General features: G+C 38.9%; 51 protein-coding genes and 1 tRNA gene (2 of these 52 only partly in view). 16 read left to right on the top strand and 36 right to left on the bottom strand.

All coding sequences use genetic code 11. The features are described from left to right. The 4 genes from cmk to gyrA form a co-directional block, all read right to left on the bottom strand. Positions 1-604: the 5' portion of a (d)CMP kinase gene (gene cmk / locus BW142_RS04105; RefSeq protein WP_076923977.1), read on the bottom strand. The gene continues 107 nt to the left of window position 1, outside the view; 604 of the gene's 711 nt are visible here — the first part of the coding sequence; it begins with the start codon at positions 602-604; its stop codon lies off the left edge, out of view. 106 nt (positions 605-710) lie between these two features. Continuing rightward, entirely contained in the window at positions 711-1,988 is a 1,278-nt protein-coding gene (gene aroA, locus BW142_RS04100) for a 3-phosphoshikimate 1-carboxyvinyltransferase (protein ID WP_076923976.1), read from the bottom strand. Further along, positions 1,988-3,070, bottom strand: a complete 1,083-nt coding sequence (serC, locus tag BW142_RS04095; protein ID WP_024595544.1) for a 3-phosphoserine/phosphohydroxythreonine transaminase — start codon at positions 3,068-3,070, stop codon at positions 1,988-1,990. Before serC ends, aroA begins: the two co-directional genes overlap by 1 nt. A gap of 158 nt (positions 3,071-3,228) precedes the next feature. Continuing rightward, positions 3,229-5,928 (bottom strand): DNA topoisomerase (ATP-hydrolyzing) subunit A, encoded by a 2,700-nt coding sequence (gene gyrA, locus BW142_RS04090; protein WP_024600253.1) that lies wholly within the window; start codon positions 5,926-5,928, stop codon positions 3,229-3,231. Between the two features lie 176 nt (positions 5,929-6,104). Between gyrA and ubiG the strand changes: the two genes are divergently transcribed. The 5 genes from ubiG to yfaE all read left to right on the top strand — a co-directional run bounded on the left by ubiG (position 6,105) and on the right by yfaE (position 11,654). Next, positions 6,105-6,815, top strand: a complete 711-nt coding sequence (ubiG, locus tag BW142_RS04085) for a bifunctional 2-polyprenyl-6-hydroxyphenol methylase/3-demethylubiquinol 3-O-methyltransferase UbiG (RefSeq protein ID WP_002961162.1) — start codon at positions 6,105-6,107, stop codon at positions 6,813-6,815. Further along, positions 6,815-7,495, top strand: coding sequence for an HAD-IA family hydrolase (locus BW142_RS04080; RefSeq protein WP_076923975.1), 681 nt, complete (start codon positions 6,815-6,817; stop codon positions 7,493-7,495). Before ubiG ends, BW142_RS04080 begins: the two co-directional genes overlap by 1 nt. Positions 7,496-7,903: 408 nt before the next feature. Further along, on the top strand, positions 7,904-10,186 hold the full coding sequence (gene nrdA, locus BW142_RS04075; RefSeq protein ID WP_076923974.1) for a class 1a ribonucleoside-diphosphate reductase subunit alpha: 2,283 nt from the start codon (positions 7,904-7,906) through the stop codon (positions 10,184-10,186). Between the two features lie 65 nt (positions 10,187-10,251). Further along, positions 10,252-11,382, top strand: coding sequence for a class Ia ribonucleoside-diphosphate reductase subunit beta (gene nrdB, locus BW142_RS04070; RefSeq protein ID WP_002961159.1), 1,131 nt, complete (start codon positions 10,252-10,254; stop codon positions 11,380-11,382). Next, positions 11,382-11,654: a class I ribonucleotide reductase maintenance protein YfaE gene (gene yfaE, locus BW142_RS04065; protein WP_076923973.1), complete on the top strand. Its 273-nt coding sequence runs from the start codon at positions 11,382-11,384 to the stop codon at positions 11,652-11,654. Before nrdB ends, yfaE begins: the two co-directional genes overlap by 1 nt. Positions 11,655-11,688: 34 nt before the next feature. Here yfaE and BW142_RS04060 read toward each other — a convergent pair whose 3' ends face one another. Next, a complete protein-coding gene (locus BW142_RS04060) occupies positions 11,689-12,276 on the bottom strand; it encodes a DUF1287 domain-containing protein (protein ID WP_076923972.1) in 588 nt (195 codons plus the stop codon). 27 nt (positions 12,277-12,303) lie between these two features. Continuing rightward, complete coding sequence (locus tag BW142_RS04055; RefSeq protein ID WP_076923971.1) at positions 12,304-12,777, bottom strand: hypothetical protein; 474 nt, start codon at positions 12,775-12,777, stop codon at positions 12,304-12,306. A 285-nt stretch (positions 12,778-13,062) separates the two neighbouring features. Between BW142_RS04055 and BW142_RS04050 the strand changes: the two genes are divergently transcribed. After that, positions 13,063-14,058, top strand: coding sequence for an alpha/beta hydrolase (locus tag BW142_RS04050; RefSeq protein WP_076923970.1), 996 nt, complete (start codon positions 13,063-13,065; stop codon positions 14,056-14,058). Positions 14,059-14,194: 136 nt separating this feature from the next. On the opposite strand, the gene BW142_RS04045 is transcribed toward BW142_RS04050, so the two are convergent. Further along, positions 14,195-14,623 carry a hypothetical protein gene (locus BW142_RS04045; RefSeq protein WP_024600261.1) on the bottom strand — a complete coding sequence of 143 codons (429 nt, stop codon included), beginning with the start codon at positions 14,621-14,623 and terminating at the stop codon, positions 14,195-14,197. Between the two features lie 199 nt (positions 14,624-14,822). Further along, on the bottom strand, positions 14,823-15,002 hold the full coding sequence (locus BW142_RS04040; RefSeq protein WP_024600262.1) for a hypothetical protein: 180 nt from the start codon (positions 15,000-15,002) through the stop codon (positions 14,823-14,825). 282 nt (positions 15,003-15,284) lie between these two features. On the opposite strand from BW142_RS04040, the gene BW142_RS04035 reads away from it, so the two are divergent. Continuing rightward, positions 15,285-15,674: a YkgJ family cysteine cluster protein gene (locus BW142_RS04035; RefSeq protein ID WP_076923969.1), complete on the top strand. Its 390-nt coding sequence runs from the start codon at positions 15,285-15,287 to the stop codon at positions 15,672-15,674. 215 nt (positions 15,675-15,889) lie between these two features. Next, positions 15,890-18,274: a TonB-dependent receptor gene (locus BW142_RS04030; RefSeq protein WP_076923968.1), complete on the top strand. Its 2,385-nt coding sequence runs from the start codon at positions 15,890-15,892 to the stop codon at positions 18,272-18,274. A gap of 156 nt (positions 18,275-18,430) precedes the next feature. Here BW142_RS04030 and BW142_RS04025 read toward each other — a convergent pair whose 3' ends face one another. The 7 genes from BW142_RS04025 to BW142_RS03995 form a co-directional block, all read right to left on the bottom strand. Continuing rightward, positions 18,431-19,051, bottom strand: a complete 621-nt coding sequence (locus tag BW142_RS04025; RefSeq protein WP_024600265.1) for an FKBP-type peptidyl-prolyl cis-trans isomerase — start codon at positions 19,049-19,051, stop codon at positions 18,431-18,433. A 69-nt stretch (positions 19,052-19,120) separates the two neighbouring features. Beyond that, positions 19,121-19,507 (bottom strand): hypothetical protein, encoded by a 387-nt coding sequence (locus BW142_RS04020; protein WP_083707547.1) that lies wholly within the window; start codon positions 19,505-19,507, stop codon positions 19,121-19,123. Positions 19,508-19,560: 53 nt separating this feature from the next. Then, positions 19,561-19,651: transfer RNA gene (locus BW142_RS04015), tRNA-Ser, on the bottom strand. 158 nt (positions 19,652-19,809) lie between these two features. Next, entirely contained in the window at positions 19,810-20,187 is a 378-nt protein-coding gene (locus tag BW142_RS04010) for a hypothetical protein (RefSeq protein WP_007582705.1), read from the bottom strand. Between the two features lie 203 nt (positions 20,188-20,390). After that, complete coding sequence (locus tag BW142_RS04005) at positions 20,391-20,939, bottom strand: NAD(P)H nitroreductase (protein WP_024600267.1); 549 nt, start codon at positions 20,937-20,939, stop codon at positions 20,391-20,393. Positions 20,940-21,066: 127 nt separating this feature from the next. Further along, positions 21,067-21,750: a DoxX family protein gene (locus BW142_RS04000; RefSeq protein ID WP_076923967.1), complete on the bottom strand. Its 684-nt coding sequence runs from the start codon at positions 21,748-21,750 to the stop codon at positions 21,067-21,069. A 93-nt stretch (positions 21,751-21,843) separates the two neighbouring features. Next, complete coding sequence (locus BW142_RS03995) at positions 21,844-23,805, bottom strand: NADPH-dependent 2,4-dienoyl-CoA reductase (RefSeq protein WP_076923966.1); 1,962 nt, start codon at positions 23,803-23,805, stop codon at positions 21,844-21,846. Positions 23,806-24,024: 219 nt separating this feature from the next. On the opposite strand from BW142_RS03995, the gene sppA reads away from it, so the two are divergent. Together sppA and ansA are read left to right on the top strand one after the other, a co-directional pair. Then, positions 24,025-25,890, top strand: a complete 1,866-nt coding sequence (gene sppA, locus BW142_RS03990) for a signal peptide peptidase SppA (RefSeq protein WP_076923965.1) — start codon at positions 24,025-24,027, stop codon at positions 25,888-25,890. A gap of 82 nt (positions 25,891-25,972) precedes the next feature. Beyond that, entirely contained in the window at positions 25,973-26,983 is a 1,011-nt protein-coding gene (gene ansA / locus BW142_RS03985; protein ID WP_024600271.1) for an asparaginase, read from the top strand. 68 nt (positions 26,984-27,051) lie between these two features. On the opposite strand, the gene gndA is transcribed toward ansA, so the two are convergent. Continuing rightward, a complete protein-coding gene (gene gndA, locus BW142_RS03980) occupies positions 27,052-28,425 on the bottom strand; it encodes an NADP-dependent phosphogluconate dehydrogenase (protein ID WP_076923964.1) in 1,374 nt (457 codons plus the stop codon). Between the two features lie 377 nt (positions 28,426-28,802). Here gndA and pyk point away from each other — a divergent pair, with 377 nt between their 5' ends. Then, positions 28,803-30,239: a pyruvate kinase gene (gene pyk / locus BW142_RS03975; protein WP_076923963.1), complete on the top strand. Its 1,437-nt coding sequence runs from the start codon at positions 28,803-28,805 to the stop codon at positions 30,237-30,239. 73 nt (positions 30,240-30,312) lie between these two features. On the opposite strand, the gene BW142_RS03970 is transcribed toward pyk, so the two are convergent. The 10 genes from BW142_RS03970 to thrS all read right to left on the bottom strand — a co-directional run bounded on the left by BW142_RS03970 (position 30,313) and on the right by thrS (position 41,015). Beyond that, a complete protein-coding gene (locus tag BW142_RS03970) occupies positions 30,313-31,137 on the bottom strand; it encodes a LytTR family DNA-binding domain-containing protein (RefSeq protein WP_024600272.1) in 825 nt (274 codons plus the stop codon). Next, the gene (locus BW142_RS03965; protein WP_007582687.1) at positions 31,130-32,206 is read right to left on the bottom strand and encodes a histidine kinase; all 1,077 of its coding nucleotides are present in this window, start codon (positions 32,204-32,206) and stop codon (positions 31,130-31,132) included. Before BW142_RS03965 ends, BW142_RS03970 begins: the two co-directional genes overlap by 8 nt. Positions 32,207-32,457: 251 nt before the next feature. Further along, a complete protein-coding gene (locus BW142_RS03960) occupies positions 32,458-34,014 on the bottom strand; it encodes a SulP family inorganic anion transporter (RefSeq protein ID WP_008169027.1) in 1,557 nt (518 codons plus the stop codon). A 127-nt stretch (positions 34,015-34,141) separates the two neighbouring features. Beyond that, entirely contained in the window at positions 34,142-34,600 is a 459-nt protein-coding gene (locus BW142_RS03955) for an Lrp/AsnC family transcriptional regulator (protein WP_007375323.1), read from the bottom strand. Positions 34,601-34,707: 107 nt separating this feature from the next. Next, positions 34,708-35,349 (bottom strand): MBL fold metallo-hydrolase, encoded by a 642-nt coding sequence (locus BW142_RS03950; RefSeq protein ID WP_076923962.1) that lies wholly within the window; start codon positions 35,347-35,349, stop codon positions 34,708-34,710. Position 35,350: 1 nt separating this feature from the next. After that, positions 35,351-37,168, bottom strand: a complete 1,818-nt coding sequence (locus BW142_RS03945; protein ID WP_076923961.1) for a M14 family metallopeptidase — start codon at positions 37,166-37,168, stop codon at positions 35,351-35,353. A gap of 528 nt (positions 37,169-37,696) precedes the next feature. Beyond that, complete coding sequence (gene rplT / locus BW142_RS03940; protein WP_002960711.1) at positions 37,697-38,056, bottom strand: 50S ribosomal protein L20; 360 nt, start codon at positions 38,054-38,056, stop codon at positions 37,697-37,699. A gap of 15 nt (positions 38,057-38,071) precedes the next feature. Next, positions 38,072-38,272, bottom strand: coding sequence for a 50S ribosomal protein L35 (gene rpmI, locus BW142_RS03935; RefSeq protein ID WP_002960713.1), 201 nt, complete (start codon positions 38,270-38,272; stop codon positions 38,072-38,074). A gap of 212 nt (positions 38,273-38,484) precedes the next feature. Next, complete coding sequence (infC, locus tag BW142_RS03930; protein ID WP_002960714.1) at positions 38,485-39,045, bottom strand: translation initiation factor IF-3; 561 nt, start codon at positions 39,043-39,045, stop codon at positions 38,485-38,487. 59 nt (positions 39,046-39,104) lie between these two features. Then, positions 39,105-41,015 carry a threonine--tRNA ligase gene (gene thrS, locus BW142_RS03925; RefSeq protein ID WP_076923960.1) on the bottom strand — a complete coding sequence of 637 codons (1,911 nt, stop codon included), beginning with the start codon at positions 41,013-41,015 and terminating at the stop codon, positions 39,105-39,107. Between the two features lie 355 nt (positions 41,016-41,370). Between thrS and BW142_RS03920 the strand changes: the two genes are divergently transcribed. Then, positions 41,371-41,817, top strand: a complete 447-nt coding sequence (locus BW142_RS03920) for a DUF3010 family protein (protein WP_007582681.1) — start codon at positions 41,371-41,373, stop codon at positions 41,815-41,817. Positions 41,818-42,002: 185 nt separating this feature from the next. Next, on the top strand, positions 42,003-43,736 hold the full coding sequence (locus tag BW142_RS03915; protein ID WP_076923959.1) for an AMP-binding protein: 1,734 nt from the start codon (positions 42,003-42,005) through the stop codon (positions 43,734-43,736). 101 nt (positions 43,737-43,837) lie between these two features. Here the strand turns inward: BW142_RS03915 and hflX are convergent, their stop codons facing one another. From hflX to BW142_RS03880, 7 genes are all read right to left on the bottom strand, one after another. Then, positions 43,838-45,190, bottom strand: a complete 1,353-nt coding sequence (hflX, locus tag BW142_RS03910) for a GTPase HflX (RefSeq protein ID WP_076923958.1) — start codon at positions 45,188-45,190, stop codon at positions 43,838-43,840. Between the two features lie 175 nt (positions 45,191-45,365). Then, on the bottom strand, positions 45,366-46,727 hold the full coding sequence (gdhA, locus tag BW142_RS03905; RefSeq protein WP_076923957.1) for an NADP-specific glutamate dehydrogenase: 1,362 nt from the start codon (positions 46,725-46,727) through the stop codon (positions 45,366-45,368). Positions 46,728-47,100: 373 nt separating this feature from the next. Continuing rightward, positions 47,101-47,574: a DUF1456 family protein gene (locus BW142_RS03900; RefSeq protein ID WP_076923956.1), complete on the bottom strand. Its 474-nt coding sequence runs from the start codon at positions 47,572-47,574 to the stop codon at positions 47,101-47,103. A gap of 117 nt (positions 47,575-47,691) precedes the next feature. Then, positions 47,692-48,936 (bottom strand): lipoprotein-releasing ABC transporter permease subunit, encoded by a 1,245-nt coding sequence (locus tag BW142_RS03895; RefSeq protein ID WP_076923955.1) that lies wholly within the window; start codon positions 48,934-48,936, stop codon positions 47,692-47,694. Further along, on the bottom strand, positions 48,926-49,624 hold the full coding sequence (lolD, locus tag BW142_RS03890) for a lipoprotein-releasing ABC transporter ATP-binding protein LolD (RefSeq protein WP_076923954.1): 699 nt from the start codon (positions 49,622-49,624) through the stop codon (positions 48,926-48,928). Before lolD ends, BW142_RS03895 begins: the two co-directional genes overlap by 11 nt. Continuing rightward, on the bottom strand, positions 49,617-50,834 hold the full coding sequence (locus BW142_RS03885; RefSeq protein ID WP_076923953.1) for a lipoprotein-releasing ABC transporter permease subunit: 1,218 nt from the start codon (positions 50,832-50,834) through the stop codon (positions 49,617-49,619). Before BW142_RS03885 ends, lolD begins: the two co-directional genes overlap by 8 nt. A 147-nt stretch (positions 50,835-50,981) precedes the next feature. Then, a complete protein-coding gene (locus BW142_RS03880) occupies positions 50,982-51,854 on the bottom strand; it encodes a LysR family transcriptional regulator (protein WP_076924001.1) in 873 nt (290 codons plus the stop codon). A gap of 133 nt (positions 51,855-51,987) precedes the next feature. Between BW142_RS03880 and BW142_RS03875 the strand changes: the two genes are divergently transcribed. Together BW142_RS03875 and fghA are read left to right on the top strand one after the other, a co-directional pair. Next, complete coding sequence (locus BW142_RS03875; RefSeq protein ID WP_076923952.1) at positions 51,988-53,109, top strand: S-(hydroxymethyl)glutathione dehydrogenase/class III alcohol dehydrogenase; 1,122 nt, start codon at positions 51,988-51,990, stop codon at positions 53,107-53,109. Between the two features lie 72 nt (positions 53,110-53,181). After that, entirely contained in the window at positions 53,182-54,024 is an 843-nt protein-coding gene (fghA, locus tag BW142_RS03870; RefSeq protein WP_076923951.1) for an S-formylglutathione hydrolase, read from the top strand. On the opposite strand, the gene BW142_RS03865 is transcribed toward fghA, so the two are convergent. Both BW142_RS03865 and BW142_RS03860 read right to left on the bottom strand, forming a co-directional pair. Next, positions 53,978-54,352, bottom strand: a complete 375-nt coding sequence (locus BW142_RS03865) for a hypothetical protein (protein ID WP_024600284.1) — start codon at positions 54,350-54,352, stop codon at positions 53,978-53,980. The genes fghA and BW142_RS03865 overlap by 47 nt on opposite strands. A gap of 75 nt (positions 54,353-54,427) precedes the next feature. Beyond that, positions 54,428-55,942: a BCCT family transporter gene (locus tag BW142_RS03860; RefSeq protein ID WP_253188793.1), complete on the bottom strand. Its 1,515-nt coding sequence runs from the start codon at positions 55,940-55,942 to the stop codon at positions 54,428-54,430. A 213-nt stretch (positions 55,943-56,155) separates the two neighbouring features. Here BW142_RS03860 and BW142_RS03855 point away from each other — a divergent pair, with 213 nt between their 5' ends. Beyond that, positions 56,156-56,572: an MgtC/SapB family protein gene (locus tag BW142_RS03855; RefSeq protein WP_024600286.1), complete on the top strand. Its 417-nt coding sequence runs from the start codon at positions 56,156-56,158 to the stop codon at positions 56,570-56,572. Positions 56,573-56,677: 105 nt separating this feature from the next. Here the strand turns inward: BW142_RS03855 and BW142_RS03850 are convergent, their stop codons facing one another. Beyond that, positions 56,678-57,671, bottom strand: partial view of an energy transducer TonB gene (locus tag BW142_RS03850; RefSeq protein WP_076923950.1) — the 3' portion only. Its footprint extends 32 nt past the window's final position; the window shows 994 of its 1,026 coding nt (coding positions 33-1,026); its start codon lies off the right edge, out of view; the stop codon is at positions 56,678-56,680.

The following is a 57,671-nucleotide window of genomic DNA, read 5'->3' as shown; positions in this document are numbered from 1 at the left end:
CATCTTCTGCAGGTACAAGCGGAGCAACGGCACGATTCATATCGCGCTCATCACGAGCTTGAATGTCCTGTAATAGACCACTTAGTGTAACATCAAGACCGCGCGTATTCAACTCAACAAAGCGTCTACGAGCACGCTCTTCTGCACTTGCTGTTAAATATATTTTTAACGGAGCATCTTGAAAAACGACAGTGCCCATATCACGACCATCGGCGATTAAGCCATTTTCAGTACGAAATGCACGCTGGCGACGTAATAATGCTTCACGAACGCGAGGTAATGCTGCAACCTTTGACGCTGCAGCGCCTACTTCTTCGTTACGAATAGTAGTGGTTACATCTTCGCCTTCTAAAATAACTTTTCCTGCATTAGTCTGGCTATCTACCAAAAACTGCACATCTAAATTTGCAGCAAGAGGGACAAGCCCTTCTTCATTGTCTAATGCAATTTGGTGATGAAGTGCAGCTAAAGATAAAACGCGATAAATCGCACCGCTATCTAATACATCCCACCCTAACTTGTCGGCTAACAAGCGACAAACAGTTCCTTTACCTGAACCACTTGGGCCATCAACGGTGATCACGGGCATTAATAACGCCTGCATTTAAAACCTCCTGCAATGCACACCTAAATAAACCGCGACATTATACGTCAGTTATTAAAATATATCTGCTATTAGTGTGTAACTTTTGTAATTACTTCTAAATAGCTTATTCACTGACTGATGCTAAAACATTGAAAAATGTAGGGAATGTTTTATAAGTACACTTTGGATCATTAATCGTTATTGGCTTTCCGCCTACGGCAACCATAGCAAAACACATAGCTATACGGTGATCGTCGTAAGTATCTATAGCAACATCATTAAAATGTTCAGGTGGAGTAATTTCTATAAAATCCTCACCCTCTACAACTTCAGCGCCTACTTTTCTAAGCTCAGTTGCCATTGCATACAAACGGTCTGTTTCTTTAACGCGCCAGTTATAAATATTACGAATAGCAGTTTTACCTTTAGCAAATAAAGCAACTGTTGCAAGGGTCATAGCAGCATCAGGAATTGCATTCGCATCTATATCTACGCCATTAAGCTCGCCTTTGCGAACAACTAAACGCTCATCATACCAATCAATTTTTGCGCCTACTTGCTCCATTACTTTGGCAAAGCCTATATCACCTTGCACCGATTTGGCACCCACGCCCTTAATTTCAATCTCACCGCCTGCAATTGCAGCCGCAGCAACAAAGTAAGAGGCAGAAGATGCATCGCCTTCAACCATTATGCGATCTAATGATTGATACTGTTGACCACCTTTAACTTTAAAAGTTGCATAATCAATGTGCTCAACATTAACTCCAAAACGTGCCATTACATCAAGTGTAATATCAATATAAGGTTTAGAGACTAAAGTACCTTTAATAGTTATTGTTGTATCACCGTTAAATAATGGCGCTGCCATTAATAGAGCGGTTAAAAATTGACTTGAAATACTGCCGTCAATTTCAACATCACCGCCTTTTATTTGGCCACCGACAATTTTAAGTGGTGGGTAGTCTTTGTGCTTTGTATAAGTAACATCACCACCCAATGCTTGCAGCGCGTCAACCAAGTGCCCTATCGGGCGCTCTTCCATACGTGGCTCGCCTATTAGCTCGTATTCACCAGCAACGCCAGCAAGTACTGCCGTTAAAGGTCTATAAGCAGTACCCGCATTACCTAGAAACAATGGCTCAGTCGGTGTATTAAACACACCACTAACACCCTCTACGGTGGCTACAGTGCGGTCATCATTTAAAGTTACATTTACACCTAATAACTTTAAGGCGCCCAGCATATGGCGTATATCGTCACTATCAAGTAAGTTTTCTACAACGGTAGTACCGCTTGCAAGTGCTGCTAATAATAAAATTCTGTTCGATAGACTCTTTGAACCTGGTAGGGTTACTGTGCCATTTACTCTAGAAATAGGTTCTAAACGAAGCTGCTCCATTAGCTGTGCTCCTTTGCAAAAGCAGCCATAAAGTCTACAAGTGCTTGAACACCTTCAATAGGCATTGCGTTATAAATACTTGCGCGCATACCGCCCACAATTCTGTGGCCTTCAAGAGCGAGTAACCCTGCATCTTTAGACTGAGCAACAAACTTATCATTTAAGCTTTCATCGTTAAGCCAAAACGGAACATTCATACGTGAACGGCAATGTTTAGCTACTTTATTGGTATAAAAGCTCGATTCATCAATAAAGTCATAAAGTAGCTGCGCTTTAGCAATATTTTGAACTTCCATCGCTTTTACGCCACCATTACTTTCAAGCCATTGAAATACTTCAGCAGCTAAATACCAAGCAAATGTGGGAGGCGTGTTAAACATGCTGCCTTGTTTTGCTTCTAATGCGTAATCTAAAATGCCTGGCTTAGGTAAGCCTTCACGCTCAAGTAATGTTTTACGAACAATAACGATTGATATGCCCGACGGGCCGATATTTTTTTGCGCACCAGCGTAAATTAAATCAAATTTATTAACGTCTATTTCGCGTGATAAAATAGTTGACGACATATCAGCAACGATCGGTGCAGTTGGGTGGCTTGGTACATCAAAAATTTCTAAGCCGTCAACCGTTTCGTTAGGGCAATAGTGAATGTAAGATGCATCTTCTGGTAACACCCAATCAGCAACCTGTTTAATAGAAAACTCGCCATTGGCATCATTACGCACATCAATAGAGGTTGCTTGAGTAAACTTGTTGGCCTCGTCTGTTGCACTTTTTGACCACACGCCGTTTTCGCAATAAACCGCAGCTTTGCCTTCTTGGTGTAAATTTAATGGCACAGCACTAAACTGACCACGACCACCACCATGCATAAACAGCACTTCAAATTCATCACTGATATTCATTAGGCGACGAAGGCTGGCTTCACATTTAGCTGTAAGGGCTAAAAACTCTTTGCTACGATGGCTTATTTCCATCACAGACACACCTAAATCTTGCCAATCTAGAAACTCTTTTTGTGCTTTTTTCATAACCGCTTGCGGAAGCATAGCTGGCCCCGCACAAAAATTATATTTACTCATTACCTTTGCCTCATTCCAGTAATTTAACTACTAAGCATGAATGCTCAATACCCACCCACTAAACCTTTGAGTTTTAGTGAATGAATATAACTTCACACCCTATTAATTTTTTTCAACAACATTAAAAAAAGCGGCCAAGGCCGCTTTTTCAATATCAATTATTCTGAAGGAGGATTATCATCCGCTACTTCATCAATAACCGTATCTACAGTTTCAACGTCTTCAATATCAATCAAGTCACTTTCTGTAACTTCAATCTCTTCTATACGTTGTAAACCAACTACTTGCTCTTCGTCAATAGTTCTGATCAAAATAACACCTTGGGTGTTACGTCCAACCGTAGAAACTTCATTAACGCGAGTACGTACTAAGGTACCACGATTTGAAATAATCATGATTTCGTCGTTATCATCAACTTGTACAGCGCCAACAACAGCACCGTTACGCTCACTCACCTTGATAGATACAACACCTTGTGTTGCACGGCTCTTAGATGGGTAATCTTCAAGTTGTGTACGCTTACCGTAACCATTTTCAGTTACCGTTAAAATAGCACCGTCAGTTTTTGGTACAATTAACGATACTACGCGTTGCTCGTCTGGCATTTTAATACCACGAACACCTGTAGCCGTACGACCCATTGGGCGAACACCTTTGAAACGAATCTCAGGGTTGCCTTCTTCATCAAGTACTGGGTTACCGTTTTCATCAACAACGGTTGTTTCTTCAGCTTCTTTAAAGCGTACTACTTTACCAGCATCAGTGAACAACATAATCTCGTTGCTACCATCGGTAATATCAACACCTATTAAGCTATCGCCATCATTTAAGTTAACAGCAATGATACCGCTAGCTCGTTGACGACTGTAAGCCGTTAATGGTGTTTTCTTAACTGTACCGAATGCAGTTGCCATAAAGATGTATTTATCTTCAGCGTACTCGCGTACTGGCAATATAGCAGTAATACGTTCATCTGCTTCAAGTGGTAACAAGTTAACAATTGGCTTACCGCGCGCAGCACGACTTGCTAGTGGTAACTGATACACTTTAAGCCAATATAAACGACCCGCTGTAGAGAAACATAAAATCGTATCGTGTGTATTTGCAACTAAAAGACGTTCGATGAAATCTTCATCTTTCATCTTGGTTGCTGACTTACCTTTACCACCACGACGCTGTGCTTCATAGTCAGACAATGCCTGATACTTCACATACCCTTCGTGAGAAAGCGTTACTACAACGTTTTCTTCAGTAATTAAGTCTTCAAGGCTGATATCGTGAGCCGCTGCATTAATCTCAGTACGACGTTCATCGCCATACTGCGCTTTAATTTCAACTAGCTCATCACGAATAACTTCCATTAAACGCTCAGGAGTCGCCAAAATATAAAGTAGTTCAGCAATTAGCTCTAATAACGATTGATATTCAGTTAAGATTTTTTCGTGTTCAAGACCAGTAAGCTTGTGTAAACGCAAATCTAGAATTGCTTGAGCTTGTTGCTCAGAAATATAGTATTGACCGTCGCGAATACCTAAATCAGCAGCAAGCCAATCTGGACGGGCTACATTATCTTCGCCTGCTTTCTCAAGCATACCTTGTACATGACCTAATTCCCACGGACGTGCTGTTAAGGCAATTTTAGCTTCAGCTGGTGTAGGGGATTTACGAATAAGTTCGATAATTGGGTCAATGTTTGCAAGCGCAATCGCTAAACCTTCAAGCGTGTGAGCACGGTCACGCGCTTTGCGTAAATCAAACACGGTACGACGAGTTACTACTTCACGGCGGTGAATAATAAACTCTTCAAGCATTTCTTTTAAATTAAAACACTTAGGTTGGTTATTAATTAAAGCAACCATATTCATACCAAACACAGTTTGTAACTGAGTTTGTGAATACAAGTTATTTAAAATAACTTCGCCTACGTCACCACGTTTAATCTCAATAACGATACGCATACCATCTTTATCAGATTCATCTCGTAGCGCGCTAATACCTTCAATTTTTTTATCTTTAACTAGCTCAGCAATTTTTTCAATTAAGCGAGCTTTGTTAACTTGATAAGGAATTTCGTGAACGATAATTGTTTCACGACCTGTTTTTTCGTCGGTTTCGATGTCGGCGCGTGCACGCATGTACACTTTACCACGGCCAGTTAAGTAGGCTTGTTCAATACCCTTCTTACCGTTGATAATTGCAGCCGTTGGGAAATCAGGACCAGGGATATAATCCATTAACTCTAAAATAGTTAAATCAGGATTTTGAATAAGTGCCAAACACCCATTTACAACTTCAGTTAAGTTATGTGGCGGTATATTTGTAGCCATACCTACCGCAATACCCGACGAACCATTCACTAATAAATTAGGAACTTTCGTAGGTAAAACATCAGGGATGAACTCTGTGCCATCGTAGTTAGGAACGAAATCAACCGTTTCTTTTTCAAGATCGGCTAATAACTCATGCGACATTTTTGCCATACGTACTTCTGTATAACGCATTGCCGCTGCTGAATCACCATCAACCGAACCGAAGTTACCTTGGCCATCTACAAGCATATAACGCAGTGAGAATGGCTGAGCCATACGAACTATCGTGTCATAAACTGCACTGTCGCCGTGTGGGTGGTATTTACCGATTACGTCACCGACCACACGGGCCGATTTTTTGTAAGGCTTGTTCCAGTCATTACTAAGCTCGTTCATTGCAAACAAAACGCGGCGATGAACAGGTTTTAAGCCGTCACGTACGTCTGGTAATGCACGTCCTACGATTACGCTCATTGCGTAATCTAAGTAGGAGTTTTTTAACTCGTCTTCAATATTGACTGGCAGAATTTCATTGGCGAGATCAGTCATTTGATATCACATTCCTTCAGTATCAGCTCTCAACAACCCGGTATTGGGTATTAAGAGTATTGTTATTATTTCTAACAGCCATGCTATCACAATTAATTTTAATTTACAGGCGCAAAACTTTGCGATTTATCAATTTAGCCCTATATAATGGCCTCAGATTGACGAGGAAGTATTTTATGACCGAACATCAAAATGTAGATCACGCAGAAATAGCAAAATTTGAAGCCATCGCTGAGCGTTGGTGGGACCTAGACGGAGAATTCAAACCTCTTCACGAAATTAACCCGTTACGACTAGACTTTATAGCAAACAAAACGCAAGGCTTATTCGATAAAGAAACACTCGACGTTGGCTGTGGTGGCGGTATTTTAAGCCAAAGCATGGCACGCATGGGCGCAAAAGTAACCGGTATCGACATGGGTCAAGAGCCTTTAACTGTTGCTAAGTTGCACAGTTTAGAAACTGGCGTAAATGTAGATTACATAAAAGTGCCAGCAGAAGAGTTTGCATCGCAACACCCAGAGCGCTTTGATGTAATAACCTGTATGGAAATGCTTGAGCACGTTCCCGACCCAGCATCTATCATTCATGCTGTAGCCGCACTTGCCAAACCAGGCGCGGATGTGTTTTTTTCAACCCTTAACAAAACACCTAAAGCATATTTATACGCGATTGTTGGCGCTGAAAAACTTTTAAAAATGGTACCTGAAGGTACACACGACCATAAAAAGTTTATAAAACCTGCACAGCTTATTGCATGGGCAGAGCAAGCGGGTTTAAAAGTTCGTGCAAGTACAGGCCTTTCTTATAACCCACTATCAAAGCAATATACGCTCAATAGTGACGTTAGCGTAAATTACATACTGTACTTCGAGAAGTTAGCTTAATGGCTAACTCTCAAGCCCCCCTCCCCCTTATTGAGTACGATGCATTTTTATTTGATTTAGACGGCACTCTACTCGACACCGCTGATGATTTAGGTGCGGCTTTAAATACAGTTCTCATTAATAATAAAATAGAGCCTGTTAGTAGTGATGTATACCGTCCTGCGGCATCTAACGGCGCAGGCGCATTATTAGAGGCTGGTTTTAAAGAGTTATGGGACACACAACCTCAAAGCGAGCTTATTAAGCAATTAGTTGACGAATACGCTGCAAACATAGCAAAACACACGCATTGCTTCAGCGGAGTTGAATCGTTACTTATCGGCCTTGATCAGAAAAAGATCAAATGGGGGATCATGACTAACAAGCCTGGCTTTTTAACCGATCCTTTAGTGGCAGCTATTCCCGCATTAAAAAATGCCAGTGTAGTAATAAGTGGCGACACATTAGCTGAAGCTAAGCCATCACCTTTACCACTGCTACACTGTGCAAAGCTTATGCAAGTAAAACCAGACCGTTGTCTATACATTGGAGATGCACAGCGCGACATACAAGCAGGCAAAGCGGCAGGTATGCATACCGCAACGGCACTTTGGGGTTACATCCCAAGTAAAGATGAAGCCATAGCTTGGAAAGCCAATTTTAACTGGCTAAGCCCAATTGATGGTTTTAACCATATATAGTGCCATGTTAATTATTAAACACTATATATTGTGATTGTGTTAGTTTTCACACAAAGCTTGCCGATAAAAAAAGCAGTCAAAATTTATTTTTAAAATGCGTAAATTTAGCAGATCATTAGTTGATTTTTGCATATTTCAACTTAAATGATTGTTCGAAGGTGAGTGTCTACTAACACAAATGCGTTATCCCGAAGTTATCCACAAATAGGGGCAATTATGTCCCTTGCAAAACAACTCAGACCACACTATCTTGTGATCTCTAAATTGAACAACACCAGATATTGTGGCCAAATGTTATTCAATTAAATTCGCCAATACGGTGAAACCTATAATAAATGAGTATGTACCTTGCTTCGGCGAGGCATAAAGCATTGGTCAAAATACATAATTCCCAAGGAATACAGGCAAATGAACCAACAGTTATCTGTAAGCAAACGTGACGGGCGCAAAGAGCCACTTGATCTGGATAAGATCCATCGCGTTATTGAATGGGCCGCCGAAGGTTTAAACAACGTTTCGGTTTCGCAAGTTGAATTAAAATCGCACATTCAGTTTTACGACGGTATTCGTACCAAAGACATCCACGAAACCATCATTAAAGCAGCAGCGGATCAGATTTCAAAAGAATCGCCTGATTATCAATACTTAGCTGCACGTTTAGCTGTATTCCATTTACGTAAAAAAGCGTATGGTCAATTTGAACCACCACGTTTATTTGACCACGTAACAAAAATGGTTGACGATAAACGCTACGATGCTCACTTATTAGTAGATTACACAGAGCAAGAATTAGACGAGCTTGATGCATACCTTGATCATTCTCGCGATCTTAACTTTAGCTACGCAGCTGTAAAACAGCTTGAAGGCAAGTATCTCGTTCAAAACCGTGTATCGGGTGAAATATACGAAAGTGCACAGTTTTTATATATTTTAGTAGCAGCAAGCTTATTTTCAGACTACCCACGTGAAACACGTACTGATTACATCAAACGTTTTTACGACGCGGTATCATTATTTAAAATATCTCTACCAACGCCAATTATGTCAGGTGTACGTACGCCTACTCGCCAGTTTAGCTCGTGTGTATTAATTGAATGTGGCGACAGCCTTGATTCAATTAACGCTACATCGTCTGCAATCGTTAAATACGTATCACAACGCGCAGGTATTGGTATTAACGCTGGTCGAATTCGTGCTTTAGGTAGCCATATTCGTAACGGCGAAGCGTACCACACAGGTTGTATTCCTTTTTATAAGCACTTTCAAACAGCTGTTAAAAGTTGTTCGCAAGGTGGTGTACGCGGCGGCGCTGCAACTTTGTTCTACCCGCTTTGGCATCTAGAAGTAGAGAACCTACTTGTACTTAAAAATAACCGTGGTGTAGACGACAACCGCGTTCGTCACCTTGATTACGGCGTACAGTTTAATAAACTAATGTACTCTCGTTTAATTAAAGATGACTACATTACATTATTTAGCCCATCAGATGTGCCTGGCCTTTACGATGCATTTTTTGAAGACCAAGCTGAGTTTGACGCACTTTACGTAAAATACGAACAAGACGAGTCTATTCGTAAAAAACGTATTAAAGCCATTGAGCTTTTCTCTATGTTTGCGCAAGAACGTGCAAGTACAGGTCGTATTTATTTACAAAATGTGGATCACTGTAATACACACAGCCCATTTATTTCTAAAGTTGCGCCAATTCGCCAATCTAACTTATGTTTAGAAATTGCATTGCCAACTAAGCCACTTAACAACGTAAATGACGAAGAAGGCGAAATTGCGCTTTGTACACTTTCTGCGTTTAACTTAGGTGCAATAGAGTCACTTGATGAGCTTGAAGAGCTAGCTGAACTTGCAGTACGCGCACTTGATAACTTACTTGATTTCCAAGACTACCCTGTACCGGCGGCTAAAAATGCAACTATGGGTCGTCGTACACTAGGAATAGGCGTGATTAACTACGCTTACTACCTAGCTAAAAACGGTAAGCGTTATTCAGATGGTAGCGCAAATGCATTAACACATAAAACCTTTGAAGCTATTCAATACTACTTAATGAAAGCATCAAACGAGCTTGCTAAAGAGCGTGGCGCATGTCCTAAGTTTAACGAAACAACGTACTCTCAAGGCATTATGCCAACAGATACGTACAAACGTGATTTAGATAAAATTTGTGATGAGCCACTTCATCTTGACTGGGATACACTACGTGCAAATATTAAAGAGCACGGTATGCGTAACTCAACACTAAGTGCATTAATGCCATCAGAAACATCGTCGCAAATCTCTAATGCAACTAACGGTATTGAGCCACCACGTGGACATATTAGCGTTAAAGCAAGTAAAGACGGTATTTTAAAACAAGTTGTTCCTGAGTATGAGCGTTTAAAAGATCAGTACGAGTTACTATGGGACATTCCATCAAACGATGGTTACTTGCAGCTTGTTGGCATAATGCAAAAATTTGTTGACCAAACAATTTCTGCAAATACAAATTATGATCCAAACAAGTTCGAAGGCGGTAAAGTACCTATGCAAGTCTTATTAAAAGACTTATTAAGCGCGTACAAACTAGGTGTTAAAACCTTGTATTACCACAATACTCGTGATGGCGCCTCAGATTCACAAGAAGATACTCCAGAAGTGGAAGATGATGATTGTGAAGGCGGCGCGTGTAAAATATAACTGCTGATTTTTATTTTAAGCGGGCATTTAGCCCGCTTTTTCTGATAGTTTTTTGAGTGATAAACATGTCTTATACTACTTTTAGCCGAAACCATAATAACCAAATGCAAGAGCCAATGTTTTTTGGCCAAACTGTAAACGTATCTCGTTACGACCAACAAAAATACCCAATTTTTGAAAAGTTAATTGAAAAGCAACTGTCTTTCTTTTGGCGTCCTGAGGAAGTAGATGTAAGTAAAGACCGTTTAGACTTTCAAGCATTACCAGATCACGAAAAGCATATATTTTTAAGCAACTTAAAATACCAAACACTACTTGATAGTGTACAAGGTCGTTCGCCAAACGTGGCTCTACTTCCAATTGTATCACTACCAGAGCTTGAAACATGGATAGAAACGTGGGCGTTCAGTGAAACAATTCACAGCCGCTCATACACGCATATTATCCGTAACGTAACACAAGCCCCTGAACTTATTTTTGATGACATAGTTAGCAACGATAAAATTAGCGAACGTGCTGATGCCGTAACTAAATACTACGATGACTTAATTAACTCTGTTTCGCTTTACAACTTATACGGTGAAGGCAAACACGAGATTAACGGTAAAACAGTTATCATTAATTTATTTGAGCTTAAAAAGAAACTTTACCTTGCAATGATGTCGGTAAATATTCTTGAAGCGATTCGCTTTTACGTAAGCTTTGCATGTTCGTTTGCGTTTGCTGAGCGCGAGCTAATGGAAGGTAACGCTAAAATCATCAAGCTAATTGCACGCGATGAAGCACTTCACCTTTCGGGTACTCAGCATATTTTAAACATTATGCAAGACGGTAAAGACGACCCAGAAATGGCGATTGTTGCTGCCCAGTGCCGCGATGAAGCTATTAAAATGTTTGTTGACGCAGCAGAGCAAGAAAAAGAGTGGGCCGAATACTTATTTAAAGATGGTTCGATGATTGGCTTAAATAAACATATTTTATGTCAGTACGTTGAATACATTACCAATGCACGTATGACTGCGATTGGCTTGCCTGCACAGTTTGAAAATAACAGTAACCCTATCCCATGGATAAACTCGTGGTTAGTGTCTGATAATGTGCAAGTAGCACCACAAGAAGCAGAAATAAGCTCATACCTTGTTGGTCAAATAGACTCTCAAGTTGATGCCTCAGAATTTGGTGACTTTGATTTATAATGAGTGACAAGTCTACTGCAAGCATAACGCTTGCAGAAAACAGCCAGTGTATAGAATTTACCGCTGGCTGCCCTTCTCTTTTACACTGCTTAGAATCCATGAAAATAGACGTTGCATTCCAATGCCGTGAAGGCTACTGCGGAGCTTGTAGAGCAACGTTAGTTTCAGGAAGTGTTGAGTATAACGAAGAGCCACTTGCGTTTGTCCGCGAAGGCGAAATACTCCTGTGCTGCTGTAAACCCAATGGCAACGTAAGTATTAATCTGAAATAAAATTAATACTTACATATACCGTTTATTGAGCGCATCAATACTGTGGAACAAACCAGTAATGCCCTGTAATTTTGTAATCAAAAAGCATGTCACTTTTTTGCGGCCCACGCCCAATATTATGCACAATAAGTGGATTACCTGTATCTTGAGATGATTCATTAATCACCATGCCTATATGAGGTAAATTACCTGGTAACATCCACGTTACTATATCGCCGGTTTTATAATCACTCACTTTGTTGGATTTACTTAATACGTTTGCATGGCGCTCAAAGTAAGCTTGTAAATTTAGAACACGTCGGTGATCTATATTTTTGTCAGGCTTATTTAAACCCCAAATACGTTTAGATGGATACAGTGTAAAGTTATTTTGCATGTCTTCATGCACGAGTTTCTGTAAATCGATGCCTAACTTTCTGTAACTTCTAATTATTACATCGGTGCACACACCTACATTCTCAGGTACATCACCACCAGGATAGCCAATAGAGCGATAAGCCCCGTCGTAAGCCACATCATGAGTTGTCCGCTCAAGTAGAGCTGAAACAATGTCTTCTTCAAACGAAGCTGCATTAGCATTAATACACGCTAAAGTAAGTAAACACCCAATAACCTTGTTCATATAAATTCCTTTAAACCTAAGATTGAATTACAGCGTTTGAGATACGTACTTAGGCACGTCTATTTTATCGCCTTTACTTACGAATTGCTCATCCAGAGCGTATGCCATTTTTTCAAGCGGTGCGTCGTTATATCCAACACGTTGAATTTCGCTAATGTAACGTAGGATAAACACGTCTGGGCCAAGCTGAAGCCACTGCGCTACATGCACAAGCTCATGAAAATGAACCCTCAAATCTTTGGCAGCATCAGGAAGTATATAATATGTATTTTTATACGTTATTCCTGCTACATCCATATCTACAAAATCGCCTAAACCCATTTCTCGCAGGATTGGAAAGTCAGGTTTTGGTATTTTATCAACAACAACGTAAAAGGCATGTTTTAAAAATTCGACAGGATAAAACCCTGCAAACTCACTAGCAAATTTCTCACAGCTAATTCTTTGGGTTTTATATTTAATATTTGTTGCATCAATCCATTGTTCTATTTGTTCGAGCACGTCCTTTCTCCAAAATACTAACTTAACATTGTATAATGTGTTGTAAGCCAACAACTCAATTGTAACAAAAGTAAATTAACGAATCTCTTTTTTAAATTACAAAAAGCTGCTAAAAACCACTTACCCTCTAATCAACTATATATTTGGTAATGTGCTTTAAAAACACAGGTATTGTTACTGTGTCCTTATTAGTAGTAACTTGTAATTATTAACTGAATGCAATTGTGTAAATAACGGGTCTGGTAAATTAATAAAGCGTCATTGCCAAAAATAACGAGTTTACTTATGCCCACAGATATACAAAAAAATCTTAAAGTAAAACCTGCTCACATCGTCTCATTTATTGTGTTTTTATTAGTTTCAATATCTACACTTACCGCTAAAGTGTACGCCGCTGATGCTGTATGGCCTTCAAAAACCACCTACAAATATGCAAATGTAAACGGTAAAAAAATATTTTACCGAGAAGCTGGCATGCAACATAAGCAAACCATTGTGCTTTTACATGGCTATCCGTCGTCTTCACACAGCTACCGAGAATTGATCCCGCTTTTATCAGGTCGTTATCATGTAATTGCACCCGATTATTTAGGTTCAGGATACAGCGAACGCCCAAACCCAGAAACTCAAAAATATACGTTTGAATTACTAGCTCAATACGTTGAAGGGTTACTAACAACGCTTAAAGTGAAGAGATACAGCCTATATATACAAGACTTTGGGGCATCTGTAGGCTTTAGAATGTTGTTAAATAACCCTAATAAACTTGATGCACTTATTGTACAAAATGGTAATGCGTATTTAGATGGGCTAACCGTAGCGAGGCAAGCATTTTTTAAAGCCGCGAATGAAGATAGTTCGAAAGCGCAGAGTAATAAAATTTATTCGTTCACGTCTGAACAAGCCATTATTAATAAGCAGTATTTACGAGACGTACAAAGTAACCCAGAAGTGATGAGCCCAGATAGCTGGACGCACGATCTTCACTTTTTACAAACCAAATCTGATAGAGTAATTCAAGTACAGCTACTACAAGATTACTACAACAACCTTCTCGACTATCCAGAGTGGCAAGCTTATTTACGCAAGTACCAACCACCAACGTTAATTGTATGGGGTAAAAACGACCCTGCGTTTATAGCCGCAGGCGCTAAAGCATACTTAAAAGATGTACCGAACGCTGAACTACATTTACTCGATTCAGGGCACTTTAGTGTTGAAGAAAAACCAGTAGAAATTGCAAAGTACATTGTCGATTTTATGAATAAGCTAGCTCAATAGTAAGCCTTTTCTTTTGGTTTAGTATTTATAGCAAACATAAAAAAGCGCTGAGGGTATAAACCATCAGCGCTTTATTAAGCTCAAGCTAAATCGACAAAAATCACATTTAATATGGATAAGTTATGCTTTTATGTATTTAACCTTCTTCTTCAATAAGCGACTCTAGTAGGTCGTGTATTTCAGCTTTAAGCTCTTTGTCTTCAATTTTATTGGCGCTGACTTTAGCATTTTGAAGGTTTTTAATAGCTTCATCTTTTTGGCCAAGCTCAAGCTGTAATGTAGCCATTGAAAAAGAAACCGACGACATGTGATCCTTGTTATTAATCGCAATCGACTTTTCTAATGCTTTTTCGTAAGTAGTAATTGCCTCTTCTAACTCTTCGGTAAAATCAGCTAAAGTTTCCCATTGTACAGGGTGATCTTTTGAGGTATTTTCGTTTTCAATACAAATAGCTTTTAACTCTGCAAATAACGACTCAAACTTTTCACGGTTATTTTTGTTAGCCGCCGCCATTAAATCTTCTGCAAGGTCGTGTACCGCTTTATATACTTTTGTGTTCATCATCACTGGTTATCCTTTAATGCAGCTAAACTCATTTACTCACTCAATTTAGCTAAAATGTATCATTACAGTCATTATAAAACGTATTTAAACAACTGATTTATTTAATTTGGTGTATAGCGTAATAATACATTAATAATGAACATCGCGTAGGCGTTAAACACTCTGTGATTAAACTTTATCGCAATTACTCTTGGTAAACTTACACACTGAATAAACTTGCAACCCAATCCAACGTAAAGATGGTCGTAAACACTTTGAGTGCAATGACAACTATAAATAATAAGATGATTGCCGCTTTGGCTTTGCTACTTTTAAGATTATTCCAGTACAATAACTTTGCATTAAATTCTGTTTTTAACTTAGTGACAGACTCTTTCATAATAACGCCCTGCTCAGGTATCTGCGCTCAGCAACATTTAACAATCACACAATTGCTCAAGCGGGGTTAGTAACATTTTTCGCTACCTTTAGAGTAAACCATTAAATAAAGCCTGTACTATATAAAATGTAACAAGAGGTTTTAACAAGTTATTGTATCTAACTATTGTTTAAACACCCAAAAATTAAAGGATAGGTAAATTCAGTAGAGCGTTAATAATAAATTTGGTGCTACACTAATAACTAACTTAAATTCGTTAACAGCCAACTAAATTAGCCAATTATGAAAGAATGCAACCAGTGTGGTAAATGCTGTATTAAATATGGCGGCGGCGATTTAAGCGCAACGAAAGAAGAAATAGATTTATGGGAGCTTTTTAACCCCGAAATTTATGAATACGTTAAAAACTACGAAATTTGGTTTGACCCAAAAACAGGCTTAAGACTTCAAGTGTGCCCATTTTTAGAAATTGCGCCCAAAAAAGATCCTCTCGCTAAAAACATGTATACCTGCAGCATTTACCTCGACCGCCCAGAAGACTGCCGCCACTACCCTAGCCTTATTTCGGAGATGATCCGCGACGAATGCGAAATGATTGAATCTGTAGATATAACAAACCAGACAAGAGCGCAGCATAAACTAGATGTGATAATGATAGATAGCCGCTATTAAATACATAGATTTACCAGCTAGGGCTATGAGTTATTCGGCCATATGGATAAGTTTTCTATTCACAAACCTATTATTTGAATTTCTATAATATTGGCTTAATCGCCATTTTTAGATTATTCATCGCAAAACACAAAGTTATACTATAACATTGTTGATTCGTTAATTTTGCGGTGTTATATTATATCACAACATAATAACCACGAACCAATATATCCATGACAAAGTTAACATTAATCTCCTCTGCTATTTTTTCTGTTTTATGTTCTCAATCAGCTTTGGCTGCAACTGTTACTGGTAAAGTAATGGATGATAAAAATCAGCCAATTAAAAATGCCTCTATCCATGTACATGGCAAAAACCAAAGCGTAAAAAGTAATGATTTAGGCGAGTTTGCTATCGAAATCGATGCAAACAGCCAACTACATATTAGTAAAGACAACTACATAGACTCTCGTATTGCTGTTACCGAATCTTCAAACAGTCTGTCTGTGTCACTTAAACCAACATCGGTTGAAACAGTGGTTGTTTATGCCTCTGCACTTCATAAAAACAGCTTAGAAATGATATCGCCAGTAAGCGTGCTCTCAGGTGATGAATTAAGAAATAAATCTAAACCAACACTTGGCGAAACTCTTAAAGGTTTACCCGGCGTAAATGCAAGTTACTTTGGCCCAGTATCATCAAGCCCGATTATTCGCGGTTTAGATGGCCCTCGCGTTAAAATCACACAAAATGGATTAGATGCCAGCGATGCATCGCGTATTGGTCCAGACCACGCGACATCAAGCGACAGCCTAGCGGCAGAACAAATTGAAGTCTTACGCGGTCCAAGCACCCTACTTTATGGCTCTGGTGCAATTGGTGGCGTTGTAAACGTGGTTGATAACCGTATTCCTACTAGCAATATCGACGAGCTTACAGGTGCAGCTGAATACAGCCACGATACTGTATCTAACGCAAATACAGTTGCTGCAAAACTTGAAACCGGTAATGAGGGTTTTAACTTTCATTTTGATGGTACAAAACGCAGCGGCGATGATTACCAAACACCAAACTTTACTATCACCGATGATGATGGCGATGTCGAAAAAGAAGATTCAGTAGAGAACACCTTTATTGATAGCGAAACGCTTAACTTTGGTACTAGCTATGTTGGAGAGCACCTAACGGTAGGTTTTTCTTACGGTAGCATTGATACCGATTACGGGATTCCGGGACATGAACATCACCACGAGCATGATCACGAAGGCGAAACTGAAGAAGAACACGAAGAGCATGAAGATGAAGAGGCTGAAGAAGCCGTTTATGCACATTTAGAGCAAGACCGTTGGCAGGGTTTAATAAGCTATGCACTGCATAACAATTGGATTGAAACCATTAACCTACGTGTTGGCTATACCGATTACTCGCATAGCGAAATTGAAGACGGTGCTATTGGTACAACTTTTACCAATAAAACCACTGAAGCACGCTTAAATGTAGAACATAAATTTGCTGATTGGCATGGCATGGTTGGCTATCACTACAGCGACTCTGATTACGATGCAATTGGTGAAGAAGCATTTACACCAGCAAGTGTAACGACAACTAATGCACTTTATTTATTGGAAGAACGTGAATTTGGTGATGTAACCGTTGAGCTTGGCGCGCGTATCGAAGATTACAAAATAGAAAGCCAAATTTCGGAAGTTGAGCATGGTCATGATCACGACGATGACGAAGCTGAAGAAGAACACGACGAAGAAACACTTGGTTACAGTAAAAGCTTTACTAATTTAAGTGTATCAGCGGGCGCAATATGGCAGTACAAACCGGGACATAGTATTGCGACAAGTATTTCTCATTCAGAGCGAGCTCCACTTTCTGCAGAGCTTTTGTCAAATGGTTTACACATTGCAACAGGTACGTATGAGCTTGGCCTTGGTTACAACATTGAAGGTAATGAAGCGCATTTTGAGCCTGAAAATATTAAGCAAGAAACTTCAACTAACTTAGATTTAAGCTTTAGACGTTTTAGCGGTGATTTTGGTTACACAGTTAACTTTTTCTATAACGATATTAAAAACTTCTACTTCCAAGAAAATACAGGTTTAGTTTACGATGAAGAAGATGGTTTAGAATCGGCTATTGGTGCACATGATGATGCCGTTGCGGTTTATCAGTTTACCAGCAAAGATGCAGAGCTATATGGTATTGAATTTGATGCTCACTATCAAATTACATCAAGCGCTATGGTTAAAGTATTTGGTGACTCAACTCGTGCAAAACTTAAAGATGATGAAGGTAACCTACCGCGTATTCCAGCCAATAAATTAGGCTCGGAGCTGCAATATGATTTAGGTGATTTACAACTAACGCTTACAGGTACTCATTACTTTGATCAAAACGATGTAACTGCGTTTGAAACACAAACCGATGGTTATACGTTATTTGACGCACAAGCTAATTACCAACTTGATTTAGGTGCGGTAGATGCACAACTTTATATAAATGTAGATAACATTACCGACGAGTTAGGTTTTGTACATAGCTCATTTATTAAAGATAAAGCACCGTTACCTGGCAGAAACTTTCGCTTTGGTATCCGCGGTTATTTTTAATAGCTAACAAATACCTCTTTACTTTATATATTTAAAAACCGCATTTTATTAATGCGGTTTTTTATTTTTAGCATACATAAAGTTCTTAAATTACAGACACAAAAAAGCCGCGTTCAAATTGAACACGGCTTTTTAAATTCTTAATTAATATTTAAATTAAGAAAGGATTTCGTGTAACTCAACATCAAATACAAGCGTTGAGAAAGGTGCGATTGCAGCACCTGCGCCACGTTCACCATAAGCTAGCTCATGAGGAACATAGATACGCCATTTAGTACCTACAGGCATCATTTGTAATGCTTCAGTCCAACCTTTGATCACGCCACCAACTGGAAATTCAGCAGGTTGACCGCGCTCGTATGAGCTATCAAAAACAGTACCGTTTACTAGTGTACCGTGGTAATCAACACGTACTGTAGACTCAGCTGTTGGCTTTTCGCCTTCGCCAGTTGCTAATACTTCATATTGAAGACCAGACTCAGTTACTGTGATTTCAGGACGTTTTGCGTTTTCTTCTAAGAATGCAATACCTTCCGCAGAAAGTACTTTTGACTCTTCTTCACGACGAGCTTGAATCTCTTCGTTAATTTTTTCGAATGCAGCTTGGATCTCAGGGATCTCAACTTGAAAAGCGCTACCAGCGTACGCATCTTTCATGCCTTCAAATACTGAATTTAGGTTTAAGCCTTCAAAAGGATTAGACTTAAGTTGCTCACCCATTTGTAAGCCAATACCGTAACTTGCTTTTTCAGCATCTGTAGTAAAATTATCTGACATAATGTGTTTTTCACGTTTTGTTAGTTAAAAGACGCATATATGCTATCACAAAATAAACCGTGTTTGGGGCTAGTTTTTGCTGAGTTTCACCTTAATTAGGCCAACAATGTAGCTACAAAGCGGTAAACTGAATAAAATTCCAGCAAGTAAAGGAATTGCTAGCAATGCTGACTCACCAAACAGTAAATAAGGTACGCCAAGGAGTCCTACACAACCAATAAAAATAGAACCGATTACCGGCCAATGTTTGTCGTATTTGGTAATTAGATGAGCAGCTAAAATATTAAAGCCCACACAATAAACTAAAGCGGTAATAAGAGAATTTTCTGGCTGTGCGTCACTCGCCATTTTGACTAATAAAGTAATGGCACTTTGATAGCAGTAACCAAACACAGTCCATAATAAAACATGCTTTATTAATTGCTGCGAGGTTGAAAGGTTTGTTGCTTTTGTCACTTACTAAACTCCACAAAGCAAAAAACCGCCCATAAGGCGGTTTTTTTAAATAATGGTGGAGAGATAGGGATTTGAACCCTAGATGGGCTATAAACCCATGCCGGTTTTCAAGACCGGTGCATTCGACCACTCTGCCATCTCTCCGCACGGCGCGAATAATATGGCTAAATACGTAACTTGTAAAGAGCTAAATATAAATTAATATAAAATATTAATTTATTGGATGAAATGCATCCACTTTGTTATTTTATTAAGCTATTCACTTTAATGAAAGTCTAGTTAATGGACTAAAATGAAACGCATTAATAATATTGTTTTGGTCTGCGAGCAATCCAAGAACAAATTAAACAAGCCAATATACTCAGTGCAGTAAAGGTAACGCCTTGAAAAATTAAATCAAATCGATTTAAATCATCACTTGGTACTACAACAAACATAAAAGCAGGTAGCACACTAAGCGATAAAACGTAGCAGCATACTTTAAATGCACGCCCGAAGTCGAAACGTTTGGACTGGTGCATCCACCATGTTAACAACACAAGCATACCCATTGCTGAACCGGCTATGAAATGTGATGCGTTTGTGCTCATTGCAACATACAGTGTTACAAAAGCACCAATGATTCCCCAAATTGACCATGCTAGCCAATTCTCTTTTTCACGTAAAAATAAATTTCCCATAGTTTTCGTCTTCTTTATCGTTATTTTTATTAAGACTTTCCATAATGTATCAAAAAACAACCGATTAAAAAACAAACTGAAGAAGATTTAGTAAATTTAGTGCTTCCAAGCGCTTCTTACAGCCAAGCCATTAACTTTTGAATAATACTCTTTGTAACCTTAATGAATTATGACTATGTAAATTGCGCAAAGTTCATACTATTTCACAAATTACTAAAATAGTGTTCTGGCTTATGGCGAGGCGACTTTTTACAATCGACTTCGGGTGTACCTATATATAAATACCCTACTATTTCATCTTGCTCATGTAAGTTAAGCGCTTTTTTAACTGCTGCACTTTGTGCAAAGTAGCCTGTACGCCAAACACCACCTAATCCTTGAGCGAATGCAGCTTGTTGCATCGCAAGTACGCTGCACCCTGCGCTTTGTACTTGTTCTATTCGAGGAACTTTTGGGTGTTCTTGATATTTAGCAATTGCTATTACAATCATAGGCGCACGAAGGGGAAGCTCTTTAGCACGATTAATTACTTTTTCTGCCTGTTGCTCTGCTACCGCACTTTGATGGTAAATTTCACCTAGTTTATCGCGTGCATCACCTTGAGCAACAATAAACTGCCAAGGCGCAATACAACCATGATCAGGAACACGTAATGCTGCTTGCTTAATTATGTCGAACTGCTCAGGCGTAGGACCCGGCTCTGTTAGTTTAGAGTCTGATTGGCGGGTAAGTAAAAGCTCGATAGCGTTCATAACGATTCCTCAAAATTCAAAACGCTAGAGTAACATTTAAAACCTTAATAAATAAATACTGGGAGTCTAAAACGTAAAACAGCCGCACAAAATGGGTTTATGCGGCCTTTTTTAAATAGGTTTAGCGCTATTGATTTAAAATATTTCGCTTTAACCAGTAATCAATACTAACAAAGCGCCCTCCTCCCATAAAAAATAAGCTAAGGAGCATTGCAAAGTATATTGCCGAAAATTCTATACCATTATTTAAAATAGAGGGTTTGCCTTTTTCGTAGAGATAATCAGGAAAACCGTGTTCTTCAACTAAGCCACGAATTTTTTCTATTCGCTCTTGTACTTCTAATGAGTTTTCGAGGCTTTCTTTAGCGCCCGGAATTGATAACCAATTGAGTACTTGTGCAGCGCTTGTTTCTGGATTAGTTGGCGCAATTGCAAACCAACCATTATGCCAATGCACTGATGTTGCAGCAACGACCATTGTGAACATGAGCGGAATACTGACCAAACGAGTTAAAAGGCCAAGTAATAAAAACCAACCCCCTAAAAACTCACTCCAACCCGCTAAAAAGGCTAGTAAGTCTGGAAACGGTAATCCTAAACCCCATTCATTATTACCAAACCATTGAACTACATCTGGAGATGCTAAAAAGTTATCGAAAAAACCTTCTGCTTCACCGCTTATAGCAAGTTTGTTATAACCTGCAATGATCATAACCGGGGCTAAAATTAAGCGAAATAGCAATGCAGGTAAACCATCTAAAAATGATAATTTACTCAATATTGCATCGTAAAGGCTGGTTAGTTTATTCATGCGTATCCTGTGTGTTCAATGTTTATTAAGTTATAGACTATAAACAGCAAAGACCGCACGAATTAATAAACTATTTCAACTTGTTTACAAAGCTTAAATACTTCTAGCTACCTGAAGTGCTTCAAAAATAGCGCGTTTGGCATCAATAGCAGCAGCTAGTTTAGCGCCGCCTATCACATGTACCTTTGCGTTATCTGTGTAATTTTCTAGCACTTCGTTATTAGAAACCTGACCAATACAGGCAATAACCGTGTCTACTGGCAGTACTTGAGTTTCACCAGCAACATTAATAGTAAGTCCGCTTTTATCAAAGCTTTGGTATTGGCAATCAGCAATTTGCTTCACGCCATGCTGCTTAGCAACTTGGCGATGTATCCAACCCGTTGTTTTACCAAGCTCGCTACCAAAACGACCCCCACTGCGTTTTAACATATACAATTGGCGTTCGTCTTTATGTGGTTGGGCTTCACACTCAATACCCCATTGCGTTTTAAACTCGCTAATAGTTTGCGATTTATGTTCGCTTAAAAACGCAACCATATCAAAACCTATACCACCGGCACCTAAAATGGCAATTGATTTACCAAGCTCTACTTCGCCGCGTATAACTTCGTCATAAGCAAACACACGCTTGTTATCACTACATTTAATTGATGCTTCACGTGGGCGAACGCCAGTTGCAAATACAATATCGTCATAGTTTTTAAGCATTGAATCGTCGTAAGCTTTGCCAAGCTCTACAGTTACTTTTAATCGTTCGAGTTCATTAGTAAAGTAAGTAAGTGTATGGTTAAAGTCTTCTTTACCCGGTATTTGCATAGCTAAATTAAATTGGCCACCCATTTGCGATTTTTGGTCAATTAGCGTGACGTTATGCCCTTTTTGTGCCAAGTAACAACTTGCCGATAAACCAGCAGGGCCTGCACCGACTACTAATACATTTTTAGCTCTGGTTGCTTGTTCTAACGGATAATCTAGCTCAAATGCAGCTTGTGGATTAACTAAACACGTTGCACGTTTATTTTTAAATACGTGATCTAGACAACCTTGGTTACACCCTATACAAATATTAATTTGCTTGGATTGATTATTCGCATATTTATTAAAAAACTCTGGATCGGCAAGTAGCGGCCTTGCCATGGAAATTAAATCGGCTTCGCCTGCATTTAAAATATCGTTAGCAATTTCTGGAGTATTAATTCGGTTAACAGCAATAACTGGCACGCTCACCACGTCTTTTAAACGTTTTGATGCTTCTTTAAATGCACCCGGAGGTACCATACTCGCAATAGTCGGTACACGCGCTTCGTGCCAACCAATGCCTGTGTTAAAAATATCAACGCCCGCTTTTTCAAGCTCGGAAGCTTGAATGACAACTTCCTCTGGCGTTGAGCCGTTTGGAATTAAATCAATGACCGACAATCTAAAAATAATTAAGAATTGTTCAGATACTTTTGCTCTTACAGCTTTCACTATTTCAAGCGCAAGTCGCATTCTATTTTCTAGGCTGCCACCAAATTCATCTTCACGTTTATTGGTGTGCGGCGCCATAAACTCATTAATCAAATACCCTTCAGAACCCATAACTTCAACGCCATCGTAGCCGGCTTTTTCAGCCATATAGGCAGAATGCGCAAAGTCTTTAATTGTTTTTTTAATCGAGCCAAGCGACATCGCTTTAGGTTTGTAAGGATTAATCGGTGCTTTTATTGCACTTGGTGCTTGATTGAATGGATGATACGCATAACGTCCAGCGTGCAATAATTGCAAACAAATTTTTCCGTCGTGTTTGTGCACAGCATCTGTGTAAGCGCGATGTTTGAATACATCGTAATAGCTATTAAATGAAGATGAAATAGGTGTTAATTTGCCACGTAAATTAGGGCTATATCCACCCGTAATTAACATTGCGGTGCCGCCTTTTGCACGTGCTTCATAAAATGCACGTAAGCGTTTGCGGTTATGCCAGCCCTCTTCAAGGCCTGTATGCATTGAGCCCATCACTAAGCGGTTACGTAATTGTGTGTGTTTTAATTGTAATTGTTGTTCTAACATCCTGTGCCCCGTTAACTGGTCTAACCTGTATACCTTAGCTAATTCTGCTTTAATGGCAAGCAATAAGCAATATGTGCCTTCATTTAATTAAAAAAAGCCGTAAAACCATGTATTAATAGCACCTCATAAACACTTCGTTACGATTTAGCAGTTAAATTTATTTTTATTCTAGGCTAAGATGGAACTAATGTATTAACTGTACCAAATTAAGGAGCTATTTTGATAGCAAAGGTATTTAAAGGTATTTGGGCTGGAATTAACTTTTCTCGTCGTTTAATACTCAACATTCTGTTTTTATTACTGGTAATTGTTTTCTTAGTGTCACTCTCAAGTGACGACGATAAAATAATAGTTGAAAATGGCTCTGTGCTTAGGCTTAACCTAAATGGCCCTATTGTTGAAGAAAAAACATACATAGACCCGGTCGAAGCTGCAATTAGTGATGCGACTTCTGGTTCTGAAGCGCCAAGCGAAATATTACTCGATGATATTGTTGAAGTAATAAACGAAGCGACTAAAGACGATCGCATTACGGTGATACTGCTTGATTTACAAGAAATGCCTAAAGCGCATTTAAACAAACTTAAGCAAATTACTAATGCTATTGATGCATTTAAACAAGCTGGCAAAAAAGTGATTGCATCGGGTTATTACTATACCCAAGCACAATACTATATTGCATCACATGCTGATGAAATAGCTATGCACCCATACGGTAGCGTAGGTATTGAAGGTTACGGCATGTATCCGCTTTACTTTAAAGATGCACTTGAAAAGCTTGAAGTAACGCAGCATATTTTCCGTGTTGGTACATTTAAGTCAGCAGTAGAACCTTTCATTCGTAACGACATGTCTGAAGCAGCCAAAGAAGCTAACCGTGTTTGGTTAGGCGCTCTTTGGAGCGAATACAAACAAGATGTTGCTGCGGCTCGCCCATTTGATGAGTCAAATTTTGACGAGACAATGGACGTATATCTTGAAAAAATGAAAGCTGCAGATGGCGATGCAGGTAAATATGCACTTGACCACCAGTGGGTTGATTCTTTAAAAACAAATCAACAAGTTCGCAAACAATTAATTGATTTAGTTGGCGCACAAGAAGATGGCAAAACATTTAAGCAAGTTTCATTTCGTGAATACTTAAGCTTGGTTAAACCACCGATTGAATTTGATAACCCTATTACCGAAAAAGTCGCCGTTGTAGTTGCTAAAGGTACGATTGTTGATGGCGAGCGTAAAGCGGGCGAAATTGGTGGCGACTCTACAGCAGCCCTACTTCGTAAAGCACGCCTTGATGACAAAGTTAAAGCGGTTGTACTGCGCATTGATTCAGGTGGCGGAAGTATGTTTGCCTCTGAAGTTATTCGTGCAGAAGTATTAGCGCTTAAAGCTGCTGGTAAGCCTGTTATTGCCTCTATGAGCTCTGTAGCTGCATCAGGTGGTTATTGGATTGCCTCTGCTGCAAACGAAATCTGGGCAGCACCAAGTACAATTACAGGTTCAATTGGTGTATTTGGTACGTTTATGACATTTGAAAAAACCTTATCTAAGATTGGTGTTTATTCAGATGGTGTTGCAACAACCGAAATGGCTGGCTTTTCAATCACCCGACCTCTTAACGAAAAAATGGGTGAAGTAATTCAGATGAGCGTTGAAGAAGCATACGGTCGCTTTTTAAATGTTGTTGCTGATGCACGTAATATGACGCCTGAGCAAGTTGATAATATTGCCCAAGGCCGCGTATGGATTGCATCTCAAGCACTTGAACTAGGTTTAGTAGACAAACTTGGTGATAAACAAGATGCTATAAAAGCAGCTGCTGCACTTGCTAAACTTAATCATTATGAAGTTAAAACCATTAAACAAGATTTAAGCCCGCAAGAAAAAATGATTCAAGACATTTTTGGTAACGCGTCTATTAAATCTATGCTTGGTTTACAAACACAAAAAACATCAGTGCTGGCAACGCAAGCTAACTTGCAAAGCGTTATAAACCAATTAAGTACTGAAGTAGAAAACCTTAAAGATTACAACGATCCACAAGGCGTATATGCTCGCTGTTTAGTGTGTAACGTTGCACAATAAAAGTGCATAGCTTCACCTAATCAGCTGTATTTAAAGTTACTTAACGTTATACTAAGCCCAGTTTTTTTACTGGGCTTTTTTTATGAAACGTAAACGCATTTATATCGCTTATACTGGCGGTACTATAGGGATGAAAAAATCGAGCCGAGGCTATATACCGGCTGAAGGTTTTTTAACAGAAACAGTGGTTAATAACGCAGAATTTAACCGTGATGAAATGCCTTTATTTGATATTCACGAATATTGCCCGCTTATAGATTCTTCAGATATGTCTCCTGAGCATTGGCAACTTATTGCTGATGACATTAAAAACAAATACCAAGATTATGATGGTTTTGTTGTGCTTCATGGCACCGATACCATGGCATATACAGCCTCAGCGCTATCGTTTATGTTTGAAAATTTAACTAAACCTGTGATTGTAACTGGCTCACAAATACCACTTTCTCAATTGCGATCTGACGGGCAAGTCAACTTACTCAATGCCATGTATTTAGCAGCCAACTACCCTATTGCTGAAGTAAGTCTATTTTTTAATAACCAACTGTTTAGGGGTAACAGAGCAACTAAAGCCCATGCTGATGGTTTTAATGCATTTGCCTCCCCTAATCTTGATCCTTTAGCGTTATCGGGTATTAATATTCAATTGATTAAAGGCCAACTTAGTCCTTATGTTGAAAATGAGCTTCAAGTTACCCCCATCACACCTCAAGCCATTGGTGTGCTTTATTTATACCCTGGTATTAGTCAAGAAGTGGTTAAAAGCTTAGTCAATGGCAATATTAAAGCCTTGGTGTTACTTAGTTTTGGTGTAGGTAATGCACCGCAAGATCCTAACTTTTTATCAATACTTGAAGAAGCAAGTAAACGTGGCGTCGTTATTATTAATTTAACGCAGTGCTTAAAAGGCCATGTAAATATGGGCGGCTATGCAACGGGTAATGCACTGTTAAATATTGGTGTTATTAGTGGATACGATATGACCCTTGAAGCATGCTTAACTAAATTACATTATTTATTTAGCCAAAAATTAGAAGTCGAAACTATTCGTCATTTAATGCAAGACAATTTACGCGGTGAATTAAGCCGTTAAATTTCGCAGGACTAAAATACAAAAGGCACGCTAAATAGCGTGCCTTTATCGCTTTAAACAACTGTTTATTATCTAACTTTAGCGTCTATATCTACTAAATCAGTTAAATGACACATTTCACCGCTATGGGTTTTAACGCCGTGCTCACCAAAGTAATCACGCTGGGCTTGAACTAAATGCCCATTACTCGGTGTAGTTAATGTTGCTAAATACGTTTGTGTAGCACCCAATACAGGGAATGCTAAACCAGTCATTATTGCTTGGCCGGTAATTTTACGCAAAGAGTTAGACTCTTTCTCAAGGGTATCAATAAATTCAACACCTTGTGCAACGCTATCAAGGTAGTCAGCACGAATAATACAACCAGCACGCCACGTTTGAAGCGTTTTAGATAAATCAACTTTCCACTGATGAGTACGTGATGCACCTTTAATTAACGCTAAACCTTGGCGATACGCTAGTAAGCTTGCAAGTAAGAACGCTTCTTTTAGCTCTTCTAAATCAATTTCAACATTGTTAGTTGATTTAGATGCGTACGTCATCTCTTGTGCAGCCGTTGTATTACATGCATTAGTTAAATGACGAGCTTGTACAGCAGCAACAAGTGAAGGAACTGCAATACCAAGCTCTAGTGCATTTTGCGCAGTCCAAAGACCAGTACCTTTAGCGCCAACTTTATTATCAATTAAGTCCGCAAGCGGTACATTATTATGATTTTCAAGTGACAATATGTGGCTAGAAATAGACAGTAAGTAGCTATTTAATTGACCTTCTGACCAGTCATTAAATATCTCAGCCACTTCTTTTGGAGAACGATTAGTACCTAAACGAAGTAATTGGTACACTTCTGCAATAAGTTGCATAAGTGCGTATTCAATACCGTTATGAACCATTTTTACAAAATGACCACTTGCTGATTGACCAACACGTGCAAAACACGAGTCGCCATTATAGCTAGCAGCTACTTTTTCAAACCATGGCTCAATACGTTCCCAACCACCTTCAGAACCACTTGCCATCATTGCAGGACCATGGCGAGCGCCTTCTGCACCGCCAGAAATTCCCATAGTGGCAAATTCAAATTTATTTTGGTATTTAAGCTTACGCGTTATACCGTCTTTATAATTACTATTACCGCAATCGACAATCATATCGTCACAGTTAACGCCGGCCTCTACAAGTTCATTACAAACTGTATCAACTAACTCACCGGCAGGAACAAGTAATAAAATAGAACGAGGTGCCTCTAAACGCCTTACCATGTCTCTTAAATCAGAGACAATGTGAAGCCTATCAGCCATGCCTTGAGATTTAGCACAACTTAGTAACTCTTCACCCGCATGTGGGTTTTTGTCATAAGCGACTAGCGTTATCCCTTTTTCAATCAAGTTTAGGGCAAGATTTTTTCCCATAACGCCTAACCCTACTAATGCAACTTGCATCTAGTGTCCTCCTCGGTAACAACTATTTGGTTAGAAAATTCAGTGTATAAATTAAATAATACCGCGTGCATTATACTCATACAGTCATAAAATACTAATCATGAGCTAATACAACATGCTTTTTTATTACAGATAAATAAGCTACGTAATTATATCAAACATCAATGGTCTCGGGGTGACTAAAAGCAAAGCTAATTGAAATTAAGATCATTGACGCATTCTGACACCGGTGTCATAATGATGACACAATAGTTTTGTATAAAATAGTGGCAAACCTTTGAAGTTTGCACATAACTAAAATATTTTATTCTAATATAGATATTTTAAGTCAACAAAATAACGTCAACATGCTTTCACCAAGCAAACAGGAGAAATTGATGCTAAGACGCACGAAAATAGTCGCTACCCTTGGACCTGCTACCGATAGAGATAACAACTTAGAAAAAATTATTATCGCTGGGGCTAATGTAGTACGTTTAAACTTCTCACATGGTGTTGCCCAAGATCATAAAGACCGTGCACAAGCTGTACGCGATATTGCAAAAAGATTAGGCAAGCATATTGCTATCCTTGCTGACCTTCAAGGTCCTAAAATCCGCGTTTCTACTTTTAAAGAAGGTAAAGTAACGCTTGCTGTGGGTGCAAAATTTACCCTTGATGCAAAAATGGAAAAAGGCGAAGGCGACATAAACTCTGTAGGTATTGATTACAAAGAATTACCTAATGATGTAAGCCCTAACGATTTACTACTTCTAAACGATGGCCTTATTCAATTAACTGTTGATGAAGTAGCTGGGCATTTAGTGCATTGTACAGTCACTGTTGGCGGTGTTTTATCTAACAATAAAGGTATTAACCGTTTAGGTGGTGGTTTAACTGCTCCAGCATTTACTGAAAAAGACAAAGAAGATTTAATAACTGCCGCTGAAATTGACGTAGATTACATTGCCGTATCATTCCCACGTAGTGGCGACGATATGCGCTACGTGCGCTCGCTTGCTGAAGCTGCTGGTTCAAAAGCACAGTTACTTGCTAAAATTGAACGTGCTGAAGCCGTTGAAACGCAAGAAGCTGTTGATGACATCATTTTAGCGTCTGACGCTGTAATGGTTGCTCGTGGTGATTTAGGTGTTGAAATTGGTGATGCTGCTCTTATGGGCAAACAAAAACTAATTATTCGTCGTGCTCGTTCATTAAACCGTACTGTAGTAACAGCAACGCAAATGATGGAATCGATGATCGATAACCCTATGCCTACACGTGCAGAAGTAATGGATGTTGCAAATGCTGTTCTTGATGGAACAGATGCAGTTATGCTTTCAGCTGAAACAGCTGCCGGTGATTATCCTGAAGAAACAGTTGCAACTATGGCACGTGTTTGTTTAGGTGCTGAATCGCAAAAAGAAACGCACGTTTCTAAGCACCGTTTAGATAGTCGCTTTTCTAACAATGCTGAATCAATTGCGCTTTCTGCTATGTATGCAGCTAATCACTTAGATTCTGTTAAAGCAATTATCACACTTACTGAATCTGGTAGTACGGCTAAATTAATGTCGCGTATCAGCTCAGGCTTACCAATCTACTCGCTTTCACGTCATGCGAGTACATTAGGTCAAACTGCACTTTATCGTGGTGTTTACCCAGTATTTTTTGATTCTACAAAAACTGAAAAAGACGGTATGGTAAAAGCAGCGCTTGATACTTTAGTTTCTCAAGGGTCTTTACAGTCTGGCGATACAGTAATTATTACTCACGGTGACTCAATGGAAACTGTGGGTGCAACTAACACAATGAAAATTGTAACCGTTGCATAATTAATAACTGAATAAAAAAATGCGAGCTAAGCTCGCATTTTTTGTGTCTGTAATAAAAGCGTTGGTTTTGGTTTTAACTTGCTAACGCTGCTTTAACCTTATCTCGATAGCTACGGCTCACTTTTAATTCTTGTCCGTTTTCAAGTACTAATAAATACTCGCCACTTACCTGCGTAACCAACTTACTAATTTGCTTTGTATTTACTATTGCACTTCGGTGTACGCGTACAAACAACTGAGGGTCCAACTCTTGCTCTAGCTCTTTCATTGTTTTGCGTAAAATATGCGTTTGTCCATCTTCACAGTGTAAACACATGTAGTCACCTGCAGCATCAACCCATTGGATAGTCGCTACTGGCACACGAATAATTTCGCCCTGCTCTTTCACTGCAAGTGATTCTGGGTAACGCCTGTCTGTTAGCGTGTCGCCAGTGGCTAATTTTTTAAGTATTTCTTCGCAATTGTTACCAGTAATACCGGCTACAAAACTCGCTAGTTTTTTCTTATGGGCGTTGTCTTGCTGCGTTTTTAAGTAGGTATGCACTTTTTCTACCGCCTGTTTTAGTCTGTTATCATCAACGGGTTTTAAAATGTAATCGAGAGCATGAATTTCAAACGCTTTTACGGCAAACTGATCAAAGGCAGTTACAAACACAATCGCAGGTAAGGCTTTTGTACTTTCGCTGAGCGCTCTTGCTACTTCAAAACCATTCATGCCTGGCATTTGAATATCTAAAAAAACTAAGTCGATTTTCTCACTTTGGCACATTTCAATTGCATCAGCGCCTGAACTACACAATTTAATTACTTCAATATCAGAGTATTCTTCAAGCCTTACCGCTAAACCCTTTCTTGCTAACGGTTCATCATCAACAATGAGTGTTTTTATTTTAGTCATTTTTCACAGCCTTCTCAAAAGGTACTCGCAGATTAACTTTTAATCCACTTGGCGTATTATGTGATAATACAAACGAATAATTATTTTCATACAACGTTTTTAATCTATCTTTAGTATTAGCGACACCTACACCTTGAGCGTTAACTAATTGACCATCAAGTATGTCAGTACCTGGGCCGTTGTCGCCCACTTCTAGTAATAATTCATTCGCAAATACTTGTGCTTTTATATCAATTACCCCACCTTCTGTTAGATGAGCAATCGCATATTTAATCGCGTTTTCTATAATAGGTTGCAAAATTAAGCTCGGTACTAAAGCCTCTTTAGCTTGCTCACTTATATCTACATTTACCTTTAATCGCTCATCAAAACGAACACGCTCTATTTCTAAATAAAGCATGAGCGCATGTAGCTCTTGCTCTAGTGGTACTTTTTTAATTGGATCGGTATTTAATGTATAACGTAAAAAGTCACTTAACCTTGCTACCATTAAGTTAGCATCTTTGTTTTCTTTAACCAAAATTAAAGTAGAAATAGCGTTGAGTGTATTGAATAAAAAATGGGGATTGAGCTGATACCTAAGCATTTTTAATTGCGCTTCGTGTGCCATAGTTGTGGCTTTGAGCGCTTTTTGTCGCTCGCTTTGTAATAGTTGGTAATATTTAACGCCAAAGTACAGACCACTCCAACATAAAATAATATAAACAGAATCTAAACCTTGCTGCAGGTAATAAAACCACTCTTCGGGTCTATAACCATGGCGGTATATTTCCCACAAATTAAACTTTTGAACGACAGCCCATAAAGTACCCGTTACATAAGAGGCACCAAATACTACAATCATTAATACCCAAGGCGAGGCATTCCAAATTTTACGGTAAATATACCTAAGCGGTACTGTCATTAAGCAACCAGCGTAAGCATTTAATAAAATAACAAATACGTATATATCACGCATTTCAAATACTTTAGAGCCAATATAATTTACTAACGCATAACCAATCCAGCCTGCAATTTGCAAAAGCCAAAAAAAACGTTGTCTGTTATCGACTAAAGATTGCCAGTTCAAAATAGATGTTTACTCCGTATAGTTAAAGACTAATTCCATAGAATAGGCGCTTGTTATTCATTATTATTTTTACCTATGTAGGGCTAATTTTCATAAAATTAGATAATCTTATTATATAGATTTATGAGTTTGCATAGCACTACAGCCTACCTTGCTTTTTAAGAGTCTTACCGCAAACCAATAGTCGAGACACTAAAAAAGCGAAAGGTTATTCACCTTTCGCTTTTTAAATATAAATAGCTTTGTGTAAATTAAGCTAGTTTGTCTGATGCTACTTTGTATGTTGGATCTTCAATCACATTCACTTCAACCAAATCGCGTGCTTTATGCAGCAACTGCGTACAGTCTTTACTTAAGTGACGTAAGTGAAGTTGCTTACCTGCTTTTGTGTACTTATCAGCAAGTGTGTCAATTGCTTCAATTGCACTGTGATCTGATACGCGGCTATGCTTAAATTCAACAATTACATTTTTAGGGTCATTTTTAACATCAAATAACTCTGCAAAGTTTTTAACTGAACCAAAGAAAAGTGGGCCATGTAACTCATATACTTTAGCGCCTTCTTCATCTATATAGTTAGTTGTGTATATGTGCTTAGCATGCTGCCAAGCAAATACTAATGCAGATACAATAACACCTACACATACTGCAATAGCTAAATCGGTAATAACCGTCACACCCGATACAAGTACTATTACGAACGCATCTGATAGAGGCACACGCTTCATCATTTTAAAGCTAGCCCATTCAAACGTACCTAGTACAACCATAAACATAACACCAACAAGTGCAGCTAGTGGGATCATCTCAATTAAACTTGAAGCGAATATGATGAATGCAAGCAACATCAATGCGGCACTAATACCCGATAAGCGAGAACGGCCACCTGAGTTAATATTGATCATTGATTGACCTATCATTGCACAGCCACCCATTGCACCAAACATACCACAAGTAATATTTGCAGCGCCTTGCCCTATACACTCTTTATTACTATGACCACGGGTTTCTGTAATCTCGTCAATTAAGCTAAGCGTTAATAAAGATTCAATTAAACCAATAGCCGCTAAAATAAGCGCATAAGGAAAAATAATTTGTAGCGTTTCGAAAGTAAACGGTACCATAGGAATATGAAACTCAGGTAAACCGCCAGCAATTGTTGCAGCTTCGTCGCCTGTCATTCCTTTTAAGAAATCAACTACAGTATGCGCTTCTAAATCCAAACCAATAACTAAAGCGGTGACTGTAATAATAGCGACTAATGTAGAGGGCACAGCCGTGGTTAGTTTTGGTAAAAACTGAATAATAGCCATAGTTAAAGCCACTAAACCAAGCATAATGTATAGCGGATTACCCGTCATCCATTCTTGTCCGCCCATACCATCAGGCACTTTAAATTGTCCTAATTGGGCTAAAAATATAACAATAGCTAAGCCGTTTACAAAACCAAGCATTACCGGATGAGGAACCATGCGGATAAACTTACCGAGTTTAAATACACCCGCGAGTATCTGCAGTATGCCCATGAGCAATACGGTCGCAAATAAATACTCAACACCATGATCAAGCACTAAACTTACCATAACAACAGCTAGTGCACCGGTTGCACCTGAAATCATACCAGGGCGGCCACCAAATATAGCCGTAATTAAACCAACGATAAACGCGGCATATAGACCAACTAAAGGTTCTACATTTGCAACAAAGGCAAACGCAACAGCTTCTGGTACTAGGGCAAGCGCCACAGTTAATCCAGATAGAATATCGTTTTTAGCAGAGCTAGGCGCCCTACTGAGTAAGTTAAACATTGAGTTCCTCAAATGGTGTTATGGGTATAAAAAAAGCGCTAAATTCTAACAAATTAGCGCTCAGTTAACAATTGTCATTATGTGGTTAAGCTAAACTAAAAGAGGTTTAGCTTTCAAAGAAGTGCTTTTATAAAGGAAGAGATGTACTACGTTTTACACATGTCATTGTTACATTAGAATGTACTTCTTGTACGTATTCTAAGCTTAGTAAATTATCGCGTACAAAGTGCTCATAACCTTCTATGCCTTGTGAAATTATGCGTAGCATAAAGTCCATTGTTCCGGCCATGGTGTAACACTCTGTTACTTGATCATAACTCATTATAAGTTTTTCAAATTCAGCAAGATTCTTTTTACCGTGGTTTGATAAACGTACATGTGCATATACAAGCATATCAAAGCCAAGTTTTTTCTCATCTAAGAGAGCCACTTTGCTTTTTATATAACCATCTTGCTCTAGCTTGGCAATTCGACGCCAGCATGGAGATTGAGACAAGCCTACTTTATCAGCAATTTCTGCGGTTGATAAACTAGCATCTTGTTGTAAAAGTGCCAATATTTGGCGATCTACGTGATTTAGAGACATTTTATTTCTTATTTATCAAATAAACTGGTTAAATTATACAACCATTTTAAAACTCAGTCTGCTTATTTTTAATTTTTATGCAGTTTGCCAAACTTAAAATAGGTAACTTAACCAAACTTACCACTCACAAAAGGATTTGTTTGTTTTTCAAATCCAACCGTAGTGTCGCTCCCATGCCCTGCCAATATTTTAGTATTATCAGGTAAGGTTAGAATATGCGTCTTAATCGACTCTATAAGTTGTTCGCTGTTCCCCTTAGGGAAATCAGTTCGCCCTACTGAGCCTTTAAAAATAACATCACCTACAATAACGCATTCATAGTCTTGTTGATAAAACACAATATGACCAGGTGTATGCCCCGGGCAATGCTTCACTAAAAAGCTAAGTTTACCTACGCTCACGGTGTCGTTATGGTTTAGCCAAATATCCGGATAAAAAGGCTCAATGGGTTTAAACCCGAACATTTGTGCTTGCATAGGTAAGTTTTCAAACCAGAAGTACTCATCTTTTTGTGGGCCAATAATTTGTACGTTAAATTGATTACGTAAAATATCAGCCCCACCCACATGGTCTAAATGCCCGTGCGTTAACCAAATAGCACTTAACTCTAGTTTATGCTCATTAAGGGCTGCTACTATTTTATCAGGGTCACCACCTGGATCCACAACTACCGCTTGTTTAGTTTCGCTGCACGCAATGATACGGCTATTCTGTGCAAATGCAGTGACGGGTATAGTTATTATTTGCATATTAGATTTCTTTACTTTTTTGATCCGGGATAACAACTTCTTCTTCGAATGACATCAGTATTGGGTACTTTAAATACGCTTGATCATAAAATGGACTTTGCTCATATAACCAGTTTAATCTCGCATCAGCGTCGCTTGCGAACGATTTATCTTTAAGCTTTTCATCAAACTTAAGCGCTAGCTTTGGATTGTCTTTTAGCATTTGGCGTGCAAACGGAATTAGTGCATAGTTTTCCATGTACTCAGTACGCTGAAAAATAGTATTAAATTCCCCCCATGCAAAAAACGAATCCGGTGCTTCAGGATGCAATAAATGCACAGCAAGCTCACCTGCTTTTTGTTGAGTATTGACTTGATACCAACCATCTAAATCTACATTTATAGCGGGGACATAATCGAAACTTGCTGACACTCTAAAACGGCCTTCAAATGGTGCTTTATCAAACGTGTAGTCTGCCACCTTTGCTACTTTTAAAGGCTGTGTGTTTGCCCCTTCAAGTTTATTAATAGAGACACCGTGTAACTTTAGTTTCTTAATAATATTGCGATATACAGGCGGAATAAAAAAAGCTTTAGGTACTTCAACTGTATGTTGTACATCTTTTTGCCAATAAATAGGTAAGTCGATATATGTATGTGCTTTACCCAAATACTTCACTTCATTTTGGCCTGAGAGCGCATTCATGCTTGATGAATATTCAATACCTTTAAACTGCGCAATCGTATCAGCTTGCTTGGCATAGCCACGCTTTACTATTAACTGTTTAGGAACAAATTCTTGCTCTTTTTTTACTGCATTAGCTAACTCATGACTATGCTTTGATAGCGCAGTAATAGCACCATCTAAAAATACGTAAGTTCCTAATACACGTTGCTTGTAAGGTTTTAATGAATGATTTTCAACTAAAATAGTCGGTAATGACTTTAAATCCCCCCAACCATTTGAAAAGCGCGGTGTAGCAACCCACCCCGCTAATCCTTTTTTAAAGTCACGCTTATCCATAACAAAAATAAGTGGCCCTGGCATGTGCCCTTGCTTAGCGAGCGTATCGTCAATCAGAGGTTTAAAAAACTGGTTTAGTGCATCTGATACCGCAGGCGACTCGCTTGAAAAAACCGGGTTGTAGCCATAAGTCACATCGTATTGATAATCTGCGCCATCGGTTACGTGTACATCAATATATAAATTTGGGTTGTAGTCGTTAATAACCTTTAAAACACTTCTAACTTCTGGGGTATCTAATTTGGTAAAATCACGATTTAAATTAAGGTTATTAGCATTTGTTCTAAAGCCCATTTTTGCAGGGCCCCGTTGATTGATGCGATTGAATGCACTGCTACGTTCGTGTCCATCTACATTTAAAATAGGAATAAATAATATGTTTACCTTTTTTAAAATGTCACGGCGCTTACCCGTTGCTATATCTCTAAGCAGCATAAACATGGCATCTTTACCGTCTATTTCACCAGAGTGTATTCCTGCCTGAATAAAAATAGTTGGCTTAGTGCTATTAGCCATTTGCCTTGCTTCAAAAAAGCCTTGCTCACTGGCAATCAGCATTTTAATTGCACGTTTGCTATTACTATAGCCGATGGTTTGAGATTGAAACTGAGTAGGGTTTGCAGCAACTAACCTATCTACAAATGCCATTGTATTTGCATAATCGGGTGACGCTTCACCTGCTGACAACTCAAAATCAGTAGTTAACGGCCCTTGTTTTTGTAAAAGCTCTACGCTTTTCCCCTGCCACTCAATTAATGGAGGTAAGTGTGCGTCATACGCAACACTTGCAGATAAAACTAGTAAACTTGCAAACATAAAATTCTCTAACAAACGCCTCAATTATATAAATTATATCAACTAATTTTTTTATAATGAGGAAACTGCGGTGATTCAACAAAAAAATGCAGCCAATTACATATCCCCTATTTACGGCTGTATTTAGGGGCTTAATAAACTTATTAAGTCTAGGGCGTGTTGTTCTTTGTCGATTGAAATTTGTTCAATCTAGGGGAGGTTTAATCGCGGTGCGAGGTTTGTACCTGTGGGCTCGATAACTGCTCCTGCTTTATTCTATTGGGTTACATCCATTTAAGCATAAGTAAAAACCGAGCAACAAAGGATTCATCGTCTCAAGATCGAGCTCAAAGGGCAGCATATATTTGGTATTCGCTTTGCTTAAAAGCCAAGCATACTACTGCAAATTCAACCACTAAGGTTCAACACGCCTTGGCAGTTCAGTACATTACTATTTATAAACTTAATTCCAAAAAAAATGTATGTTACTAAATAACAGGCACAAAAAAAGGAGCCATAGGCTCCTTTTTAATACTTATATAAAAAAGCTTAAGCGGCTAGGCCTTCTTTTGCTTTTTCTACAAGCGCTGCGAATGCAACTTGGTCGTAAACAGCGATATCTGCAAGGATCTTACGATCGATTTCTACAGATGTCTTTTTAAGACCATTGATAAAACGGCTGTAAGACAGACCATTTTGACGTGAAGCAGCATTGATACGTGCAATCCATAATTGACGGAAAGTACGTTTCTTCGCACGACGGTCACGGTAAGCGTATTGACCCGCTTTAGTAACAGCCTGGAAAGCTACGCGGTAAACACGTGAACGTGCTCCGTAGTAACCTTTTGCTTGTTTTAAAACTTTTTTGTGACGTGCACGTGCGACAACGCCGCGTTTAACTCTTGCCATTTCTAAAAACCCCTATTAAGCGAACGGTAACATACGTGAAACTAGACCATGGTCATTTTTATGAACCATCATCTTAGGACGTAGGTGTAACTTACGCTTAGAAGTTTTCTTAGTCAGAATATGACGAAGATGCGCTTGTTTACGCTTGAAACCGCCAGAAGCAGTCTTTTTGAAACGCTTAGCAGCGCCACTGTGACTTTTTAGCTTATAAGCCATTGCAATAACTCCAAATTGTATTGCTTTTAAATTAGTAAGCAGGCGTGAGATATATTTCTATAGCTCCACTTTTAGGCCTAACTTACTGCCATGTTCCGGTGAAGACCCAACATAAATGCCGCAATCTTACTTTAATACCGGTTAACTCAGGTGAATATTCGCATATTACTTGCAGACCTGAGCTAATTTCGGTGCGTATTATCGCTTAAAAATTATTTTTTAGCAACAGGCGCCATCATCATAACCATTTGGCGACCTTCAACACGATTTGGGAAAGACTCAACTACTGCAAGTTCTTCTAAATCGGCTTTGATACGGTTTAATAATTCTATACCAATTTCTTGGTGAGCCATTTCACGGCCACGGAAGCGGATCGTAATCTTAGCTTTATCGCCAGCTTCTAAGAACTTACGTAAGTTGCGAAGCTTAACCTGATAGTCACCTTCATCCGTACCAGGACGGAATTTGATTTCTTTAATCTGGATTTGCTTTTGCTTCTTTTTCTGCTCTTTTAGTTCTTTGCTTTTTTCAAAGATGAACTTACCGTAGTCCATGATTCTACAAACAGGCGGCTCAGCGTTTGGACTGATCTCAACAAGATCAACACCCGCTGCATCGGCCATAGTTTGCGCGTCTTGTAATGACTGAATTCCAGCTTGTTCGCCTTCAATGTCAATTAAACGAACTTCTTGCGCTGTAATTTCTTCGTTAATACGATTTTTTTGAGCTGTTTGTTGCCCTTTCTTGCCGCCTCTAATAGTACGTTCCTCCAAGAATATCAATAATATAAGCGTGTAATTGGCTGTTTGTTAATGCCTTACACGCTCGATTTTTACTGTCGATTTTTAATTTCTTCGCTAATTTTAGCTACAAAATCATCAACATTAAATTTGCCTAGGTCTTCACCTGTCCGAGTACGCACTGCTACTTCTTGTTGTTCAACTTCTTTATCGCCAACAACAAGTAAGTATGGAATACGCTTCAGTGTATGCTCACGGATTTTAAAGCCAATCTTCTCATTTCTCAAGTCAGCAGCGGCTCTAATTCCAAGTTTATTTAATTTTTGTACAACTTCTTTAACATAAGGAGCCTGTTTATCAGTAATATTCATAATTACCACTTGCTTTGGCGCAAGCCACGTTGGGAATAAACCAGCGTACTCTTCAGTTAAAATGCCAATAAAGCGTTCGATAGAACCTAAAATAGCACGATGTATCATTACAGGTGTACGACGTTCGTTATTTTCTGCTACATAAGTAGCGCCTAAACGACCCGGTAATGCAAAGTCTAATTGCACTGTACCACACTGCCACGCTCTGTCTAAACAATCGTATAAAGTAAATTCAATCTTCGGGCCATAAAACGCGCCTTCACCCGGAAGATAATCAAATTCAATATCGTTTAGCTTAAGTGCTTCGGCTAAAGCAACCTCTGCTTTATCCCACATATGGTCTTCACCAATGCGTTGTTCTGGGCGAGTAGATAGCTTAACTACAATCTTCTCAAATCCGAATGTCTCATATGTATCATAAACCATCTTAATACATGCTGAAACTTCGTCCATTATCTGCTCTTCAGTACAGAAAATGTGAGCATCATCTTGTGTAAAGCCACGTACACGCATTAAACCGTGTAGTGCACCTGATGGTTCATTACGATGACAACAACCAAATTCAGCCATACGAAGTGGTAAATCACGGTACGATTTTAAACCTTGGTTAAAGATTTGCACATGGCCTGGGCAGTTCATTGGTTTAATTGCGTATTCACGCTTTTCAGACTCAGTGGTAAACATTGCTTCTGAATACTTTTCCCAGTGACCTGATTTTTCCCAAAGTGAACGGTCCATCATCATTGGACCTTTTACTTCTTCGTACTCATATTCACGTAATTTTTCACGTACAAACTCTTCAAGCTCGCGGTAAATGCTCCAACCATCGTTGTGCCAAAATACCATGCCTGGCGCTTCTTCTTGCCAGTGCCATAAATCAAGCGCTTTACCAATACGACGGTGATCGCGTTTTTCAGCTTCTTCAAGGCGTTTTAAATACGCTTTAAGTTGCTTTTTATCGCCCCACGCTGTGCCGTAAATGCGTTGTAGCATTTTGTTTTCTGAATCACCGCGCCAATATGCACCCGCCACTTTCATTATTTTGAAGTTTTGGCAAAATTTCATGTTAGGCACGTGAGGTCCACGACACATGTCTACATATTCTTCGTGATGATATAACCCTGGGCGGTCATCTTTAGCGATGTTTTCGTCCAAAATTTCTATTTTGTATGTTTCGCCACGCGCTTCAAATGTATCGCGTGCTTCTTGCCAGCTTACTGTTTTTTTCACTACGTCGTAGTTTGTTTTTGCAAGTTGCAACATACGCTTTTCAATTGCTTCAAGATCATCTTGTGATAATGAATGTTCCATATCGATATCGTAGTAAAAACCATTGTCAATAGTAGGACCAATTGCCATTTTTGCGTCTGGGAAAAGTTGCTTAACTGCATGACCAATTAAGTGAGCACAAGAGTGACGAATGATTTCAAGGCCGTCATCGTCTTTTGCGGTGATGATCTCAAGGCGAGAGTCTTCACTAATTAAATCACATGCATCAACACGGTCGCCATTAACACGACCTGCAATGGTCGCTTTAGCTAAACCTGGACCAATATCGTTTGCAACATCAAGCGTACTTACAGGGTTTTCAAAACTACGTTGACTTCCGTCTGGAAGAGTAATAACTGGCATTATAAATCCTTACTACAGTGGTGACACCTACAATGTATCACGTGTATTTTTATTAAATTAAATGAGAATGGCTCGACAACGCTTTTACGAATAAGCATTGACTAATTAATGTAGATGACGAGTCTGTTCAACTACAAGGATATATTGTCGCGTGCTGTGCATTTAATTACAAGTTTAAAGGGGTGAAATCCTCCCGTTTTGAGCACTAAATGCAGCTTTTAGTGCAAAAAAAATCATTTAGTTAAAATATAAAAGCATCCACGCGCTAATTACGCACCTACAACTATACCTACACTCGCATTTTAATGTGCGTTGCGTATAATACTGCGTAATTAAGTTATTTTAGAGAATAGACATGAGAACATGTGGTGTAGAAATTACCGGTAGTGATGTACTACTTTGTATTTTAAGTAAAGATAATGACGTATTTGATATTCGCGATGTGCGCCAAACACGCTTTACCTTAGGTAACGGTAACGACACTGAAGTAATGCGTAAATTTCAATTCGATTTTGCAAAACTAATGCAAGATTACCAAATTGATTCTGTTGCAATCCGTGAGCGTCAGCCTAAAGGTAAATTTGCTGGCAGCGCGAAGGGATTCAAAATGGAAACTGCGATTCAATTAATCGACAATTTAGATGTACGTTTGTTTACCACAACTGAAATTAAAGAACAGGTAAAGCGTAATCCTATCCCTATTGATTTTGAAGAAACAGGCCTTAAAAAGTACCAAGAAAATGCATTTGTAAACGCTTACGTTTACATCATGAAAAAAACATACCGCAGCGACGAAATGTAAACTCATTACTCGTTAAAAAACGCGTACTTACATTGTAAGACGCGTTTTTTTGTGTCTAAAAAGTAGTATTAGCTTTTATTAATCTAATAATACATTAGTCTAACTGCACTTCTCTTTGTCGACAATATGTGTTTATTTTAACTTTGTAGTTTACATAACTCACACACATTTTCATGGAGAGAGCAATGCACACACACACTATTGCGGTAAAAGAAGTAGAACAAATAAATCACTTACCGTTATCGCAAAGCTATTTTAAAGGTATACAAAGCACACCTTTAACAAATTCAACCATTGGCGAGTACTTTGACTTTATTGTCGACAAAAACCCAGAGGCGTTAGCTGTTGTAGTTCATCATCAGGGTATTCGTTTAACGTATAAGGAATTTCAAAAAGAAGTTAATCAACTCGCTATGGGGTTGCTGGCACTTGGCGTGAAACCAGGCGAACGTGTTGGTATTTGGTCTCCTAATAATATTGAGTGGTGCTTAACCCAATTCGCAACAGCTAAAATTGGCGCAATAATGGTGTGTATTAACCCTGCATATCGCCCTAACGAATTACAATACGCCTTAAATAGTGTTGAATGCTCCACCTTAATTACAGCATCAAACTTCAAAGGCAGTGATTATATAGAAATGCTTAATTGTTTAGCGCCAGAACTTGCAACTTGCGATAAAGACACACTTAATTTAAAAGCACTGCCCACTCTTAAAAATATAGTCCGCATTGGCGATGAAGCATCTCCTGGTATGCATTCTTTTAATGATGTTATTAACTTGCCAACAGCAGCACATGAGCGTGAATTAAAAGCAATAGGTGCGCACTTAAATGCTGAGCAAGACATCAATATACAATTTACATCAGGCACGACAGGCAACCCAAAAGGCGCAACGCTCACTCATAAAAATATTTTAAATAATGCGCTATTCGTCGCCGAATCCATGCATTTTACAAGCAATGACAAGTTATGCATTCCGATCCCGCTGTATCATTGCTTTGCTATGGTACTAGGTAGCTTATTATGTGTAAGTAAGGGTGCTGCAGCCATTTACCCAGGTGATTCGTTTGATGCAAAAACAACCCTTGATGTAGTGCAACAAGAAGGCTGCACAGCGCTGCATGGGGTACCAACTATGTTTATTACTGAGCTTGAACTAAGTAATTTTAACGATTATGACTTAAGTACTTTACGCACGGGTGTAATGGCCGGTTCAACGTGCCCTGAGCAAGTAATGCGAAAAGTACAAACACAAATGAACATGCATCAAGTGCTCATTGCTTACGGACAAACTGAGTGCAGCCCCATAAACAACATTACCGAAACAGACTCTTCAATAGAGCGCCAAGTAACGACTGTTGGCCGTGCGCTTGCACATACCGAGGTTAAAATTATTGACGAGTTGGGTAACATTCAACAAATTGGTCAACCTGGCGAAGTGTGTAGTAAAGGTGCAGGTATAATGCGCTGCTATTGGAATGACGAATCTAAAACAAAAGCCACAATAGATGACAGCGGTTGGCTGCACTCTGGTGATTTAGGTGTTATGGATACTGAAGGGTTTGTCACTATAGTCGGGCGTATTAAGGATATGATTATTCGCGGCGGCGAAAACATTTATCCGCGCGAAATAGAAGAAGTGCTTTACACCTACCCAGGCATTCAAGATGCAGCCATATTTGGTATAACAGATGAAAAGTATGGCGAGGAAGTGTGCGCTTGGATCCAACCAAAAGAAGATGCAGTGCTGGATGAGCAAGCAGTTCGTGAGTTTTTGAAAGACAAACTAGCCTACTTTAAAATGCCACGACATATCCGTTTTGTAGAAAACTACCCAATGACAGTAACAGGTAAACTGCAAAAATTTAAAATGCGAGAGCAAATGCAAGAAGAGCTAAGCGATAAGGCTTTCTCTTAATTTCTCTTCTATGGAAAACCTGTATTGCGAATAATAAATCTACCTCAAGCAACTATTAAAAAGCACAGCCGATTGGCTGTGCTTTTTATGTTTTGAATTTATTATAAATCCAACATTCTCTTTTTTAAACGCTCTAAATCAATCGCACTTGAGCGTACTGTTAATTTAATATGGCTGTATTCATATTCTTCTTTAACAACACTCATACTCGATCGAATTTCGCCCACGATACCTTTGGCTATGTACGGTATAACAATCTCTTCTTCAATCATGTCTTCTTGAGCAATATCAACAATATATTTATGCAGTTTACTTATATCATCAGGGTTACGCGTAGAGGTCATCATTGCATCAGGAAACTCATCCATTAGCGATTGCTGCTGCTCAGTACTTAATTGGTCTGATTTATTCAGCACTAATAATTTTTTGCTGCCTTCCACACCAACTTCTGCCAGTACTTTATGTACTACTTCAAGCTGTGAACGAAAAGAAGGGTCTGATGCATCAACCACATACAAAAGTAGCGACGCATCATGTGCTTCAGCGAGTGTTGAGTGAAACGAAGCAACCAAATCGTGTGGTAACTTTTTAATAAAACCAACTGTATCAGATACGAGTATACGAGGCTGTGTAATGGGATATAACGCACGAACTGTAGTATCTAGCGTAGCAAAAAGTTTGTTTTCGCCTTCCACATCACTGCCTGTAATTGCACGCATCATTGATGACTTACCAGCATTGGTATAACCAATTAAAGCTACTGAAAATAGCTCAGAGCGCTGCGTTCGTCTGTCCATCATTACATCTTGAACACTAACAAGCTCACGCTTTAATTCTGCTAATTGATCGCGCACCTTACGGCGATTTAGCTCAAGGGTGGTTTCACCCGCCCCTTTACCCATTTGGCGTTCTTTATCACCTGTTGATGTTTCACGAAGTCGTGGCGCGACATAATTAAGGCGAGCAATTTCAACTTGTAATTTTGCTGTTTTAGTTCGCGCATGGCGGCTAAATATTTCAATGATTATGCCTGTGCGGTCAAATACTTCTACACCTAATTGGTTCTCAACATTACGTAGCTGAGAAGGCGTTAGATCGCAATCAAATACTACAACATCGGCACACGCAAAATCTAAATCGTCTGATGGGATTTCTGACGGCATGTCAGATAATGGATCGTCATCAAGAACATTTTCATCTTCTTGCTCATCTGCAGCAGACCCTTTATTACCGGTAAGGTGCGCTATTTCTGCTAGTTTGCCTGAGCCAAGTACATTAACCTTTTGGGTAGAACTTTGCTTTTGCGATTGAGTACCTACTACTTTAAACCCTAAAGTAGTCACCAAGCGCGCAAGTTCTGCAAGCGACTCTGTAGCTTCGTCTCCTTTAAACTGTGGTGTGCTAATAGAAATAAGTAAGGCGTTTGGAAGTGATGCTTTTGCAGTTGTTTGCATAAATTTTTGTGTTAATGCACTAAGGTGCAAACCTATTTTTCATTCGAAAGTAAGTTGATCCTACGCTGTTATAGCTCAGCTTTATAGAGTTATAATTAACTAATCACTTTTATAACTAAATCTAGCCACAATTAGATATAAATTTATGGCTAAATTTGGCACTCAATCGTATTTTTTATACTACGCCTTGCTCAATCATTGCATCGGCAACGCGCCTAAAGCCTGCAATATTAGCACCCAATAAAAGGTTTCCTGGCTCACCAAATTCTGTAGCGGTATCGTTGGCTGTCACAAATATATTTTTCATAATTTGCTTTAGTTTCTCGTCAACCTCTTCAAAGGTCCAACTTTGCATACTCGCATTTTGTGCCATTTCTAATTGGCTTGTTGCAACGCCGCCAGCATTTGCGGCTTTACCTGGCCCATACGCAATTTTTGCAGCAATAAAGCTATTAATAGCCTCTTTAGTTGAAGGCATGTTTGCGCCTTCACTTACTAATAAACAGCCGCCAGATAATAATGCGTTAGCGTCTGCCTGTGTTAATTCATTTTGTGTGGCGCACGGAAAAGCAGCGTCAGCATTAAAGCGCCAAACAGCATGCCCATCTTTAGGGTAGTCATTTACAGTAATATAAATAGCATCAGGATGAGTTTGTTTGTATACGCTTAAGCAATTACGCGATTGCTCTTTCAAACATTTAATAAGATTTAAATCTATACCCGACTCATGATATACAGTGCCACGAGAGTCGCTGCAACTTACTGGTGTTGCACCCATTTGATAAAGTTTTTCCATAGCATAAATAGCAACATTACCTGCGCCCGAGACTAAGCAGCGCTTACCTTGTAGGCTATCACCGCGCGCTTGCAACATGTAGTCAGCAAAATAAACAGCGCCGTATCCCGTAGCTTCTTTTCGAACAAGCGATCCACCCCACAATAAGCTTTTACCTGTTAAAACGCCTTCATAGCGACCAGTTAAACGTTTATATTGACCAAACAAGTAACCTATTTCTCTCGCCCCTACTCCAATGTCTCCAGCGGGTACGTCGGTTGTAGGGCCAATATGGCGATAGAGCTCGCTCATAAATGATTGACAAAAACGCATTATTTCAGCATCCGATCGCCCTTTTGGATCAAAGTTTGCCCCGCCTTTACCACCGCCGATTGGTAAACCTGTTAAAGCATTTTTAAATATTTGCTCAAACCCTAAAAATTTAATTATGCTGGCATTTACACTTGGATGAAAACGTAAGCCACCTTTATAGGGGCCAAGTACAGAGTTAAACTCAATTCTATAGCCTTTATTTACCTGAATATTGCCTTCGTCATCAACCCAAGGAACTCTAAACATAATTTGGCGTTCGGGCTCAACTAAGCGTTGTATAATGGCATTTTTTTTGTATTTTTCTGAGTTTTCTGAGTTTTCTAAGATAGGTTCGAGTGATTCAAGTACTTCTTCAACAGCTTGATAAAACTCGCATTGTGCAGGACTACTATTTTTTAATTGTGCGATTGTGCTATGGATATAATTCATAATTATTCTTCCGTGTTAATAATAAAAGTATTTATCAGATGTTAAAGTAAACGTGATCAAGTTTATGACTCATGCTTTAAGGTCTTAATTTAATATAATTAACTGTTACCTTAGCATGGAAAGTTAAGATGTTTAACGTGCAGCACTTGAATTATTTTTGATTGGAATCTTGATTTTTATTTATTAAAGATGAATTTAAATTCACAGCTGTATGCAAGTATTCGTACAAGCTAAATTGTAATGTTTGTAAAAGGGAATTTTAGAAGTATTAGGTTAGGTGTGGGTTTGTTTAAAAATATAACAATTAATGGGCTTTATACTGCATTGCGCTCGCAAAAAACCCATTAACTAAAAGCTAACTAGCTAAAACCAGTTACTCAGCAGACTCTTCTGGGCGGTGCTGCTTTTGTACGCCGGTTAAAAACAAGCGTAATATTTGATCGTTACAAACACGGTAATGTTTGTTATCTACTTTTCGAGAAAACGCACTTAACTCATGTTTACTTAAATCAAAATCAACAAGTGCAAGTGTTGCTATAACATCTTCTGCTTTCAGGTTTAAAGCAATACGTAGCTTCATAAAAATAATATTGTTATTTAGCTTTTTCTCAGGCTCTGGCTGCTCACCTTCGCGTTTGCCACGTTGGGTATTAATAAACCCATTTAAAAAGCTAGCAAACTCAGTATCACTTATTGGGGTAAAAGCCTCTTCACCTTCTTTAGTTAACCATGCAATTACTTGCTCTTTGGTAACAGCATGCTCTGCTGATGCAAAAACATTGACCATAGCAGTATCAGTTAAGTTAAAAGTGTAGCGAATGCGGCGTAAAATATCGTTATTAGTCAAAGTAAATCCCAAAGTGAGGTATAGCAACCAAGCGGTTATTGCTTAATTTTAAATAAGCACCTAGTTTAACAGGTTTACTAATACCACCCTATTAATTTTTATTTAAGCTTCATATACCTAGTTACCTAGTACCTTGGCAGGATCTACGCGCGTTGCTTGCCATGCAGGATAAATAGTTGCAAGTATCGCAAGCACAAACGTAACAATTACTGTAATACCAATGTCTTCAAGTACTAATTTACTTGGTAAAAACTCTATAAAATAAACACCCTCAAGTGGATTAGCTCCAAATAATTGGCTTATCCACGTAAAAAGCTCACTTATATTAAGCGCTAATACCACTCCAATTAGTGTTCCTAGTGCCACGCCTACAAATGCTTGCATTAAGCCCTGCATTACAAAGGTGGCTAAAATAGTGCTGTCTTTCGCGCCCATGGTTTTTAAAATAGCAATATTGCCTTGTTTTTCGCGCACTTCCATCACCAAGGAAGACACAATATTAAAACTAGCTACTGCAATAATTAAAAACACCACAATATAAACAATGGTACGTACCATTTGAATATCTTGATACAGGCTGCCTTGCGTTCTAAACCAACTAGAAATATACACATAGTCGTCAATAGTTTGGCCCACTTTTAACGCTATTTGATGCGCTGAAAATACATCATCAACACTTAATCGCAGCCCTGTGACTTGAGTCTCGTCGTAACCCAATGCTTGCTGCGCTTTGTTAATATGTATAAACGCAGCGGTACTATCAATCGGCCCGCCCATTTCTATAACACCTGCAAGATTAAGTGTTACGCGTTTAGGCGCTAATAATGATTGACCTTTTTGACTAATTTGCGGAATAAGTAACGTAATGTTGTCGCCTACTTTGGCATCTAACTGTTTTACTATTTGCTTGCCTAATATAACGTCATCAAAGCCTAACTGGCTCACTAATTTACCACTGGTAAACTGGTTTACCGCCGATACATTACTCTCGAGCGATGGCTCTACACCACGAATTTCAACTGCTTTCAACTGGCTTTTATATTGCGCCATCCCATTTACAGCAATAAATGGCGCAGCCCCTGTTACATGCGGTTGTGTTTGTAAATCCTCAACCTTTTGCGACCAATTCGCGATGGGTCTACTTGGTGCTACATATTCAATCTGCGGTACAACACTTAGTAAGCGGTGTACTAGTTGCTGCTCAAAGCCATTAATTACAGACAGCGCCACAATTAAAACCGCGACACCTAATAAAATACCAATAGTCGATGCTTTAGCGATAAAACTAACAAAGCCGTTTTTTTCGTCTTTATGGCCCGAGTAGGCTCTAAAACGTTTACTTAAAAATGCACTAAGCAACATACTGCGACTCTTTAATAGCTAGTTTTCCATCATCTAAATACGCTATTTTACCCAGCTTATCGGCAAGCTCTAAATCGTGTGTAACCACTACAAAACTTGTATTTAAACTTTGGTTTAGCTCGTTAATTAAATCGTAAATTTTAATCGCGTTTTGTTTATCTAAATTACCGGTTGGTTCATCAGCAAGCACAAGCGCAGGTTTTGTAACCAGTGCACGGGCAATAGCCACGCGTTGGCGCTCTCCACCAGAAAGCGCAGACGGTTTATGTGAGCTGCGATGTGCAAGGCCTACTTTTTCGAGCATATCGAGCGCTTGTACTTTGGCCTCTTTTGCACTTAAACCTTTAATTAATAATGGCATAGCTACGTTTTCTATCGCGCTAAACTCCATTAATAAATGATGAAATTGATAGATAAACCCTAAATTTTGGTTTCTAAATGCGGCTTGCTCTGTTCGCGAAAGCTTGGCAACTTCTTGGTTTTTAATTTTAGCGCTACCGGAGCTTGCGGTATCTAATGTGCCAAGTATATGTAAAAGCGTACTTTTACCTGAGCCAGAACTACCCACAATCGCGAGCATTTCGCCCTGCTCAAGTGCTAAATCAACACCTTTTAATACTTCAACTTGGTTGCTGCCATCTTGATAAACTTTACTTAAATTTTCACAACTAATAACTAAATCATTCATAACGTAATACCTCTGCTGGTTTTACTTTTGCGGCTTTACGCGCAGGATACAAGGTAGCTAAAAAGCTCATAGCAATACTGGCAAACGCTATTATTACTAAACTTAAAATATCAAATTTTACCGGAAGCTCTATACCTGCTAGTAAGTTTAAACCTACTAATGCTAGTAACTCATTTATATACAAACTAAATATCACACCTAAAAACGCACCTATTGCAGTACCTATTACACCGTTATATAAGCCTTGCACCATAAATACCTTTTGAACTTGGGAAGGCGTCAAACCTAACGTTTGTAGTATGGCTACCTCGCCTTGTTTTTCGCTTACCATCATGGTTAAAGCCGATACAATATTAAACACAGCCACCAATACAATGAGGGCAAGCAACATAGACATAATGCGCTTTTCCATAGCAACGGCTGCAAATAGAGTACCTTGGGTACTGCGCCAATCACTATAATTATGATCGTTTAAAATACGCTGGCTGGCTTCAATAAATTCATCTAGCTCGAACGGTTCGTGCAACGAGATACTTAAATTAGGGGCGGTGTTTTTATCGAGCTTAAGCACGCGTTGCAGCGAAGCGCCGCTGGTAAACGCAAGTGCCATATCGATTTCAGAGCCGGTTTCGTATATTGCGGCAACTTTAAATAAACGCTGGCTAGGTACTCGCCCAAGTGGTGTATAAGTTGAAGCATTAGGCATAATAACGCGCAGCTTATCACCCACGCTAACGCCTAATTTACGACTCAAATAACGGCTTATAGCAATACTGTAGTTTTTGTTAAGTACGGTTTTCCAATCGCCTTGCACTATTTTGTCGGTAATTTTATATAAAGAGCCGTTATCGTCGTAAAGGCCTTGCAGTAACACGCCGTGTAAATCTTTATTAGTTTGTAAAATAGCTTCGCCGTGGCGATACAAGCTTACATGGTCAACATAGGGAGATTGTTCGAGATCGGTTTTTAAGTCATTCATTTGTGTAGCGGTATGTGCTTCCGCTTTTATTTCAACGTGAGGAATAAGCCCTAGCATGTTCGTTTTTAAGCTATTTTCAAAGCCATTCATTACACTGCTGACCGTAAATAAAGCCATTAAACCAATAGCGATACCGGCAATAGAAAAAAACGATATAAAGGATATAAACGCATTTCCCTTAGAGGAGCGACTGTATCTAAGCCCTATAAATAAGCTAACCGGTTGAAACATATTATTTTTAACACTTATCCTAAAAGTATTGAGCAATAGTAGCACGAAAAAAGTGCCTTTGGGTATGGCGTAAAATGTAAGAAATAATTTAAAAATCTGATACTTGGCTATATTTAAAGCAATATGTATTTAACCATTAACTCGTGGTTAAGTTTTAAGCCCTTTAACTAAATAATCGAGTAAAACGCGTACATTTGTGGCCACAAACTGCCTTGGTGGATACACGCCCCACACCCCTTCTTGCTGTGGTTGATAAGCTGTTAAAATAGGGACCAGTTCCCCTGAGGAAATTTCGTTGCCAATGTAGTAATCGGGTAACTGTACAATACCCAACCCTTTTTTAGCGCCATCCACCAGCGCCCAACCACTATTGCACTGTAATCGCCCCGCTATTTTGATGTGTTTATCGCGCCCATTTTCGTTTACGCGCCAGTAGCTACTATTACCAATTAAACATTCATGGCTGTTTAGCTCGCCTAAAGTATGCGGCTCACCAAATCGAGTTAAATACTGTGTTGCCGCGCACATAATAAAGCGCCTTGCACTTAACCTGCGTGCTTTTAAGCTTGAATCTTTTAGATGCCCTAACCTTATTGCTAAATCAAAGCCGCCTTCTAGCAAGTTTTCTTGCTCGTTGCTTAATGTGGCAACAACTTCTACCTCAGGATGGTCATACATAAAGTTATTCACTAAAGGCATTATGAACGTTTCCCCGTACATAACCGGAGCCGTGAGTTTAATTTTACCCTTTGGTGTAGTTTGGTGCGTGGCAAGACCTTGCGTTGCTTCATCCATAGCATATTGTAAATGCTTTATTTGATGTAAATACGCTTCACCCTCTTTGGTCAAAACGACTTTACGGGTTGTACGGGTTAAAAGTTGGGTATTTAAACGTTGCTCAAGCGCTGTAACGTGGCGGCTAATATGCGCAACCGAAAGCCCTAGCGTTTTAGCAGCTGCGGTAAAACTGCTCTCTTCACCTACCGCTATAAACTCATCTATCCCATCCCAGCGTGCCATTATTACCATACTGTAAAAGTGTTTTAATAAATCAGAGATTATCATTGTTTGAGAAACAAATACAATACGCGCATCACCCAAGCAAATTGGGTCTACAATTATTTTTTAATAGCCAGTTAAAGGAAATAAAAACATGTCTGAATTTATTAAATCAAAAGCTGCCATTGCTTGGGGTCCTAATCAACCACTTAGTGTTGAGGAAGTTGATGTAATGATGCCTAAAAAAGGCGAAGTAATGGTAAAAATTACCGCTACTGGTGTATGTCATACCGATGCATTTACATTATCGGGTGAAGATCCTGAAGGCATATTTCCTGCTATTTTAGGCCATGAAGGCGCTGGTGTTGTCTATGCCGTTGGCGAAGGCGTAACCAGTGTTGAAGTTGGGGACCATGTTATTCCTCTATACACTGCTGAATGTGGCGTATGTAAAATGTGTACTTCAGGTAAAACTAATCTATGTTCAGCTGTACGCGAAACTCAAGGTAAAGGCCTAATGCCAGATGGCACAACACGCTTTTTTAAAGACGGCCAACCAATTTACCACTACATGGGTACATCAACGTTCTCTGAGTACACTGTATTACCAGAAATTTCACTCGCTAAAGTAAATAAAGAAGCCTCTTTAGAAGAGATTTGCTTACTAGGCTGTGGTGTAACAACAGGTATGGGTGCAGTAACAAATACAGCTAACGTAAAACCTGGTGATACGGTTGCTATATTCGGCTTAGGCGGTATTGGTTTATCAGCCATTATTGGCGCAAAAATGGCTGGTGCGGGTCGTATTATTGGTGTTGATATAAACACCACTAAATTCGATTTAGCAACAAAACTTGGTGCAACTGATTTAATTAATCCAAAAGATTTCGACAAGCCAATTCAAGAAGTTATTGTTGAAATGACTGACGGTGGCGTTGACTACTCGTTTGAATGTATTGGTAATGTTGATGTTATGCGCTCAGCGCTTGAGTGTTGTCATAAAGGTTGGGGCGAATCGGTAATTATTGGTGTAGCCGGTGCTGGCCAAGAAATATCAACCCGTCCGTTTCAACTGGTAACTGGGCGTGTATGGCGTGGCAGTGCATTTGGTGGCGTTAAGGGCCGTTCACAACTACCTGAAATAGTAGAGCGTTATATGGCTGGCGAATTTGCTCTTAACGACTTTATTACCCATACAATGGGCCTTGAAGATATTAATGAAGCGTTTGATTTAATGCATGAAGGTAAAAGTATTCGTACAGTCATTCATTACTAATAAACGACATTCGTAAAATAGCTTATTAACAAGCCGTAATACTTTTAAGTTTACGGCTTTTAAGGATTAAGTATGTTAGAAAATATTTCAAGTGTAAAAGTGTCTGGCGGTTGGCATAAACAATATACTCACAGCTCGCAAAGTACACATTGTACTATGCGCTTTGCCGTGTTTTTACCCCCTGGCGCAAGTGAAGCCAATAAAGTACCGGTACTTTATTGGCTATCAGGTTTAACTTGTACTGACGAAAATTTTATGCAAAAAGCCGGCGCATTTAAAAAAGCTGCCGAGCTGGGTATTGCTATTGTAGCGCCTGACACTAGCCCGCGCGGCGAAAACGTACCCAACGAAGACAGCTACGACTTTGCTCAAGGTGCTGGCTTTTACGTAAATGCTACGCAAGCTCCTTACAACACCCATTTTAATATGTACGATTATATTGTTAGTGAGTTACCAGCACTTATAGAACAACATTTTCCGGTAACAAGCACAAAAGCAATTAGCGGTCACTCTATGGGCGGGCATGGTGCATTAATGGTTGCACTTAAAAACCCGACTGCGTTTGTAAGTGCCTCGGCTTTTAGCCCTATTGTAAATCCGATTGAATGCCCTTGGGGTGTAAAAGCATTTACTGGTTATTTAGGAAATGATAAAGCGCTTTGGTCACAATATGACAGCTGCGAGTTAATGAAAAGCGCAGAGCAAGCTAATTACTTACCCATGTTAGTGAGTCAGGGTGATGCTGATGGCTTTTTACAAGAGCAACTTAAGCCAGAAAACCTAGTCGCTATTGCTGATAAAAAAGGCTACCCGCTTACACTTGAAATGCAAGCCGGCTACGATCATAGCTACTTTTTTATAAGCAGCTTTATTGACCAACACTTATTATTTCATCATCAGTTTTTAACTGCTTAGACTCAGTAGTGTGTAGAGATGACTTTTCTACCTCTACACACTCTTTTAGACTTTTAGTGACCTGCCTACATACTTGCGTTGTAGTGCTTTCCCCTTTTACTAGGCTAACAAGAGCCGAATCTATCTTTAATCCCATATCAGTAAAGTTAAATCCGTTTTTATCTGAGGGTACTGGCTCTAGTGGGTTTTTATAAGGTGTTGACTGCGCAGGGCTAATACTATTTTTATCATTACGCGCCTGAGATTGTGCTTGGCCGTCAATAATAGCGCCGGCAACTGTGCAGCCACAAAGGTAAAAAACTGACAAAAATACAATAAACGTTCTCATCATTCATCCTAATCAAAATATTACCTAAATTGTATACGCTTTTTATTTTAACTCTGTAAAAATATGTAGGCATAATTACCTGAACTCATTTATAAACTCTTTTGTAAAACCCACCAGCTGTAAAATAAAAATAATCAAAAAAGGAAGCGCGCCAATAATAGCAACGCTTCTGTTTAATGGTTCATTGTTTTGTACTAACAAAACAAAAGCGCATAACCCTAGTGCAAACGACCAAGCATACAAACTCCATGTTTGAGCTTCACTTGCACCACTTAATTCACGAATTACCAAAACAGCAGAGTCTGCTGATGTGGCTACAAAAATGAGTAAAAGCAATAAACTTGACCAAATTAATAGACCGCCTTGCCACCCTAATTGCTCGAAAAATACAAACAGCCCTTGTGTATAATCAGCTTTAATAGCCGCTAAAATGCCTGCATTGTGCGTTTGATCCCAGGAAATTGCAGAGCCCGAAAACACACTAAACCATATAATAGTCACAAAGGTTGGTACAAATACAACACCTACAATATATTGCCAAACCGGCCGTCCTTGGCTAATTTTTGCCAAAAACACACCAACAAACGGGCCCCAAGCTAACCACCAAAAATAGTAATTGTATGTCCAACCTGTTGCCCATGCAGGGTCATTAAGTACGCTTTCAAACTGCCATGTACCTGTGGTTATAAGCTGAATGTAATCCCATGTACCGCCTATCGCTATGTCTATAATTGGCTGTATAGGCACAAAAATTAATAGCCATGCTATGAGTGCAAAGGCTAAAAACATATTAAACTTACTAAGAGTTTGAATGCCTTTTTTAAGCCCCAACTTTGCAGAAATGGTATAAAGCAGTGCAATTAAAAAAATAATAATAAACCCCGAAAGTAAAGCCGATTCAACCCCTAGCTCAAGCTCAAGCCCTTTACGCAGTAATAAAGTTGAATTAGCAATTGTGCCCACTACACCAAAAAATATTGCAAGTATGGCAATTAATTTAATGCTAAAGCTCAGCTGTAACTGCCAAGCCCGATTAATAACGCCTTTAGTTGCACTGATCACAGGAGCACTAATATCGCCCGCTTTACCACTATTACGAGTAAGCCCACCTAATAACAAGCCAAATACTGCATAGAGCGCCCATGCATGCGCGCCCCAATTAACTAAGGTAAGCGCCAAACCACTTGTTTGGTGGTTGGGATACAAGCTTTGCTTTAAAGGCGAGTTAACCGTGTGTAGTGCAGGCTCTGCTACTCCCCAAAATATAAGTCCTGAGCCCATCCCTGCTGCAAACAACATAGAAAGCCAACCAAAGGTACTAAACTCAACAAGTGCTTGCGCTCCTCCTATTTTTCGTTGCCCTAATGGGCTTATAGCAATAGCTATCACAGAAAAAAGTAACACGTTTACCAATATAAAAAATGGCGACCCTAAATAACCTAAAATTTTATTAATAGCGGGTTGTAAGTGCTCTGTGAGTAATTCAGGAAATAAAAAAGCAATAACAGATAACCCAACGCAAAATAGTAAGGCTGTTTTTTCAAGCTTAGTAGGTGTGCTTAATGTTTTATTTAAAGGCAAGAGATTCACATAGGTGTCTTTTAGTCTGGATAAAAGAATACGAGGCTTTAAAACTCAGATCAAATTAACTATTGCGTAAAATAGTAATAAAAACATGTAAAAGTTTCTTCAATAATTCTTATTAAATGCAGATATAAAAAATAAATCACTGATTATTAAGCATTTATACCCTGGCTTGCTGTTTGCTTATTATTAACAAAATTAACCAGCACAGGCTCAATAATGGAAATTGATTTACAGTGGAATGAAATCATCGATAATTTAATACATTTAGGTATTGCTTACCTACTTGCACTACCCATGGCTTACGACAGAGAGCGTAGTCATGATGGCGCAGGGCTTAGAACCTTTCCGCTTGTTGCGGTAGCATCATGCGGGTATGCACTTATTGCTATGTCGGTTTTAGATGGTGCAGAAGCTCAATCTAAAATGTTGCAAGGTATAATTACTGGTATTGGTTTTATTGGCGGTGGCGCAATTTTAAAAAATAACCGTACGACCTCAGGCACTGCAACCGCAGCCAGTATTTGGAATATGGGCTTAATAGGTATTGCTGTTGCGTACAGCCGTTACGAAATAGCCATTTTACTTGCCATTATTAATTTTATAACGCTTAGGTATGTAAAAAAGTTTAAGTGATAGTTTTTTAATAAGTATTGCAGCAAAATTTCAATGCATTGTTTGAATAGCCAATACTTATTAATACGATAACTCCCCATAATTTATATGTGGGGAGTTACATTTTTATAAAAAACTTTCACCGCTTTGCTTAAGTGTAATTGTTTGTGCTTGAGCGCTTTTTATTAATAATCCACAACGTAAATCATTTTTCGAAATAACAATTTTATCAATTGTATTAGTGTCATAGTCAACGACTTTGTTTTCGCATCTAAGTTGCACTTTGCTCAGTGGTAATTCTGATTGTAATTTAACCTCAGACTTCGACATCATAGGCATTACAGCTTGCTCTGAAGCTAAACTAAATTGTTGTTCAATATCTCCCGAGTTTTTATAAATATCGTTCACTTGGGTTAACAACTGTTCCTTATTTTGATCTGTAAAAGTTATAGATTCAATATTGCCTAGTGCATCTATTGCATCATAGGCTCGTACATAATCTTGCTTTGATATAAACCACTGTAAAGCATTTTTAATCACACGTTTTTGAATTTGATCAGGTAAGTTACCTCTAAATAAGAACGCTTCGTTGATATGCTGATCAAAGCTCTTCCAATCTTGTACAAAATAACTGTGCTGGCTTTTAAGCCACGCAAGTAAAACAATTTCAACCGTATTTTTGGTATGTTCATTTTCTAGTTCATCAATAAGGCTTTTAGCTTCATCGTATTTCTTTTCATCGATTAATTTACTAGCTTGCTCATAATCATTAAAAAAGCCACGTGATGCCTTATCGTTTGAAAACCCAACATGTAAATTTTGTGAACTTACAGTAATAGTTTTTGCTACAGGTATAGTCTCACCATTTAATTTTGCGCTTTTGTAATTTAGTTTAGATACGTAATCTATTACTTCTCTTTGGTACTTTTTTTGCCCGACCGTAGCTACAATTTCTATATCACTAACCTGCCCGCTTTTATCGACAACGTAACTGCTTAAGTTAATCCCCTCTAACCTCGAAGCGCGCGAGGAAGTATTAGTGAGCTGATCGTAGTTTTTATTAATCACTTCTGCAGGAACAAAGTCGTCTGCAAAAGCAGGAAGTTGAGTAAAAGCAGAA

Source organism: Pseudoalteromonas sp. EB27, from assembly GCF_001974875.1.
Classification (GTDB): Bacteria; Pseudomonadota; Gammaproteobacteria; order Enterobacterales; family Alteromonadaceae; genus Pseudoalteromonas.
This window is presented reverse-complemented; position numbering and strand designations above follow the sequence as displayed.

What these genes read in the sequence shown, in the direction of transcription:
- serC (WP_024595544.1), bottom strand. Translation starts at nt 3,070, where the DNA reads ATGAGTAAATATAATTTTTGTGCGGGGCCAGCTATGCTTCCGCAAGCG.
- BW142_RS04030 (WP_076923968.1), top strand. Translation starts at nt 15,890, where the DNA reads ATGACAAAGTTAACATTAATCTCCTCTGCTATTTTTTCTGTTTTATGT.
- gndA (WP_076923964.1), bottom strand. Translation starts at nt 28,425, where the DNA reads ATGCAAGTTGCATTAGTAGGGTTAGGCGTTATGGGAAAAAATCTTGCC.
- BW142_RS03880 (WP_076924001.1), bottom strand. Translation starts at nt 51,854, where the DNA reads ATGGCACGCTGGGATGGGATAGATGAGTTTATAGCGGTAGGTGAAGAG.
- BW142_RS04060 (WP_076923972.1), bottom strand. Translation starts at nt 12,276, where the DNA reads ATGAACAAGGTTATTGGGTGTTTACTTACTTTAGCGTGTATTAATGCT.
- fghA (WP_076923951.1), top strand. Translation starts at nt 53,182, where the DNA reads ATGTTAGAAAATATTTCAAGTGTAAAAGTGTCTGGCGGTTGGCATAAA.
- thrS (WP_076923960.1), bottom strand. Translation starts at nt 41,015, where the DNA reads ATGCCAGTTATTACTCTTCCAGACGGAAGTCAACGTAGTTTTGAAAAC.
- aroA (WP_076923976.1), bottom strand. Translation starts at nt 1,988, where the DNA reads ATGGAGCAGCTTCGTTTAGAACCTATTTCTAGAGTAAATGGCACAGTA.
- rplT (WP_002960711.1), bottom strand. Translation starts at nt 38,056, where the DNA reads ATGGCAAGAGTTAAACGCGGCGTTGTCGCACGTGCACGTCACAAAAAA.
- yfaE (WP_076923973.1), top strand. Translation starts at nt 11,382, where the DNA reads ATGAGTGACAAGTCTACTGCAAGCATAACGCTTGCAGAAAACAGCCAG.
- BW142_RS03970 (WP_024600272.1), bottom strand. Translation starts at nt 31,137, where the DNA reads ATGACTAAAATAAAAACACTCATTGTTGATGATGAACCGTTAGCAAGA.
- ansA (WP_024600271.1), top strand. Translation starts at nt 25,973, where the DNA reads ATGAAACGTAAACGCATTTATATCGCTTATACTGGCGGTACTATAGGG.
- BW142_RS04005 (WP_024600267.1), bottom strand. Translation starts at nt 20,939, where the DNA reads ATGAACGCTATCGAGCTTTTACTTACCCGCCAATCAGACTCTAAACTA.
- hflX (WP_076923958.1), bottom strand. Translation starts at nt 45,190, where the DNA reads ATGCAAACAACTGCAAAAGCATCACTTCCAAACGCCTTACTTATTTCT.
- BW142_RS03960 (WP_008169027.1), bottom strand. Translation starts at nt 34,014, where the DNA reads ATGTTTAACTTACTCAGTAGGGCGCCTAGCTCTGCTAAAAACGATATT.
- nrdB (WP_002961159.1), top strand. Translation starts at nt 10,252, where the DNA reads ATGTCTTATACTACTTTTAGCCGAAACCATAATAACCAAATGCAAGAG.
- nrdA (WP_076923974.1), top strand. Translation starts at nt 7,904, where the DNA reads ATGAACCAACAGTTATCTGTAAGCAAACGTGACGGGCGCAAAGAGCCA.
- BW142_RS03945 (WP_076923961.1), bottom strand. Translation starts at nt 37,168, where the DNA reads ATGTTTGCAAGTTTACTAGTTTTATCTGCAAGTGTTGCGTATGACGCA.
- BW142_RS03875 (WP_076923952.1), top strand. Translation starts at nt 51,988, where the DNA reads ATGTCTGAATTTATTAAATCAAAAGCTGCCATTGCTTGGGGTCCTAAT.
- gdhA (WP_076923957.1), bottom strand. Translation starts at nt 46,727, where the DNA reads ATGAATTATATCCATAGCACAATCGCACAATTAAAAAATAGTAGTCCT.
- BW142_RS04000 (WP_076923967.1), bottom strand. Translation starts at nt 21,750, where the DNA reads ATGAATAAACTAACCAGCCTTTACGATGCAATATTGAGTAAATTATCA.
- BW142_RS03865 (WP_024600284.1), bottom strand. Translation starts at nt 54,352, where the DNA reads ATGAGAACGTTTATTGTATTTTTGTCAGTTTTTTACCTTTGTGGCTGC.
- gyrA (WP_024600253.1), bottom strand. Translation starts at nt 5,928, where the DNA reads ATGACTGATCTCGCCAATGAAATTCTGCCAGTCAATATTGAAGACGAG.
- BW142_RS03955 (WP_007375323.1), bottom strand. Translation starts at nt 34,600, where the DNA reads ATGTCTCTAAATCACGTAGATCGCCAAATATTGGCACTTTTACAACAA.
- rpmI (WP_002960713.1), bottom strand. Translation starts at nt 38,272, where the DNA reads ATGGCTTATAAGCTAAAAAGTCACAGTGGCGCTGCTAAGCGTTTCAAA.
- pyk (WP_076923963.1), top strand. Translation starts at nt 28,803, where the DNA reads ATGCTAAGACGCACGAAAATAGTCGCTACCCTTGGACCTGCTACCGAT.
- BW142_RS03915 (WP_076923959.1), top strand. Translation starts at nt 42,003, where the DNA reads ATGCACACACACACTATTGCGGTAAAAGAAGTAGAACAAATAAATCAC.
- BW142_RS03885 (WP_076923953.1), bottom strand. Translation starts at nt 50,834, where the DNA reads ATGTTTCAACCGGTTAGCTTATTTATAGGGCTTAGATACAGTCGCTCC.
- BW142_RS03950 (WP_076923962.1), bottom strand. Translation starts at nt 35,349, where the DNA reads ATGCAAATAATAACTATACCCGTCACTGCATTTGCACAGAATAGCCGT.
- BW142_RS04035 (WP_076923969.1), top strand. Translation starts at nt 15,285, where the DNA reads ATGAAAGAATGCAACCAGTGTGGTAAATGCTGTATTAAATATGGCGGC.
- BW142_RS04045 (WP_024600261.1), bottom strand. Translation starts at nt 14,623, where the DNA reads ATGATGAACACAAAAGTATATAAAGCGGTACACGACCTTGCAGAAGAT.
- BW142_RS04080 (WP_076923975.1), top strand. Translation starts at nt 6,815, where the DNA reads ATGGCTAACTCTCAAGCCCCCCTCCCCCTTATTGAGTACGATGCATTT.
- BW142_RS03855 (WP_024600286.1), top strand. Translation starts at nt 56,156, where the DNA reads ATGGAAATTGATTTACAGTGGAATGAAATCATCGATAATTTAATACAT.
- BW142_RS04050 (WP_076923970.1), top strand. Translation starts at nt 13,063, where the DNA reads ATGCCCACAGATATACAAAAAAATCTTAAAGTAAAACCTGCTCACATC.
- lolD (WP_076923954.1), bottom strand. Translation starts at nt 49,624, where the DNA reads ATGAATGATTTAGTTATTAGTTGTGAAAATTTAAGTAAAGTTTATCAA.
- ubiG (WP_002961162.1), top strand. Translation starts at nt 6,105, where the DNA reads ATGACCGAACATCAAAATGTAGATCACGCAGAAATAGCAAAATTTGAA.
- BW142_RS03995 (WP_076923966.1), bottom strand. Translation starts at nt 23,805, where the DNA reads ATGTTAGAACAACAATTACAATTAAAACACACACAATTACGTAACCGC.
- BW142_RS03920 (WP_007582681.1), top strand. Translation starts at nt 41,371, where the DNA reads ATGAGAACATGTGGTGTAGAAATTACCGGTAGTGATGTACTACTTTGT.
- BW142_RS04025 (WP_024600265.1), bottom strand. Translation starts at nt 19,051, where the DNA reads ATGTCAGATAATTTTACTACAGATGCTGAAAAAGCAAGTTACGGTATT.
- BW142_RS04040 (WP_024600262.1), bottom strand. Translation starts at nt 15,002, where the DNA reads ATGAAAGAGTCTGTCACTAAGTTAAAAACAGAATTTAATGCAAAGTTA.
- BW142_RS04010 (WP_007582705.1), bottom strand. Translation starts at nt 20,187, where the DNA reads ATGGGAAATTTATTTTTACGTGAAAAAGAGAATTGGCTAGCATGGTCA.
- BW142_RS03895 (WP_076923955.1), bottom strand. Translation starts at nt 48,936, where the DNA reads ATGTTGCTTAGTGCATTTTTAAGTAAACGTTTTAGAGCCTACTCGGGC.